Raw genomic sequence first — 57,671 nt, 5'->3', positions numbered from 1 at the left:
TTCTTCACAGAAAATAATACGTTGATAATCCGCTGCTATGCACGCGTGTTTGACAACCTAGGCCTGAGCGTGTTGATCAGAAGCACAGCAAAAAATGTATTCGAATATCTGGAAAACCAAACCGGATTACAAAAAACAATTTATATAGAAAACGGGATAGAGGTAAAGATTTAAAAAAGAAGGCCAACTTAAATAATGGAAGTAACTTTATCATAGTACACTACATGATCCTTCGCTAAAATACTCGTTAATTGAATAAAAAAAAGACCATCGTTAAGATGATCTTTATACGCGCTTTGAACCAATATATCTAGGATGCCAATAAGAGTTGTTTGTGTAGGTGACAATGACTCCTTTTGAAGAGGATGCCATGATCATTTTCCCGTATCCAATATAAATGGCTACATGGGTTGGGGCACTTGCTTTGGTCGGTGCGTAGAATAGTAAATCGCCAATCTGCAAATTAGATGGTCTATAACCGTTTCCATAATACATTTGGGCAGCTGTACGGTTTAGTGTCCTTCCTGCTTTTCCGTAAGAATACTTCACAAGACCTGAACAGTCAAATCCGCTTGGCGACATCCCGCCCCATCGATAAGGAACCCCAAGATTAGATTTCGCAATCGAAATCGCTGCTGTATGATAATTATAGGTTGCTGCTTCCGCTTTTTCACCCTTGGCGGCGAACAAAGAGCCACAAGAAGCTAAGATGGTAAAGGCTATGATGAATTTCTTTAGCATGATTGTTTCCTCCTAGTGTGATTTGATAGATTCACTATACTAGAAAGTTATAACAGACTCATCACAGCAATATGTTAATATTATTACAAAGTATTTCTAATATAATTTTCTTGATTCTTTATAGAAACTAGCGATTGAATTTCTATATAAAAAAGTCCGGTTCATATCATTGAACAGGACTTTTTCATGCCACGAGACACCGAACCAACGGTGTTCTTACCCTAACTGGCGTTTAAATGCGTTATTGGCGAAGAAGTAAGCGATGACCATGATGCCAACGCACCATGCAAGCGCAATCCAGATACCGTTGCCAACAGACCCTTCATACAAGAGGGCACGAATCGCATTCACGATGGAAGTCACGGGCTGGTTCTCTGCGAACGCACGGACAACTTTAGGCATGGTTTCGGTGGGGACAAAGGCTGAACTGATAAATGGCAGGAAAATGAGTGGGTATGAGTAGGCTGTCGCCCCTTCCATAGACCCCGCGGTCAATCCGGGAATGACCGCCAGCCATGTTAGCGCCAGCGTAAACAGCCCGATAATCCCAGCTACCGCGAGCCAATCCAGGATATCAGCGCTGGTTCGGAAGCCCATCAAGAGCGCGACCAGGATAACTACCACAACAGTAAGAGCATTGGAAACAAGCGAGGTCAGTACGTGAGCCCACAATATCGACGAGCGCTTGATGGGCATAGTAATGAAACGCGCCATAAGCCCGCTCTTTACATCCGTAAACAGCCGCACGGAAGTGTACGCGACGCCGGATGCGATAGCCATTAGCAAGATTCCCGGCAATAAATAATTGACGTAGTTGTCCGTGCCTGTCTCTATGGCGCCGCCAAATACGTAGACAAACAGCAGCATCATCATAATCGGCGTAATCGCCACCGTGATAATCGTATCCGGGCTCCGCATGATGTTCCGCATTAAACGCCCAAGTAATACCCCTGTATTGCTTTTCATTTACATCTCCTCCTTTTTGCCGATGATCGCGAGGAAAATTTCCTCCAATGTTGGCTGCTTCTCGATGTACTCCACTTTCGCTGGCGGGAACATCTCTTTGAGTTCCGTAAGGGTACCGGTCGTGATGATTTTTCCGCCATGCAGGATGGCGATACGGTCCGCCAGTTGTTCGGCTTCCTCCAGGTACTGGGTCGTCAGCAAGATGGTCGTGCCGCCGCCGGCAAGCTCCTTGACGGCAGCCCAGACTTCCATCCGCGCTTCAGGGTCAAGCCCTGTCGTCGGTTCGTCGAGAAAAATAACTGCTGGCGTCCCGATCAGGCTCATGGCGATGTCAAGCCGGCGCTTCATCCCGCCGGAATACTTATCCGCCCGGCGATGGGCCGCGTCACGCAGGCTGAATCTTGCAAGCAGATTGTCGGCGACTTGAGCGGGATTGGAAACACCCCGCAACTTGGCGATCATCATCAGGTTTTCCCTTCCGGTGAGCATGCCGTCTAAAGCTGCGAACTGCCCTGTCAGGCTGATGCTCTGGCGAACTTGATCCGGTTGACGTTGGACGTCAAAGCCACAAATACCAACTTCGCCGCCATTAGGCTTCATCAGCGTAGAGAGGATGTTGACCGTGGTCGTCTTGCCCGCTCCATTTGAGCCCAGCAGTGCGAAAATTTCGCCTCGCCGGACCTCAAAATCCACCCCCTTTAAGACTTCCTTGTCTTTAAAGGATTTTTTTAACCCTTTTACAGAAATCGCTGCATTGTTCATACTTGTTTCCTCCTTTTATAGAGCGCTAGATTGCCTATACCTATCTACTCAGTCTGACTGATAATCTGTATTACTTACTACCTAGTTAAAAATATTACTGAATAGTGAAGGTGACACAATACATTTGTAACCAGCTATTCAGCAGGAATTATCTATTGAATTTACTTTTTTCCCAATCGGTTCATGATACTCTGATTCAAATCTTCACGATACTTCGCGAAATAGGTTTTAGCGTTTGCCACTAGTTCGTCGGCAAAGGAAGCCACGTCGTCACCAGTGATTTCCAGCACTTGTCTACCTTCCGCCGCACCAGCTTCGAATAACTCGATTAATTCATACTGCATGTGCAGCATATCCATCCCGTTGCCCGCTGAGAAATTCCACATGTAGTTTTGAATTTTCTTAAAAACAAACTGATAGTCCTCTGGCAGGGCTTCAACCCGTGCCATCATTATTTTGTACTCTTTTTTATCACCAATCATTTTTTTGAACATTTCTAACATGATATTTTCCTCCTTTTTTATATAACTGAACTAGACACTCGAAAAATATTAGACGGAATATCTTATGAAGCTAGATTGACTTTAAGACATTGATTTTTGATGATACAAAATCCCACTTTTTCCAAAACAGTTCAAGCTCCTGGCGGCCAGCCTCATTAAGTGAGTAAAACTTACGGGGTGGCCCCATATCGGACGGTTTTTTTTCTATGTTCACAAGTTTTTTCTTTTCTAATCGCACGAGGATGGTGTAGACCGTCCCTTCCACGACTTCGGTAAACCCGAGATCGTTTAGGCGGCGGGTAATCTCGTAGCCATATGTTTCATGGCGGCTGATGATTTCCAGCACGCAGCCTTCCAGCGACCCCTTCAGCATTTCAGTTAAATTTTCCATATTCAGATCCTCCTTTACCTCCTCTATTTTGTCTGACTTATATTCAGTATAACTTAGTACTAAGGTAAATTTTTTTACTTAATAGCGTTTAGGAAATCGCACTATTAAGTATTGCTTATTACAAGTACATCGTAACACCGAGTAGCAGGAATGTCAACCGTTTTTCTATGTTCTTTTTAATAAATTTCTAATATTGCTGAATCATTTACAACCAAGCATATTCTCCTACTTGTCTTATTTATGAGAGTATGTTTTTTGAATGAAAAAATAACGAAAATATGCAAGTAATGAATAAGAAGCTGCATATTTTCGGCTTTTTGATAATATCAATTATCAATGATTTTCCTGTCATCCGCATTAGGAGGCTGCTCCATCCAGCGTCTTTTAATGATTAATTTACCGAAATGACTATAAACCATTAAATCATCTAAAATAGCTTTTTCACATTGTAGTGCAATATCTGCTCGCATACTATATATCGCTGCAGAACCATAATAGGATATTGCTGCAGCAAATAAAATGCCTGAATGAAACAACATAAGTTTTTCAGAAAATGGAGCAACATTTGAATTCGTTATTTCCGAGTCATATGTACGAGGTAAATGAAGGTCTTCTTTAAGTAAAAGATTCGTAAATGTGCCAATGTGTTTATTGGCTACATTAATACTTTTTTCTAAAAACTTAGTGATTGCTTTGTCTTTACATACTTGTTTAAAAGCAACAAGACATCCTTTTGTGATCAAGCTCTTTTCTAAGTTAAAATAGATATTACCACATTCCATAGCATTCATGGTTCTTTTACTGGCTATCATGTCAGTTACATAATCAAGGGTATTGATAAAATGAATTTTATCTGGTGTTGCATAATATGGTGGTTTTTCAAGAAGTTTTTTTGCAATAAGTACCTCTATTGATTGGTTATATAAATCCATAGCGTCTATATTACATTGGTAATAAAAATCTCTAAGGTCTTGACGAATCGAAACGGTAAATGCCAGACTGTAAGACTGACTCCCATGCATAGTCATAGTGTGAATATAATTTAAGCAAAAAAAATCCGTAAATAAAGGGGGAGCATCCAAATTAACATCTTCTTCATTAAACCCTTTAGGAACAGGAAAATTTTCTTGATGAAATATCTCTTTCATTTTGTTTATATGCGTTTCAGAAATTCCATATGAAGTCAGAAAATTTTTTTGTATTTCCGGGTCTTGAATGTTTTTTATCATGTACTTGATTACACAAAGTCCCATTGTCTCACGTAAATAATGGGTCCATAAATTCGCAATCTCTGGCGAGGTTAATCTTTCTTTGCTTTGATTCATTTTTTCACCCTATAATGTTGGAATATAGGATTATTTTCACCTATTTTCCAAGAAAATATGTGTTATAAGATGAAAAAAGAAAGAATGACAAAAAAGAGTGTACTAAAAATGGTACACTCTTGTGTTTAAAAATATTTAAAAAGACAGCTGCCTAATCGGTGATTCCCATATTATTTTTCCGTGTCAAAGATATATTTTCCTACCCAAGCTGCGATTACACCGCCGACAATTGGGGCGATGATATATACCCATAATTGAGAGACAGCGTCACCACCAGCAAATACTGCTGGTGCAAGGCTACGTGCAGGGTTAACGGACGAACCGGTCAATGGAATGCCAATTAGGTGAACTAATAATAGCGTTAATCCAATGACAAGTCCAGCGAAAGATGCATTTCCTTTTTTACCAGTAACAATCATAATCACTAAAATAAAGACGAAAGTTAAAACCGCTTCCACTAAAAAGGCACCTGATGATTCGAGATTGGCAAAGCCATTTTGACCTAGATTTGCTATAGACATGTTTGATAATTTTAAAATGGTTTGTAATAGTGCTGTTCCTAATAACGCACCTATGACTTGTGCCACGATATATCCTGCAAGTTCCTTCGCATTTATTCGCTTATTGACAAACATAGCAATGGAGACAGCCGGGTTTAAGTGGCATCCAGATATGGTTCCAATGCTGTAGGCCATGGCGAGTAAGGACAACCCGAAGGCGAGGCCAATACCAAAAATGCCAATTCCATCTACTCCGCCGCCAAAAACGGCTGTTCCAGTTCCAAACAAAACAAGAACACAAGTGCCAATTAATTCAGCAATCCCCTTTTTAAACATAAAATTTCCCTCCTCACAAGTGGTAAAAACGCGATTTTGCTAAGAATAGGGTCATTTTTGCAGGGTTTTGACATGGCTATACAGGGTCCTAAAGCAGTATGAAACGTTATGCTGACAGCTATTGTTTTATCCTTAGAGCTCTAAGTTAATATGAATATATGACAAATATGGGCTAATAAGACTTTCTAACCAAGATTTAATCATTATTTTTAATAACCGGGATATCAACAATGACTTTTCACACAGCCATAAATTATAAAGATGGTATGATAAATATTGGAAGGAAGAAATTCTGGAATAGCATCCGTAAAGTCAAATATACATAAGGTAATGAACTATCTAATTGATTACTTACAACGATATAAAAAGTAATACTTTATATTTAATAGACTAGGAGATGATCCCAATGACTAAATTTTCAACTGTAAATGGATGGCTGCATTTTACGAATCAACCGAAACAATCACGTGATTTTATGAATAAAAGACGGTTCGAATTGAGTTATCAAAATGCTACGGAAGAGGATCTAGGCAATGGTTTCAAACGTTATATGTGGAGACCTGGGGTCCAGATAAATAGTCGTGAATATCTAGACTTTCGATTAATAGCACGTGAAAATGAAAACGTTATCACTTCGGGATACTTAACGGATCCAATGGAACATATCTATTCTTTACAAAATGGTCCAAAAGAGTCGAATGTCATGGTTATAATTCTCCACAATGCCTCAAATGCAGATTCGGAAGTTTCCCTTTGGCTCGTGGTTAAGGGCTAGAAAGTAAAATATCTTTTCAAAATAATAGACCTAACAAATAAAAAACAGGCCATTTGCTTAGGACAAGTTTCTCCCTTTTTACATATGATGCAGTGTTATTAAATAACGTAAAGGGGAGAATTAGTATATGAGTGAAGACCTCATGAAATATTTTAAAGAATCAGTTATCAAGGTAAATAGAGACGGTTCACAATCCAAAATTTCCAAGTTATTGTATGAAGGGGACGATTATATCGCCGTTCTTACAGAAAAGGATGGAGTCGTTTATTACCAAACCCATCAGATTAAAAGTTTTACAGAAAATATGAAAGGAAAATGGGATTTCGACGTTGAAGTTCCTGAGAATATTATAAAAGCTGAGAAATTCAAACACCTACTAAAATCATTGAAATATCATTGGGTAAAAATTAATCGCGGCAATTCTGAAGCGGTTAAGGGTGTACTCTGTGATGTAAAAGATGATCTTGTTCATTTGGTCTCCAATGAGGAACTCGTTCGCATTCCAATCCACCACGTTAATAATGTTAGTTATAGAAGTAAAAATTAATAAGGCTGAATCAGAAGAACTTTAAAATCACTTAACAAGTATCCTTAAACAAAACGCCTTCAAAAATAATATTTGAAGGCGTTTTTTACAATTTGAGTGATTTTCTATCACATTACTAGATTAAAATTCTTCGTATTCAGCTGGGTCTTGATTATTGATTCTTCCATCTGGGCGAGTTAATCCTGAGATCAGGCTCATTTCTGTTTCATTCAAGGTGAAGTCAAAGATTGAGATATTTTCAAGTTGCCTTGTTGGAGAAGCAGATTTAGGGATCGAAATAGCCCCCAGTTGATAATGCCAGCGAAGAATTATTTGTGAAATGGATTTATTGTGCTGGTTGGCAATCATTTGAAGCGAGTTATTATGTAAAATATCATTGGCGCGAGCTAATGGGCTCCAAGACTCGATCTTAATCTCATGTTCTTCATGCCAAATTCTTTGATCCGCTTGATTGAAGTAAGGATGTAATTCAATTTGGTTCACACTGGGTTTAACACCTGTTTCCTTCTCTAGACGCTTTATATGTTCAGGCAAGAAATTACATACACCAATGGAACGAATGATCCCCTTCTTTTTTGCGTCAATTAATGCTTCCCATGCTTCCACATATTGGTCTTGCTTTGGGTTGGGCCAGTGAATCAAATATAAATCATAATAATCTAGATGGGCGCGGTATAAGGATTCTTCAATTGTCGTTACTGCATTGTTATACGATTGATAACGCCCGGGTAATTTGGAAGTAATTCTTAACTCTTCTCTAGGAACCGAACTGCGTCTAACTGCTTCCCCTACCGTTCCTTCATTTTCATAATTATAAGCAGAATCTATTAATCGATAACCTATATTCATTGCACTTAGGATGGAATTAACCCCTTCATTTCCTTTTAGCTTATATGTGCCCAGTCCAATCACCGGCAAAGTTAACCCATCATTAAGAGTCACCTCTGGAATAGCTTTACTCATTATCCAATCCCTCCTTTTAGTAATATCTTAAGATTAGCATAATTTTGAATAGTTTTCAGGAATTTACTTTTCATGGGTTCTAAAGATCGGGAATATATTTTTATTTATTATTAAAAATAATATATGGTTAGTATTAATAGATCTTATTTTCTAAGTAACAATTAATCCTTATTAAGCTATAAGAAGTAATGTATGATGGACCAATTTACCTAAACAAATAAACACTTACAAATATTGATATTTCAACATTTGTAAGTGTTTTATCGTTTTTATATTATACTCGATTAGATCTAAAGATAGCGATGGACTAGACTTTCCCCGTCTCTCCTATCCTACTTATTTACTTAACTGTTTCACCTTTTTTTCCTTACTAGCTTTGATGATTTCCCCGATAATACTAACGGCAATTTCTTGAGTCGTCTCCGAACCAATGTTCAAACCGATTGGAGAATGTACCTGCTCCAACTGTTCTTCACTGACGCCTTCACTTTTTAATTTTTCATAAATCGTTATGACCTTGCGCTTGCTGGCAACCATGCCAACATAGGCAATCGGAAATTGTAGTGCTGTTTTTAAGACGATATCATCTCCATCTTTTGTCACAATCACCACATATGATTTCTCATTTAAGTCGGCTGCGAGTATGGCCTTTTCAATATCCTCATTTACATAAAGGTTCGTCGCATTCGGAAAGCGATCCTTCGTACAATATCCCACGCGATCATCTACAATGCAATAAGGAATTTCAAGGAAATCGGCAAGCTTTGATAACGCATAGGCTAAATGACCGGCTCCACATAGAACGAGTTCTGGCCTGCTAGTATAGACTTCAATAAACACCCGCAACGTTCCCCCACAACTCATTTGAATTCCATCTTTTGCATGTCTATTTAATTTGTATTCCACGATTTTCGATTTGCCGATTTGGAGGGCTTTAACACTCTCTTCGATGATATAGTATTCAGCCAAGCCCCCTCCGACAGTGCCTTCAATCGTACCATCACGGTATACTATCATTTTTCCAACATGCTGGGGGGTTGAGCCCTTTGATTCGATGATCATGGCTAAGGCAAAGGTTTCGTTTTGACGGTTCAGTAAGGCCACTTTTTCCATCAATAGCATGAATAAGCTCCCCCCTTTTTATTAACATTCATTCGGTTGATATTGCCTCATGCTCAGAAAATAGCGTAATAGATTTAAGGCAACGGTTTTTCTATAAGCTGCTGTAGAGCGCTGATCGTCAATTGGCCGAATAATCTTACCGAAGGCCGCTACCACTTGAGCGATGTCAGCATCGGCTAATGGAATGGTTTTTCCGACCAGCTTCTTTTCAATATCAATGGAACGGACCATTGTAGGTCCGACCGCCCCGAAGGCAAAGCGCACATCATCGATTCGAGCAGCATTGATTCGGATATATCCTGCAAATCCTACTTTGGCAATAGCATCAGCATTACGGTTGCCGACTTTCTCGAAAACGACTTGAGCGCCTTCTTCTAATACAGACGGCAATATGATTTCAGCCAAAATCTCATTTTGATTCCGCCCGATCCTTCGTGGACCTTGAATAAAATCGCTAATAGCAACTACACGATCACCTTTAACGGAGCGCAGCACAAGTTTTGCGTTATATACATATAATAATGGCAGTGTGTCGCCAGCCGGAGATGCATTGCAAATATTCCCGCCTAATGTCCCTCTGTTTCTAATAGCCGGTGCTGCAATCGTTCTGATGGCGTCCTTTAATGGTACTGGGATTAACCGTGCTTCCAGTAAATCGCTATAGGTACAGCAAGCCCCGATGTGAAGATCCTTTTCATTTTGATAGACCCGCTTTAGTTCGGACAAATGATCAATAAAAATAATCGGTTTGGGAATTTTCGGAGCTACTCCTCTTCGGCTTTTGTGAAGGACCATGACATCAGTTCCACCCGCCATGATGGCACAATCTTCTTTGTTCAATTGACTTAACGTGTCGTCTAAATGTTCGAAGCGGTACGAGGTTATTTTTTCTGCCATAAGCCGTCCCCTTTTTTCGCTGCTAGGTTGATTGCATCCACAATCATATTGTAGCCCGTACATCGGCACAGATTTCCGGAAATACCTTCACGGATTTCTTCCTCTGAAGGATGAGGGTTTTTGGATAATAAAGCGGCACTTGCCATGACCATCCCAGGAATGCAATAACCGCATTGCACCCCTCCTGCATCAGAATAACTCTCATCTAATATCTTAAATTGTTCCGTTTCCATAATCCCTTCTATCGTTTGAACATCAGCTCCCTCAATCGAACCAATGGGGATCAGGCAGCTATTTTGCAGGAGGTTATTCACAAACACACTGCAGGCACCGCACTCCCCTTCACCGCAGCCTTCCTTCGTCCCAATTAACCCAAACTCTTCTCTTATTAAATCTAGTAATCTTACTGTGGGAGCGGCGTCCGTTTCTATCGTTCTCCCATTTAGTGTGAATTTAATCAACCTTCTTCACCTTCTTTCACCCTAAGACTTTCAATAATGACTTCCGGTGTAATCGGAATTTGCTGAAAAGAAGTTTGCAGTGCATCCTCAATCGCGGCTTGGACGGCTGGAGCTCCGCCGATTAACGTCAATTCACCTGCACCCTTTGCACCGTATGGACCATCCGCATAGGGGTTATCAAAGACCTTGCTTTCGATGGGAACAACGTCCAAGGAAGTCGGTGGTCCATAATCCGATATGCTTTTTTGTTGGATTTTGCCAAGATGTGACGTCATCTTTTCTAAATATCCGTACGCTAAGCCCTGAGCCAAACCACCGTCAATTTGGCCTTTCATAATTCGGTCATCAATGACCTTCCCCACTTCATAATTGCCGTATACTTTTTCTAGCTTTACATTCCCTGTTAACGTATCCACTTCCAGTTCAACGATATTCACACCCCATGAATATGCCGGATAAGCATCTCCAGTGAAGGTTTTCTCGTCCCACGGAATCATTTCACGATGAGCATAATGTTCCACTACTTCTTGTTCCACCCCTGCTTGCCACTGACCCTTCAGTTTTTTAGCGGCCCGTACAAGCAATTTTCCAACAATCATCGTTGTCCGGGAGGCTACGGTCGGACCGGAGTCTGGAACCTCTTTTGTATCAGGAGAAGGATACAAAACTCTTTCATATGGGAGGTCGAGTTCTTTTGCGACAATTTTACTCAACGTCGTATAGATTCCTTGTCCCATATCAGAATTTGAGATTTTTAGTGAGACCTGGTCGTCCTTTGATTTAACCAGTTTCACCGTTGCTTTAATATGGTCTCGTTCGCCACTGCCCGTAAATCCGCAGCCGTGGAGGAACAAGGAAGTTCCAATGCCTTTTTTATAACGCTGACTTTGTTGATTGAAACGTTGAAACTCCTGTTTTTTCTTTTTGTAATCTGAGGAATTGAGAAGGTCCTCAATCATTTCTTCTACTAATATTGGATCGCGGAATATACCTTTGGTGATGGTGGGGTCTCCTTGTTTGACGAGGTATTTTCGTTTATATTCAAGTGGTTCGATGTTTGCCTGTTTACTAAGATGTCCCATATGACTTTCGATACCGGCAAAACTCTGTGGAGCACCAAAGCCTCTGAAAGCGCCATTCGGAACGGTATTGGTCTTTAAGACATAGCCTTTTGCATGAAAATGAGGAATCTTATAAACTCCGGCACTGTTTATTAAGGCGCGCTGCAACACGACAGAACTCAACCCCACATTCGCTCCGCCATCCAGATAGATTTCAACACACAGGCTTAAGATATTTCCTTCCTTATCAATGGCCGTTCGATATTTTAGTTTGGCTGGGTGCCTTTTCGTGGTCACCACCATATCCTCAGCACGGTCGAACACGAGCATCACTGATTTTTTAACTGCTTTTGCCGCAACTGCTACGTGACATGCCATCATCGAAGGAAAATCTTCTTTGCCGCCAAAACCTCCGCCAGTCGGGCTTTGGACCACTCTGACTTCATCGTCATCACAGGCTAAAGCGCTTAGTAAGGCATTTTTTATATAATATAGACATTGCATTGATCCCTGTACTTCAATTTCATCATCCTTATAAATGGCGAGCATTCCTTGCGGTTCAAGGTAGACATGCTCCTGATAACCCGTATCATATTCTTCTTCAATAATCTGATGGGCTCCCTGTTCGATCACCGAAATGCTTTCTAAACTTTCTCCGAATTCATAGCTTGCCATATTAACGCCTGAAGTGGATTTTTGTTGAATCGCTTCGTCCAATGAATAAATAGGCTGATGTTCTTCAAATTCGACATTTACTTCATTTAACAAAGCGTACAGGATATCCAAGTCTTTTCCCACGAGCATCAGTATCGGCTCACCAATATAATTGACCCATTCATTGGCAAAAATGGGCTGATCTTCTTTGATAATTTTGACATAATTCGGACCAGGGATATCCTCTGCACCAACTGCTTCATATCCTTCTGGAAAGCTAGGTAATTGAATCGATTTGATTTTTCCATAGGCAATCGGCGACCGATAAAAAACACCATAAACCATATTTTCCACTTTCACGTCACTAATATAGGGCAGCTGGCCCGATACTTTCCCACCATGGTCCTTTTTGGGCACTGAGGTGCTTATGTCTTTTAGATTCATTCCAACAACACCCTTCGACTCATTTTTAACATGAGACATTTAATTAATAGAAGCCTCTTCCTATGATTTTATAAATGAGAATCATATTTTATGATTCATTTCATTCAAGAATTTCGTTGGTTTCATTATATTTTAATAATGGGAAGCTTAACCAATTTATGTAAGAATATTTGACATAGTATTTTCAGATCATTTGCTTGTTCATTTCTGTTCAATCGGCATCGTTAGAAAAACACAAATAAAAAATGCAGCTCTAACCAATCTGCCTGTTTGCATTAAAACAAGCCGATGGAGTTAAGCTGCAAAATCATAAAAACATATAAAATTATTTACAAATACAATCATGATAATAATGAACTGCTTTTTGGTAATCCTCCGGTGTATCCATGTCCAAAAGTACTCCTGGATCCTCTACATTTACATACTTCTTTTCATGATTGTTAAGGACCACACGTAAATTACTCTCTGGATTGGATTCGAGAATTTTCTGTTTCACTTGGCTTGATAATTTGATTGGGTGACCACCTTTATAATTAAAGCTGGGAATCACTACGTTCCCTTTTTGTTCTGCGATTAGTTGAACAGTCTCTTTTTTAACAAGTGGACAATCTCCTGGAGTTATAAAGAAGGTTGAGTTATTTACTTCGTGGCAGCCCTTTTGAATGGAAGAAAACATTCCTTGGTAAAAGTTTTCGTTGTAAATATATTTAATCTGAAATGAATAGGCATTTTTATGAATGATTTTTGCCATTTCTTCTTGGATGAGTTCTGCTTGAAACCCCGCTACGACGATGACTTTTCTGCATGTTCCTTCAAATTTAGAAATTGTATGCTCTAAAACGCTCATTTCTCCCAATGGCAAAGTCATTTTAAACGCATTCGCTCGGCTGGAATAGCCAGCCGCTAGGATGATTGCTTCCATTTTCTCACCTTCTACTTTTTGTTTAATCTTAATCATAAATTAGTCTTGTTTCTTAATATTTTTTAAACTCTTGTACAAGAGTTGTAGCAAATTTTTGCTTGTTGTATATATATAGTAATAGTAAATACTATTAGACGAACGGGTGATGATGATATTGGAACCTAAATGGCTGGATTGGGCGAAACAACTTCAATCCATTGCGCAGGCGGGATTAACGTATTCAAAAGATGTTTATGACTTGGAGAGATTTGAATTAATAAGAAATATAAGCGTTGACATTTTAGCACATCACACTGAAATGGACAGGCCTATAATCAAAGATTTATTTGCAGGTGAAACTGGTTATGCAACTCCTAAGGTTGATATTAGGGCAGTTGTCTTTAAAGATAATAAAATACTAATGGTCAAGGAAAATACCGATGGTAACTGGGCATTACCTGGCGGATGGGCTGACATTGGACATACCCCAAGTGAAGTCGCTGTTAAGGAAGTAAAAGAAGAATCGGGATTTAACGTGAAACCGATCAGAGTATTAGCTGTAACCGATAAAAAGTGCCACCCACATCCTCCTTCTGCTTTTCATGTTTATAAAATATTTATTCAATGTGAAATAATTGGCGGGCAGCCAGCTAAAGGAATTGAAACAAGTGAAGTGAAGTTCTTTGCTGAAAACGAACTGCCTCCTCTGTCAACAGCCCGGAATACAAAAACACAAATTGAGATGGCTTTTAAATATTTAAGAAATCCCCATGAAGCAGTTTATTTTGATTAACTTTAATTTATAAAAGAACTTCCTTTTTTTATTCACTAAATATTAGACCAAGATATATTAGAGATTCCTCAAAATACATCTTGGTTTTAAATTTCTATTTTCTTTAAAGCCCCGAATCTTTACACATAAAAATCTTTATAATTTTGCCACTACATCTTAATAGATTCTCTGAAATGGCCCATATTAAAGTTTTTACCTGGACAACTTTTTGAGACACCTTTTAATTCACGATGTCCTAGAATGTGTGAAGATGATAAATTATATTGATGCAATAGGAAAATGCATAGTTTACTCAATGATTTTAGCTGCTCTATTGATGGAGTATGAATATCAAAATTACCAGCTAAACAAATACCTATTGATTTTTCATTATATGAATAGGCATGTGCTCCAACATGGTATCCTCTTCCTTTAATAATTTCCCCATTATCCTCAATAAAAAAATTGTATCCTATTCCACTCCATCGACGATGATCTTGATGAAACCTATGCGTCTTATAAATATCCCAACCTATTTCTTCTGTATGGTGTACAATGATGTACATGACATCTTTTAAAGCAATAAGCGGTTCTTTGAATGATAAATTAATATCTTTAATCCATCTAGGTTCTACTTTCATGTAGACCTCTCCTCATCACATAAGCTGAATCATGATCCCCGTCTTATCATCTGAGCGAAGATTATTCCTTTTCTCATATTGTTCTAATCCCATAGAGTATACTTGTAACCCGATTGTATGTATCTTTTTAAATGTTTCTTCCATTGAATAGTTTGGATGAAAAAGGCCATCTGTTATCATTAATAATGTTTTGATTTCACTGCTATTAACTTGACCATGCTGAATAAAATTTAAAACTTCTTTTTTTCCATTAGCTACAGTGTAACCATATTCCTTATTAGCTAATGAACGATTAAAGATAAGCTGTTGAGTACGATCCTGATAATACTTCTCATCTGGAATTTTATTTCCTTGTTTTCTTTGTTCTTCACGCCATGCCTTCGCTCTATAACTTATATCTTTTACAGTATCCCTTGTTAAGGCTTTTATGGTTCCGTTTTGATACTCAGCAATAATCATACAATCACCAAGCTGAGCATATGAAATCTTTCCGTCTTTTTCAATCTTTATAATTGCAGCGCATGTTGACCAAAGATTTTCATATTTTTCCTGATTCACCTTGTATTTCTCCATGCGTTCTCTCAACATTCTATTAGCAGCCATGATTCCTTCAACTAATGAAAAGTTACTTTGGTAGAGTCTAAAGAAATAATCTTTAAATATATTAGATGCTATAAATGCACCGTTCATTCCGTTTTCATCTTTGAATGGCATTAATGGAGTTGCCCCATCAAAAACCCCATACACGTTTATCTTTTCATTTAATACAATTGAATCTTCACTTACACTTTTATGAGGGGCAGCACATAATAAAGACTCAACTATCATTTTTTGTCCACCTTTTTGTTATAAAATTAACAGAAAAACGATTAAATATATAAAGACATTGTATGATTTAATGAGAAATTTTATGGTTACTCATTTTCTGTTTCTTTAAATAAATTTGCTAGAAATATAAAAAGTCACATCCGATAATTGGATGTGACTTACTTTTAGGGTATCTTTTAGTGTTTATTTTGTCCTATGTAATAGTCCACACAATTTCACTAGTTATGGCTGCTGCGTTCCCGCCCTGACCAGTTTCCTAGTGTCTTTGTTGGACTAAACTCCGCAGGTAGGACTCGAACCTACGACCGATCGGTTAACAGCCGATAGCTCTACCACTGAGCTACTGCGGAAAAATAAGTTATTTTGCTAGCGCAAAAAACTATGGTGCCGGCTAGAGGACTTGAACCCCCAACCTACTGATTACAAGTCAGTTGCTCTACCAATTGAGCTAAACCGGCAAATAGCATAATCCTTACGTCATATTTACATAATAATCGGAAAATGAATCTATTTCAAGATATTTTTTTGTTTTAGTGGAAATGACGGGAGTTGAACCCGTGTGCAAAGATATTGGCACTTATACATCTACGAGTGTAGTCAGTAGAATTGAATTCACTTACTTCTTTAGCCTACTGACAGGCGTTGAAGCAGCTAGTCTGGTTCGTCTCTTCCTTCATCCTCAGACAGTGGAATTCGGCGTAGTCCACTTCATTTGAGTCCCTTACCCTACCACATGGACGATGGAGGGAGGAACCGCTATCGTCTGTTATTAGGCAGCGAAAGCGAAGTTGTTGTTTTGTTTGCCAGTTATAGGCTTTATCGTTTTAACGAGGCCGAATCCCTCGACTCGCCATATAAGCTCAAACTATCCCTGTCGATACCAAGACATTCCCATAATATAATGGCAGAGAAGAAGGGATTTGAACCCTCGCGCCGGTTACCCGACCTACACCCTTAGCAGGGGCGCCTCTTCAGCCTCTTGAGTACTTCTCTGTAATAAAAGTTTCGCTTCAGTTCCATTAACAACTTACAAGAGAAATATATCATGTCTGCCAAATGGATAATAGCTGTAAATTTTGGTAGTACTAAAGTACTAGATACAAAAATAAAAAGGCCCCTCTTAATAAGATGGGGCCCCTAGTTTAAGCTTGTAACTTTATACAAATAGTTCACACTTCAATCCTATTTCATTTTTATAGGAGTTACTACAGCAAATAAATTTTCAGATGGATCATTTACTTTGATTTCAATAATTTTATACCCAGTTCCTCCATCGTTATCATTTTTAGTTGTTTTAATTATTAATTCATGGTTGTTCATTGTGCTTTCTTCCTTCCGATCAATTTCCTCACAGAAGTTACTATATGTTGAGTGAGAAGTAACGTGCATTATTTTTAAAAAAAAATGATTTATTGGCGCAAATTGAATATCCCTCTTTACCTGCTGCTTGATTCATCTTTCTCTACCAATAACTTTCTCACCATGACTTTATTTAAATGCTTCATTCCCAGCACGCTAAGATTCATCCAAATCCAGCTATAGAATAAACCAAAAAGGAAAACGCCTCCTACCACGGTACCACTTACCTTACTTGAAATCGAGGGACCTAACAAGGGGAATTGGAATATGTAAAGTACAATCAGAATCCCAGCTGAAAGTAAGGTTCCACCCATGACTGAAACCATCGATCCTGTTTTACAGAATTTAAATCCTATTCCAAGAGCAATGCCGAGAAGGCCGGTGGTAAACAGGAAGACCAGGACTTCACTAGGCTGCAGGATGACCAATAACAATGTAGAAACTGCATATGTTAATAGACCAATTCGGATTGAAAGGACGGTTGCGAGGATAATTGGTGCGGTAGCCATAATACTAAATGAATAGCCAATCCCGCCAATCAATCCTGCCGATTGAAGGATGGCAGCGATCGCACCTAATAGGCTTCCTACAACGAGCTTCATATTTTTGGTATACGGAACGGATGTAATCTTATGTTTCTTTTTAAATACTCCCATCGTCCAAGTTATCAATCTCATAAGCATCCTCCTCGAATTGAAAAATGGCGGTCCAATCGCCCCCTTCCCTCATAGAGGCTGGAAATTGAAGCCATCTTTAACACCTATTCTTTGCTCAGCAATTGATGCCTGTTTTTTTCAAGGACAATCAGAAAGTCCATGGCCCTATAATCTTTTATACCAAGCGATATGCCAAAGTATCTAGCGGTTTGCCCATTTAAATCAGGACATCTCCCCACTCTTGTACGTATGAATATACTGCAGTATGGAGGTGCCAATCATGAAAGGACTTTATATAGATGATCCCATAGGCCGTAATCAATTAACGGACTGGAAAAAGAACGCGATAGAGAAATTCTCAACTAAAATGAATGACAAAGAAAAACCCTTTCCCTGTATCCCTGCAACTATTGGATTCGCTAAAAATCAACTACGCTACAGCTTTATTGGGGATCCGAGGGAACCTTCAACTCTATATGAACTTGCAGAAGTCTTAAGCAGTTACACACAAGTTTCAAGAGGAATTGGCAGCAACACATCACTGATTGTTTTTTATGAAACGCCCGAGGAAATGAAGGTGGCCAATACGGTTGAAGATTACGAACAAATATTTTGGAAACATCTCAGCGGCTTACGGAGCATCGACCGATGTGATTGGCCAGAGGATATACCCATGGACCCCCATCTTCCTATATGGGAGTTTTGTTATCATGGGGAGAAATATTTTATGTACTGTGCAACCCCTGCCCATAAGAATCGAAAAAGCAGACATTTTGATGAACTGATGCTCGCCATTACTCCTCGCTGGGTCCTTCAGGAATTTAATAAATCACCCCATTTCGCAGAAGGGATTAAACAACAAGTGAGAAAAAGGCTGGCAGCCTATGATACCGCGCCCATCCATCCCGACCTAAACAGTTATGGGGCGGAGGATAATTTTGAGTGGCGGCAATATTTTCTTCGTGATGATGATACGTCCTTGTCCAAATGCCCCTATCATCGGTTTCTAAACTTTTTTAAATCGGACAAATGACCGCAGGAGAACCCACCTGCGGTTATTTTATTGCTAATTAAACAAAAAGAACCTTTTTAGGTCCAAGTTTTCAAGGCGAGGAAGTTATCTGACTGTTGAGTTCCTCTTAGTAAGAAAGGGTTCTATCGTTACTTCTTTTGTTACTTCCGGTACATCCTGCTCATTTTTTGAGTTGATAATTAAATCTAGGGCCGTTCTGCCAAGTTTGTCGTAATCATGGTTAATGGAGGTTAGGCTAGGTGTCAAAATATCGGCGACAAACGAATCATCATAGCCTACAAAGGCAAATTTCTTAGGATCAACCTGTTGTTGATTGCACGCTACTAGGGCTCCGGACGCAATCATATCATTCATACAAATAATGGCCGTTGGGAGTTCCTTGTTTTCCAGAAGCTTTTCCATCGCTATTTGTCCGCTGCCTACCGAAAAACCGCTGTAAATATGCCATTCAGAATGGTAAATCAGACCATTCTCCAGCAGGTTCTGCTTGAATCCCTCTACTTTTATATCGGTTGAAGTGATTCCCTGCTTTCCACCCAGCAAGCCAATGTTTTTATGCCCCATTTCGACCAAATGATCCACAATCAGTTTCATACCAAACCGCTCATCGGATTTGACTTGATAACAATCGACACCTGCCATCTCCCCATTGACCATCAACACAGGGATCTTTTTCATAACCTCCATCACCTCAGCAGCCTCTTCAGCCACCGTTAGCGATTTGTTTATCCGGCCGCCCATCATAATAATTCCTTCGACCTGACGTTCTGCAAGAACCTTTAAGTAAACCGACTCCATCGTGCTATCGTTCATGGAATTGCAGAGGAAAATCGTATACCCCTTTTTCTGTGCGTATTTCTCCAATTCAATGCAGAAGCTTGAAAAGAATGGATTCGTAATGTCTGGCAAAATCAATCCGATCATCATCGTTTCTTTTTTGGACAAACTTCTCGCGATACTGTTTGGCTGAAAATTATATTCCTGTATTTTCGCCAGCACTTTCTCTTTTGTTTTTTTGCTGACGGGATAATTGCCATTAAGGACACGGGAAACCGTCGCAGGTGATACGTTTGTTGCTTCGGCAATATCATAGATGGTGAACGTTTTTTTATCCACTGGAAAGCCTCCCTTCTTTGAAAAGTATCTTTCATTCAATTGTAATCTATTTTATTAGAAAAATGGTAGATGTTCAGGTGAAAGTGGCTGCGGAGGAAATTACGATTAAAAAAAAATCATAGTTGAGGACATTAACATCCTCAACTATGATATAGTGGATTATCTAAATTTCACGGTATAGGTTTCCGACTGGAGGCCATCCTCCGATTTTACGGTAATTACCGCAGTATCCTCTTTTTCAGAAACCTGATAGGATGCAAATATGTCATTAGTGACCGCTGTTACTACAGAATCTTTCGATGCTTTTTCCTTTACCTCATACGTAAATTGGTCAGATTGGAAATCCTTTAACGGCTTTCCATCGATTAAGATACTCTCAAGCTCAAGCGCTGCATCTTCGCCCATGCTTGGTTCAGCCTTCGTGACATCTCCTTTTCCTAATACTTCAATTTCAGAAATCGCAATGCATGTATTCGGCATCGCCTTCATCACCACACGGATTTTCGAGGTGGTAACTGGTGCAAACTTCACCGTTAAGTCCTTTGCAGCCTTCACATCTACTTGGGTTCCTTCGATTGCCTTCCATTCGGTTCCATCCCAATATTCAAGGTTTAGTGATTCTGGTGGTCTCGTACCGCCGCCATCATCATAAAAATGGAAATCGAGCTTTGAAATCGTATCTTCACGGCCAAAATCGATTGCTATCCAATCTTCTGATCTCCAGCTGTTGGGATCCCAATTTGTCCAGCGATCGGAAGAGATAACTCCATCGTTGACATTTGTTGTTTTATCATACTGTCCAGTAAATGAGGCAGATACCTTTGGAAACTCCTGCCCAGTATTAGGAAGGTTTAGCGCGATGTTCTGTAATGCTGGTTTGCTAACTTGGACATTGGCTTTGACTTTAACCGGACTATATGGAATCGAGCCTTTTACAATAAATTTGCCCAGAGATTCATACTGGCTTGGTTCAATCATTTCCCACTTCACACGGACATTTCCTTCTGTACCGTTTTCAAGTTTAGCAGGTACAAATTCCGGTAGTTTCGGTTCTTTGCCTGGAACAGTTTTCACCCTAATCGGTTCCACACTTTCCACCTTGCTGACGGTTACATTGGCGACAGCTGGAATGTTCGTTCCCTCTACTGTACCTCTTACAGTAAAAGTGGTTTCCCTGTCATATTGTTCAGGGTCAATCGATTCCCATTGGACGGTCTTTTGTACTTTTTCCCCGTCACCGTAAATGGTGGTAACTTCCTGAGGCATTTCCGGTGCGATTTTTTTCTTCGTTACAACCACATTGGCTGGCTCAATGTCCACAATTCCAGCTTTATTGATGATCCATGTCTGATTCTTTCCAGCATTTGCTGACCAGACATCGACACCTGCATCCTCTTTTGTTGACTCTCCGCCAACTTCAAGCAACTGACCGTTGGCCGCGTTAATGAACGTGTATTGTTGGTTGCCAGAGGTGGATAACATCCATTTTTGGCTAGTTGTGTCTTGATCGGTTTGTACCACAGCGACCCCATTATCAACACCAATTACCTTGCCACTGTTTGTGTCCTTGATTTTATACTCTCCCTTTGAGCTGTATCCATCAGTTACTTTTTGAATGCTCCACTGCTGGCTCGCTTTATCGCGGTCATAGGTTTTTTGCACAATCTTGCCATCCTCTTTAGAATCCAGGACTTTACCACTATTTTGATTGCTTATTTTGTAATGATCTTGATTATTTAAGAATCCAGCTTCGGTGTTAACTCCAGATACACCGGATACGACGAATGTAGTAATTGATTGTGCTGGAACCACCGCTTCGAATTGATTATCCTTTACCTTGATAGCTGCTTTTTGCTGCAAATTCTCGGTAGCAGATGTTACATATGACGTTGCTGAAGCTGTTTCATTTACTGTTTCAAAACCAGACAAATCGAAGTCGATTGCTTTTTGTTCTGTCGATGAATTGGTATAAACAACGACAACGGAGTCATCTTTCGAATCAATCGCAGCTAAGGTATTTTTGTCGTTGGAGTTGATAAACTGATCGCCAGGGCGGATAAATTTACTGTAATTACCCACAGCGTAGTATTTTTTATTTTTGTAGATTTTAAAATCGCTGAAATCCTTTGCAGCAAAGTCCACCTGAATCAGACCCCAGTTGCCATTTTCATGCTCAGGTCTCATGTTTACTTCATCTTCAACTGCTTGCCAAAGCACCCAAGCTTCCGGCTCAAGCTGCTGGATATCCGCTTGGATTCTTTCTGAGATGGCAAGGCCTGTCTTGATGTCCTCATGATTCTGTCCGCCGACACTTAGGTCAACCTCTGACATCCACAGTTTTTTATCCGCACCTTTGGCAATATCTCTGGCACCAATTCTTTCTCCTGTCCCGTACGTATGTACATTCAGCTGTCCAATATTATTGCGGGTGTCGGTATTGTACGCATCCCAGTTTTTTCGGAATGTGGATGGATTGGTTTCGTCCATTGCCGATACAACGGTTCCCAATCCTTTTTCAGTCAATTGCTGTTTGACCTCATTAATCATTTTCGCTTGTGATGCCGGTGACCAGTGAGATCCTTCCTGTCTGCCCTTAGCTCCCCAGTAATTCGTATTCGGTTCATTTACCGGTGAAAGCGTTTTAAATTGTATGCCGGTTTGTCGTTGAAGATGGTCGACAACTTCTGTTAAATAGCTGGCAAAATTCTTGTACTGATCGGACTTAAGGTTATCATTATTGGCATTCCAGTTTCCGGATACGTATCCGCTTTGCGTCATAAAGTATGGTGCGGAGTTCGAAAAGGCCTCAAACGTATCTGCTCCTCTAGATTTAGCTGCCGTCAGCCACCAGCGCTGGTTAGCATCAGCATCCCAATTCCAATGTTCAGGATTCGTCGGGTCCCACCAGTTCTTCGGCTCTGTCCAGCCTTCTGTGTTTCCATTTGGCGGTCCAAATTCGGCCGGCCGATTCCAATAACCTGGGACTGCTCCGCCTAGGCGCATGTATGGAGTAGTTTCCGGTGAATCACCACCGCCGATATTATAACGAGCTATATTAAAATTAAGTCCATCCTCGCCATAAAGGGCATCGGCTAATTGGTTTTTGATTTCATCCGGCCAACCGCCCGTAATATTGGCAAACCAAACAAGCGCTGTTCCCCACCCATCAAATGGTGCCTGTTGATAGCTTGGGTCTAATTTCACCATTTCTGTTACTTTGTTCGATGGTGTTACTTCAGCGGCAGATACCTTAGGTGCTGCTGCAGGTGCGAGCAGACTGAGGGTAAGGGCCGTGGCCGAACCGCATGTTAAAACCTTTTTAGCCATTTGCTTAAAACGTGCTTTTGCCATGTTAGTATCCCCCTTTTTCCTATTTTCCTAGATTGAGACAGTTACGGTTTAGATCACCTCCCAAATATTTGCAATATAGAAACCGGTTTCTATAAAAATGAAAAAAATACCCCTTAGCTAAAGTAGTCCTGTTTGAATGGCTTTTTGGAGTATGGATTCGTGGTGTCTTTCGACATTATAGAAACCGGTTTCTTTTTAGAATAGATGTCTGTTAATTCTGAATACTTATCTTGATTATTAATATAAAATTTGCCATTGGTGATGTCAATATGAGAGGAAAATTTTGGTTCATTATTCCTACTTAAAATAGGACTTAGGTACTCTAATAACATATAACAGGCATCAGATTTTAAGACAGAGCCATTATTACGGACATTTCACTTTGTCTCTTGGCCAATTTTGTCCATAAGAACCGATATTACGGACATTTCATTCTATCCCTCGGCAAGTTTTGTCAGTAAGAACAGGCATTACGGACATTTCACTCTGGCCCTCGGCAAGTTTTGTCCGTAAGAACCGGTATTACGGACATTTCACTCAGGCGCTCGACAAGTTTTGTCCGTAAGAACCGGTATTACGGACATTTTCCCCTGGCGCTTGATGGCGAAAACAGCAAAAAAAGAAACAGAAGAACTCTCTTCTGCTTCTTAAACCGATATTTTTCTTTCTCCTATTTCCTTAAGGCCCGCACGGATTAACAGGAAGACAACTACCCATGAAGCTAGCATTAAAAAAATCTGTCCGAAGGGGAACATACCTTTTATAGGAGTGTCCCATAATGCATGCATCAAAACCACTAAGAAAAAGACGCGTAAAAACCTAAAACGGAATAGCATGTTAAGATTAAATGGATGGTCCCCTTGTACTCTGCAAAATGCTGCACCAGTCAGTGCAGCCCAGGCAATATGTCCGCCAGGAGCAAAGATTCCTCGCCAAAAGATTGTGTTGTAGAGATTTGCACCATCCCCGGAAAGCAGTGCTCTTAGTGCGTACCCCGCTGTTTCAAACGCGGCAAAACCTGCTCCGACGGCTGCACCAATGAGAAGCCCGTTTAGAATATATCTGTATTTTCGGTATCGCACAAATATAATGACCGGTATGGCCTTGGCTAGTTCCTCAGCAATACCAATTGTAATCGGATTGATATTGTTTTTTAGAATATCGAAAAATACGAGTGCGACTAACATAGAGAGTATTCCACCGGTCAACACGACAGAAATCACCCGATAAAAGGCAATATTTTGCGGAGCATTCATTTCCCAAAAGAAGATTAACGTTGTAAACGGAACAGCAAATGCCCCAACAATAATCAGTCCAGGTATAAAGTTTACATTTCCAAAATACGTCACACCCATGTAAAATCCTGCGAAGGCAAGAAGAGCTATAATAAACACCCTTGCAAAAAGCCACGGTTTCGGCCAAGTGTCTTTCACTTCTGAAATCTTGGGTGTCGTTAGTGCCGTTCCGACGATAAACAGCCGTTCAGCCTCCAGTTCACTATGATTCCGGAAAACACGCGAAAATACATTTTGAAACTTCGGCTCAATCGAGCGTTGGAATTTTGGAACCATATCAACATAATGGGCAAACTCATAAAAAAAACTGTTTTCATCTTCTTGTGTGTTATTCTTAATAAACTTTTCTCCGCAGCTTAAGCAGAACTTCACTCCATCTGGATTGGAATAAACACATTGTGGGCATTTCAATCACCTTCACCCCTTTTGGTTAGCAAAAAACATCCTCACAAAGAGGATGCCCAAAAATAGGTAAATTATTTAAATAAATGTTAACTCCCCAAGATTTGGATCGTCCTCAAACACCTTTATCAGATGCTTTTGACCAGCTTCATCTCTCCACTTTTTTGGATGAATTCACTGATGTTTTCATATTTTTCTTCCCTATTTGTGTCGTTTAGGTCCTTCACAACATACTTCTTAAAGGAACAGCAAAAGAGCTTTCGGGCTACTTTTCCTTTTTCACCAATAAAGTTAAACCATCCTTGCCCAACATAAAAAGGATTCGTGAGAATATTATCAATGACATACGTAATACGGTCATTTTCTTCCTCTGGATTAAATTTTGTTTTAGATGAAAGTGCTAAGATAAAATAGTTTTTATACCGATCAAATTCCAGTAACTGAAGATGGTACGTCTTTCGCTGCTTTTGATTGAAATCACTCAGGACTATTTTGATACTTTTTTCCACATCTATTTCAAATTTACTTGCATCCTTCCAGGTCGTTAAACGAGAATCAAAAATAGACAGGGTTAGTATATAATACGCTTCAAAATTATTGGGATTAAATACTTCATTACCAGCTTTTTCATCTTCCGGTACTACAATATAGTTTTTATAGTCAGCAAAGAAATTTTCAATCATATCGAATACCCTCTTTCATACCTTGATAGAATGGATGAATAATATGGTTTGATTTATTTTTATCAGCGACTATTAGCAATATAGAAATAACATGCTGCGTGAGCTTTTCACACTAGATTTTCTTGAAATCTGACAGAATCACTTCTATGAACCACTGAATCCAAATTGTATAGTATATATTCTTTTATAAAAAGAAAAAATCCTGCTTAATCTTGCAAAAATTCTCATTTTTCACGCTTATAATTAAAAAGTCCCAGGATGGAATGAATAATTTGTCGTGTATTCGAAAATCCATCCTAATTTATTTCAAATTTCGCATAAAAAAATAGCTCAGTAATGTAATTACTAAGCTATTTTCCACAAACTATGCTAACATCTTACATATTTACGTTTGAAACCAAGTTTCCCTCGATCGATTTCCTTTTGAATATTTTCGGCTGCGAGCAGAATACTGCTTTTTTTCTTGTCTCGCTTGATTTCTACTGGGCCTACTGCCTTAGCAGTTTCAACCGCCTTATCATGGAGCGGTACATAGGAAATCCCGACTGTGTACATAAAATTATTCATAGCGGATTTTGTTCGATCAGGAGCATCGTGAATCGTATTTTTCACCTGATTAAGCATACCGGCAATCTTGCTTTCGCTGAATTCACTGTCCTTACGATTCCCCAAAAGCCAGCAATAACAACTCCAGCCTGCTGACATTCTAAGTTCTTCACCGCTTGCAATCCATTTATCTGCAACATCTTGCGCAATATCGGTTTCTGCCAACGTTACGGCAACCACATAATCGGACAGCATATAAAAATACGCCCCATTGATCCAACGCTCAAAATCTGCCTCAGTCATGATCATTGGATCCGCAATGATGCCGGCAAAATACATGGCATCGTAGTTCCCGGTAGCGTACAACTGATCGGCTAAAGGTTGATTTTTCTTGATTTTCTTTGCGAGCGGCTTCATTGCACCTGTAGCCACTCCAAAAAGAGTTTCGTGTGCACCATTACTTATGTATGTCTTTTTCGTACGTTCCTTGCCAAGCGCTTCCAGTTCCTGCATAACCAATTCGAAATCCATCATTTTGCACTTCCTTCCTTTATATCCATCTAAATAAAATATAGGCGCTGATTCTTCAACTCTTGAAAATGAGTTAACCTTTAAGTTATCTGGGGTAGTAGAATAATAAATTCTGTCCCCCTCCCCTTTTCACTGGTCACTTGTATTTTACCTTTGAAAGAACGGACAATTTGAAAACTTACCATCATTCCTAGTCCTGTCCCACTCTCCTTTAAGGTATAAAATGGAGATCCAAGCCTATCAATTTGCTCTTTTGTCATACCAATCCCTTGATCCTTAATTTTAATCTTTATATATCCATCAACTGATGAACTACTTGTAATCCAGACAATTCCACCATCTGGCATAGACTCTATCGCATTTTTCAAAATATTTATCAATAATTGATTTAATTTTTGAGGATTAGCATAGATCCAACAGTTGTCATAAAAATTATATTTAATCTCCACATTATGATTCAGAGAGTAACTTTGAATGATGTTTACAACACGTTGTAACTGATAACCTACATCAATTCTTTCGCTGTTATTTATGGAGGGTTTTCCAAAAGATAAAAAATCATTAATAATTTCATTTGCACGATCTAGTTCTTCGATAGAGATTTGAATATACTCCTTTTTTTTCTTTGGCAAATCAGGCTCGTTTAGAAGTTGCAGAAAGCCACGAGTCACTTGCATCGGATTTCGAATTTCATGAGCAAAAACACTTGTTAACTCACTTATTACTTTTAATTTCTCAGAGTTTTGCATCTCTGATCGAAGCTGGTGAATCTCCCTGATAGCTTCGTATAACACAGTGAAGAACCAAGTAGCGGCCACTCCAAAGAGAAGATGAATAATCTGTACTTTAAGATAATCTATTGAAAAACCTCTTAGAATACAAAATAAAGTAAAGCCTATAAGACAGTAGTAAAAGGAAAGCCCAACCGCAATTTTAACCCTTTTATCTTTTTTTGAACTTGCAAACGATTTTTGAAAAAACAATATAACAGGCAGTGCTAATAATAAGACAAAAAACGTATTATAAAATCCTAAACTGATTCCAAAATAAAGTCGATAAAGTATGATCAGCGCTGATAGGAAAATGCCTGGCCAAAAACCGCCGTAAAGCGTCCCTAATAATAGAGGAATAATTCTTAACTCCAAGCGAGCATTTTGACCAAAACTCACTGGGAAAGACATACAAAATAATATGGATATGCCCCACAAAATGGACATTATTACTTTCTTGTTTTTATTGCTCTTTACCCTCTCCGTTATAAATGTAAAGTAAATAAAAATGGGTATTACCGTAAACGTAAGTTGCAGCAAAAAATCCTTTATTATACTCATCTTTGTTACCTTTCAAATTCTGTTCAATATCTGATTCGTGCAGAAAATATTGCTTTTCATTATATATACTTACTATCCGAAAAACATAATTATTTCATATTATACTTTAAAGTTATCATACTTTGTCTATTTTTGTATTTTCTTTAAATTACACTGTATTTAAAGGTTATTACAAGACCTCTTTTAGGTCAATACCGCCCCGTTTCTTGTATGAGAAAAGGCTTAACTTAGTACAAACGGGCACTCAAGTCCTTTTATATTAAAAAGAAGGAAAAGTATATTCATTTGAAGCAAAGATAAAGAAAATCTTTTTTTCATAAAACCTTACCTTCACTAATATTATAAACAGTAATTATTTTAAAAGGGGGTTCCATTTTATGAGTAAAGTTCAAAAGGGAAGAGAAAATTATGAAAGAAATAGATCTCAAAAAGAAGAGCAGTCTAATAATAGAACAAATTCTGAAGAAGCAGAACAAACACATGTTCATGAATTTTTGGCAAGTACCAAATTAGCTGAAGAAGGAGATGACAGACATAATCATCGTTTTGCAGGGGTTACAAGTGAAGTAATTCCAAAGGGTGATAGTCATGTGCATGTAATATTAACTAATACTGACTTTTTAGATCATCATCATGAAGTAGGAATACAAACAGGTCCTGCTATCCCAGTTGGCAATGGTAAACATGTACACTTTGTCAAAGGAACCACTACCCTAGATGATGGACATGTCCATAATCTAGAATTTGCTACTTTAATTGATAAGCCTCTAGTATAAGGTGAAAAGGTTACCTTTATGGAGGACAAGGGTGAGCACCTACTAGTGTCTCACCTTTTCTATCTCTCTACAATATTGATGTATCGCTCTGTTAATCTTTTTATTACAAACGCGATTGTGTTGGAGGCTTTTGTTTAATGTATCTAAAACTCATATATAATCAAACCACCACAAATAAAAAATGGTACAAGGAATACTTAAAAATAATCCAATCTTATAATTAAGAAAATGTATTCTAATCAAAATTAACATATTAAGGTCAAAAATTAACGACCACACAATTGTCCATCCTCTAAAGTAGTTAATCGCATTAAAATATTTATGTCCTATCCACTCAACTAGTGTAAATATTACAAGCCATATAAATGTATGGAAAATCTGTTTCTTAATAGAATCTGGATAATTTGATAAGTAAAGAAAAATTCCTGGAATCAAAGCCAAAAAAGTATAATAAAAAAAGGCTAAAGAATCCCCCATTATGCCATTTCTTGCTTTACACAAATGAAATTGACTATATCCAATTGCTCGTTTTTATAAATGGTATAATCCTAATATAATTCGTGGTTGAATTAGAACTAATAATTTCATCTAAAATACCATTTAATCCCGAAATTGTTGGGAAATATCTATACTTTCCGTTATAGTATGCGGTGTTATTATAAATAATCTTGTTAATCTTTCCACTGCCCTTCACTATCATTTTCTTTGCCTCCTATAATTCTTAAGAAAACTCTATCCTAACATTAAAACAAAAAAATCATATCACTTCTCAAATAGGTAAATAATACATGGGAGGTGAAAATATGGATACTGAAAAATTAAAACTTACATCTTCTGAAATTGGTTCCTTGTGGGGGGAATATGTAAACGGAACAGCGGTAGACGTAGTAAATAGATATATGTATTCAATTATTGAAGATGAAGCAATAAAAGCAATTTTTAATGATGCTCTCAAGACATTCGAAAAACAAAAGACACAAATTATCACCTTTTTTGAAAATGAGGGATTTCCTGTTCCAATTGGATTTAATGAATCCGACTTGTATTTAGGCAAACAGAGATTATTTTCAGATGCATTCTGCCTGAATTATTTACACATAATGACCTTACATGGATTATTAGGACATATCACTACATTAAGCATTTCTGTTAGAAAAGACTTAAGGGATTTTTACGACTCATGTGATAATGATGCAAAAAAGATGTTTCACCAAACGATTGAGTTATTGCTAGATAAAGGACTTTTTCAAAGAGACCCATTATATTATGCGGATGAACACCCTCAATTTATTTCAAGCAATGATTTCAAATTTACTTTTTTATATACCAATAACGATGCCATATTGCCGTTGCAATTCTATAGGGTCTCCCTTTTCAGTAGCCAAAATTCTTATGAATATTGGGGTTCTTGTCTCCTGAATAACCTAAAAATCAAAAAATCCCCAATCAAAAAACACCAGCAACTCAACCGTACTGATGTTTTTTGACATTTTATGAAAGTAATTTTCCTAAATAATACGGCATTTGGCGTCGCCACCAAATCCAATCATGGGAAACATCTTCGCCCCACTCATCAAACAATGCTGGAATTTGTTTTTCTTCAAAAGCTTTTTTTAATGTAAAGTATGAAGGCAGCCCATCCTGTTCCCAATCACCCAGCCCGGTACAAATAATGATATCTGCTGAACGATATCGGTCAATAAACCAGCCATTATTTTGATTCCATATGTAATCACTCGGTGAATTTTCGTATACAAGCGGATCATTTCCGTAATCCCCAAAAAAGAAACGTACATCGTAAACACCACTAAGTGCAACGGTTGTTTGAAAGACATCCGGATGTCTCAAGAAAAAGTTCAACGCATGATAGGCCCCCATACTACACCCGGTTGTCATCATTGGATCAAACCAACCTGTTTTATGTTTAATAAATGGAATAGCTTCAGAAATCACATAACGGTCATATGCTTCATGAGCTAATGCACGGTCATGCGCCGGTTTTGAGTCGTGCAGCCAACTTTCGCTATCGATGCTAGCCAATGTAAAAAACTGAACTTTTCCGGATTCAATAAAGTCATGACACACATCAATCATTCCAAAATCATAGTATTCAGTATGCGTCCCTCCAGATGAAGGAAAAACTACGATTGGCATGCCACTGTGTCCATATCTATTCAACCGCATTTCACGTCCTAATTCGCCACTCCAATGGTGTAACTGTTCTATATGCATATAAAAAATCTCCTATCCCTATACGTTTGCAATGCTGTAATTTTTTCGTTCATGTACAAAATGGACAATGTCATCCACTTCTTCTTGCGTATTTGCATTAATCGCATAAAATTGATTTCCTTGGAGTTCCGCAAACGCATCTGGCATGCGCCGTTCAAACTTCACACGGTCGCCAAATCGTTCATAAATAGCATTCGTATCATGTTTATACTCATACGCATCTCGCTGTGTTACACCGACACAAAACTGGTTTTCGGCATCGGACTCCTTAAATTCTCCTCCTGTCACAAGAGAAGCATACTGAGCAAATAAATCAATGGAGTACGCGAAATTGTACATATCAATCGTATAGCCGCCGGCCAAGCGGTTATTGTATTCAAGTGCAACATAATCCCCATTTTCTAATTTAAAAAACTCAATATGGAAAAAGCGTTCTTTCATACCAAAGGCTTTCACAATCGCCTTTCCATAAGTTTCGAGCTTTGGATCAATTTCTTTTTGAATCACATAAGCTAAATCCAATTGACCATTAACGAGTTCCAGTGTTGGCATATTATAGGTAAAGCTTGTTTGGAAAACAATGTTCCCTTCCTGATCCAATAAACCATCAAATGTACAAAGCACGCCTCCTTCGACATATGGCTCTAAGAAGTACACTTGTGCTTCTCCCCATTCTTCTTCAAAATGACGGACATCCTCTTCTGAACTTAATTTAAAGGTTGCAGCTGATCCAACCCCATTATCCGGTTTTGCGATAACTGGCAGTCCTAATTCATCAATGGCTTTAGATAAATCCTTTTTAGTTTTTACGATTCTTCCTTCTACAACAGGCACATTTGCTTCTTTAAACAGCTTTTTCATTTCAGATTTATACTTAACTTTTTTTATGTCATTCGTTTTATTGCCGTACACGTTAAATTGCTCACGCAACTGCGCATCAAGTTCTAACCAGTGTTCGTTATTGGATTCAATGCGGTCAATTGGACCATGTTTATAAAATAAAAATGCAACAGCACGTTTCACTTCATCAACATCTTCTAAATTATTAACACGATAATATTCTGTTAAGGAGTTTTGTAATTTGGAACCTAATTGTTCATATGGCTCTTCGCCAATTCCTAAAACATTGACACCTGCGTCTTTTAAACGATGAGCAAATGGCTGAAAATTACCTGGATAATATGGTGATATCAAAATATAATTCATAAAAAATCCTCCCATAATCAAATTCAGTCAAATATAAATATTCAGTTCATTCAAGACCACATCTCACTTACAAAACGTAAACATTCTGGCAAGTGTTTTGCCCAAGCTTTTTCATTATGTTCTTCATCCGCAAAAATATTTAAACGAATGTTATCAATTGGAACAGAACCTTTTAACAGTTGTTTATAATACTTAAGCGAACAATCGATATATGCCTGCTTCATATTCCCATACATCAATTGTCGATCGGCATCATCGCCTTCCTGAGTCCCAACTTGAATGTACACGCGTTGTTCAGGATCCAACTCTTTTCTAGCAATATAACTGTCAAAGGCTTTACTAGTAATCCAATTAGCTAAAGAAAAAATGCCTAAACCACCAATTTGATCTTTATATTCAATACCCATAAAAGCCGAAATATTTCCTCCAAGTGAACTGCCAATCACCGCTGTATGATATTTATCCGATTTAGTTCGGAAATGGTTATCGATAAACGGCTTCACGACTGTCATGACAAACTCAGCAAATTCCGCACCTCTACCGCCTAGTTCAATATCTTCAGGAAGTGGGCTTTCAGTAATTTTCCAAGGCGTATATTCATTAATTCGATCTTGTCCTGCGTTATCTATCCCAACAACAATCATCTTCGGTAAATCGGGGTTTTGTTTTATTGCCGGAATAACCTTCCATGAATACCCGCTATAAGCTTCACTACTGTAGAAAACATTTTGTCCATCATGCATATAGACAACTGGATAATTTTCAGCCTCATCTATATCATAATTTTTCGGCAATAAAACACGCACGCGACGAAATTCATTTTTATAAGACATATGTAATTGATGTGTTTCTAGTTTTAAATAAAAATAGGATTGATTCATTTTACCTTCCTCGCTACTTTGATATTATATTAAATATACTGAATAAATCTAATGTTCACAATAAAAACATAAGAAAAACAGGGCAAATAAAAACTTACATAAGTTAAAGGAAAAATAATCCTCATCCGGAGTAAAGATGAGGATTATTTAATAGATACTTTCACATTTTTAACCACAGAAACAAACTGCACCAACAATAATTAATAAAATAAACAACACTACGATGAGTATAAACTCACCGCACCCATGTGCAGGAAAACAATCTGTATATGCAGGTGCTGCATAAGAGTAACACAATGGAGGTTGAGGAAGAATATTTGCGGGAGCAGTAATCGGTATGGCATTAGTCATCGGTATGGCATTAGTCATTTTTTACACTTCCTTTCGAATGTATGGAGAGCTAATTTGAAATTACACTATATATTACACTCAGAGAGGAAATTGGAGCCCGTCTATATTATATATGGGCATGACATAGTAACGGTTACTTTTAGTAATGAAAAAACCATAGAGTGGCTATCTATTGATTTCAAAGGAAGAGGGTTAAAGCCCAACGAAATATCTAAATGCAGGCACCTTTGTAAAAAGGGTGCTTTTTTCAATTTGTCCTTTTGTCACGAAGTGTTCAAATCTTTTTGACTTATTATTGAACAGATTCATAAAGAACTCCAAATTTTAAATTTATGAATTTATAATAGCGATGTAAACAAGTTGATAAAATTGTTAATTGCTTATGATACTTATTCAATCATTCACTAAAGTGTAAATTGAAGAAAAATTGAAATCTAAAATCATTCACTGGAGGAAATTATAAATGAGTATGTTTTGTTTTCAATGTCAAGAAACCGCAAAAGGAACAGGTTGTACAGTTGTTGGAGTATGTGGAAAAAAAGATGATTTAGCAAATATGCAAGATTTATTGATTTACACGATTAAGGGAGTAGCGATTGTGAATACAATGGCTCGTGAAATCGGTATTAATCAAAAGATAACAGATCAGTTTATCGTAAATGGTCTTTTTATGACGATTACAAATGCAAATTGGGATAAAAATGAATTTTTTAATACAGTAAGAGAAGGTTTAAAGCTCCGGGAAGAAATTAAAGCGGCAATCAGCAATGCAGGGTACACTTTAGACAATAATAGCGATTTTGTCACATGGGATGCTGAAACCAATCATCAGCTTGAAATGAAATCTGCTTCTCAAGAAGTTAGTATTTTAGCGACAAGAGATGAAGATATTCGTTCATTAAGAGAGTTAGTGACTTACGGTTTGAAAGGAATGGCTGCCTATTTAGAGCATGCGGCAAATCTTAGCTATGAAAATGACGAGCTAGATGCGTTTATGCAAAGAGCACTTGCAATGATCACAGATGATTCAGTAAGTATGGAACAATTGATTGAACTTTCTATGGAATGTGGAAAGTACGGCGTTCATGCCATGGAGCTTTTAGATACAGCAAATACATCGACGTATGGTCATCCTGAAATGACGAAAGTAAACATTGGTGTACGTCAAAATCCGGGAATTCTAGTCAGCGGTCATGACCTAAAGGATATGGAACAGTTATTAAAACAAACAGAGGGCACGGGAGTAGATGTGTATACACATAGTGAAATGCTTCCAGCGAACTATTATCCAGCATTTAAAAAATATGATCACTTTGTCGGTAACTACGGAAATGCATGGTGGGAACAAACTCGTGAATTCGAGAGCTTTAACGGTCCGATTTTAATGACAACAAACTGTATTGTACCACCGAAGGCATCTTATAATGGAAGAATGTATACAACTGGGGCAACTGCTGTTGAGGGTGTAACACATATTCCTAAAAATGAAGATGGTACAAAAGATTTCTCCGTTATTATTGAGCATGCAAAGAAATGCCAGTCGCCAGTAGAAATTGAAACAGGTGAAATTGTTGGAGGATTTGCGCATAATCAAGTGGCTCAAGTAGCTGATCAAGTGGTAGAAGCAGTGAAAAACGGTGATATTAAACGATTCTTTGTCATGGCTGGCTGTGATGGCCGCCATAAGAGCAGAACTTATTATAAAGAGTTTGCCGAAGAACTTCCAAAAGATACGATCATTTTAACAGCAGGTTGTGCAAAATATCGATACAATAAGCTAGATTTAGGTGATATTAACGGAATTCCAAGGGTACTTGATGCAGGACAATGTAACGATTCCTACTCTCTCGTCATGACTGCATTGAAGCTGAAAGAGGCATTCGGATTAGAAAGTGTAAATGAATTACCGTTATCTTACAATATCGCATGGTATGAGCAAAAAGCGGTTATCGTTTTCTTATCTTTACTTTACTTAGGTGTGAAAAATATTCACGTTGGACCAACATTACCAGCTTTCTTATCACCAAACGTAACGAACTTCTTAATTGAGAATTTTGGTGTAGGCGGTATTTCGAATACAAAGGACGACTTGGAAATGTTCATGAACAGCTCTATTGAAATTCAAGAAAGTACATTAGTTTAATAATAATTTAGGGTCCTGATTGGGATGAAGGATAAAACAAATGATATAGGGAGAGCCTCAGTGGCTTTCCCTTTATTTTATCAGTTTCATTTAATTTAATTAAGATGTTAAGGGGAAAACATTGATACCATGTATCTGAACAATAATTGAACTAACCGGTGTAGTTAGCAATAAAACAGCGGCAGCTAGGACATACATTTATTATCCATCCTAGTCCACCACTGTTTTTATTTTTGGTGCTTGTCTATAAAAATATAGTTGTTTTTTTCATCAAACCGATTATGTTACAAACTGGGGAGATTGGGTTGCGTTCATCCTCCAAAAGGAAACAACCTGTTCCGTATCTGCCACCATCCCAAAATAGGTATCCACGGTTTTTAAGGTCATTTCGTGTTCTTCCTTCGAAAAAGCCGCGCAGGCATCTTTCATGAGCACAATCCGATAATCCAGCATAAACCCGTCTCTTGAAGTTGATTCCACGCAAAGATTCGTACTCACACCGGTAATAATTAGGGTTTCACTCTTAAGAGTTCGCAATATGGATTCCAGCATAGTATGAACGAACCCACTGTAACGATGTTTCTTAACGATGATGTCATTAGACTGTGGCTCAACCTCGTAAAATTCCGCTCCCCAGCTCCCCGTCTTGCAAATCGGATTGACACCATCCGGAAAACGGGAAAGCCAAACCTCAGAATCAGTTGTCTTATCATGATTCGTCTGCAGGAATATGATTGGAACGGAGTGCTCTCTTGCCGCATCCAACATGCTGTGCAAGTTCAGCATCATTTTTTTGACCGAGCTAACGTCACTTCCGCTTTTGGCAATCGCTCCATCGGGATGGCAATAATCGTTTTGCACATCCACGACGATGAGAGCCGTGTTCTTACCCTCCAAGTTCTTTTTTAGTTTTTCCAACCACTTCACCCCCTTTATCATGCTTAGTATCCCAATCCAAAACAGTTAATATTACAACAAGCGTATTAGGTCTATTCCCCCGTTAAAATGCTATCACCATTCACTCCCCTGAATGTAGCCGGTAGTATGCCTAACTTGATTTTTTACTCCGACTACCGCTATTGTACCTGTATTATTACTGATTATTAAAAATGAAAGGACCTAGGTTTGGAACAACTTTTTTAAGGAGAAGTTAGTAAATGTAATTAATTATTTTTTGATAGCCAACGGGTAAAACGATAGCGACTAATAAACCAATAGTAATTGAAGAAGTTGATAAAAAAATGAATTTCCGAAGTGATATATCATTCCTCTTAAAGCCGATCACGAATACCTTCATCATAAAAAAGATAGTAATAAATATTATTATATCTGAAAACACACTTGCTAAAATTACCTCCATTGCGTACCTCTTTTCACATTAACTTAACGAGTTACCCGCACTACTAATTTTTATCCATATTATAACAAAAATATCAAAATTCTTCTTCTACTAACCTGCCAAGTTAGTAGACTTAGTACAAGAAGAAAGCCGCCAATAATTGATGGCAGCTGGGACTTTTACTCTTGCACCCTTTTGTTGAGCATGAACTATTTTACTTCTAAGGAGAAAGAATAAAAAGCATCGCCATGAGATAAATTCTCTTCCTTTTCATCCATCCACCATACTCCATAAGAGTAATAATAGACCCCTTTCTGTATAGGTGCTGAAAAATTATTATCCTTAACAACGATTTCAGTTTCTTTGTTATTACTTATCTGTATAACATGGAATTTATTTGGTTTTGGATTATAATCCATCAGGAAAGTTATATTCTCTCCAGATTTTACTTCTATTGGCTTTTTACCTTTTAATAGCTCAATTGGGCCAACAGTATCAACGCAATCACCTTTTCCATTCTCTTGCCAACAATAAGTACCAAGTGTAGTTTCAAATCTTTTATTATTGATTTCTATAAATGCTTTAGGAGGCTTTCCTCCTGACAATCCATTATTTGAACAACCAATTATGGTAAGTCCAAAAAGAGCTATTAATATTAAAAACCATTTCTTCATACACATTCCCCCTTTTATGTATATGACGAACTAGTTTGTATTAAGTTCCAAGACAGTATTTGGATCTGAAAGATGTGACGAATGGTTAAAGCCCCAAAAGTAAACTAATCACAAACAGGATATGATCGTAACCTGTGAATAATCCATGAACCGGATATATCGTAAATTTTATGTAAATTAAGAAAATTAGAATAAAATAACTCATTCCACTAATTTATTGGTTTAGGTAAAAAGAAATATTTCGTGGTTAAAAACTCATTATTAAAGTATTTTCTTCAACTATTTGGCAGATTTTTAATTAATCAAGAACTAACAAAAAAATGGATTCAACTCCCTTAATGCCATTGTAATTAATATTATTTGTGAACAGCATTCTCTTAAGCCCCTTCTCAACTAACTTAAGTACACTTTTTCACAAACTCATACAAAAGGACTGCTTTCATCCCGAATTTGTTCATTCAAAATTGGTAAAAATATTACTACTTTCGTGCCTAATCCTTCTTTGCTTTTTATCTTAATATCACCTTTGTGTAGTTGTACAATATTTTTGGCAATATTTAGACCCAAACCAGAACCACCAGTTTCACGACCTCTTGCTTTGTCCACTCGATAAAAACGTTCAAAAATATTCTCTATTTCATTTTCGGGGATTCCTATTCCATAATCTTTTATACTGATTATTGCATGTTGGTGGGTTCTTTCTATGAAGACTTCAATTTTATCATTGCTATATTTCATTGCATTATCAATCAAGATGATAATGACTTGCTTTATCTTTAACTCATCGGCATAAATAATGATTGGATTTTCCTCAAAACGCAGTAATATCTCCCTTTTATATACCTCTTTAAGTTGTTTTAGTATGTTTTCGGATAAAGTTACTAAGTCGATTTTATTTATTTCTAATATATTTTCATTTTCTAAGTTAGCTAGATCCAGAAAAGTATCAGTCATTTTTTGTATTCTAGTGGCCTCTGTATGAATGGCATAGATAGCCTCTTCTGCTATATCTTTATTTTCTATCCCTTGCCTTTTTAAGAGATTTGCATAGCTCTTGATGACGGTCAATGGCGTCTATAATTCATGTGAAGCATCAGAAACAAACTGTGCTTGTTTGGCGAGATTTTCTTGAATCCTAATGATCATACGATTAAACGTATTCGCCATTGTATAGAGTTCATCCTTCGTTTCATTTTGGATGATAATTTTTTTCGGAACACCGCTTTTTTCAATTTCTTCCATGGTGTTAATCATATTGGATATAGGTTTCATTATCATATTTGCTAACCATCTTCCTCCAAGTATAGACAATATAGCTGCTAATAGTGTACAAAACCCTAATATCCCACGGAGAATTTCTTTTCTCGTTTCTAGACCTGATAACCGTTCTCCAATCTCCAAACTCACGTTATTTCCATGTTTAATCGGTAACCGAATAATTAAAACCTCCTCTTCTCCGTTTTCTGCCGAAATCAACCGTGTTTGGGATTGCTTTTTCGTGGTGTATTTTCCTTTCATTTTTTTCGAGAGTAATTGGTCATTAGTTACTTCATGAACAACCTTATTTTTCGGTTGAATCATTCTTATAAATGAATGGTCATTTAAATTCTCCTTTAACCGTGCTTCAACATTACTGGAAGACGGATTTGAACCAATTTCTGTTAGAATATCCTCAGCTTTTTGAAGGAGAACCTTTTCTTCCATATTTACTGTTGTTTTCATAAATAGAAAGAAGACCGCAAAATTAATAATCATTAAAATGCAAAGCATCCAGACAGTGGTTAAAAGATTAATTTTTGTCGTAATCTTCATCTTTTTTCTCCTTGATGGTGTAACCAATCCCTCGAACCGTATTAATTAATTGGAAAGAAAATCCTTCATCCATCTTTTTTCTTATTTGCCTGATAAAAACATCAATGACATTCATTTCACCCTCGTATTCATATCCCCAAACACTCATAATGATACTATCTCTTGTTACTACTTTGTTTTTATTCAATACCAAATAAACCAGTAAATCATACTCCTTCGGTGTGAAGGTGATCAATTGTCCATCCCTTGTTACTTCTCGTGTGTCTGTATTAATAACTAAGTCCTCTACTGTCAATAAGGGTTGTTCCATCAAAGATTCCTCTTTATCATAATTTCGTAGACACGAACGAATCCGAGCTAACAATTCTTCAATTTCATAAGGCTTTATGACATAATCATTAGCTCCATGGTCCAAACCTGCAACTTTATCAAATGTTGTATTTCGTGCTGTTAAAAGAATAACGGGTGTTTTCTTGTTATCCTTTCTATAACGTCTTAATACCTCTATTCCACTTACTCCTGGCAACATTACGTCTAATAGGATTAAATCCACGTCAGTAGTTAAGGCGGTTTCTAAACCTGATTTACCGTTATGGTCTACTGTTACCTCATAACCTTCAAACTCAAGCTCCATTTTTAATACACGTGCAATTTGAGTCTCATCTTCAATGAATAAAATATGTGTTTTCATAGTCCTTAACCCTTCCCCTTAATGTGCCATTTCCATTCAATACTTTTCTATAACAAGTCTTAACATTTCAAACAATAAGAAGTTAAAAAATATCCAAACACCGCCATAAACATAACCACCCACCATATCACTTGGCAGTACAACATTTGATGCAATATTTACAATAGCTAGTCCAATTAATAGGACAAATAAAAATAAAGGACCAAATATAGCCGCATAATTCTTATTGGCATGGCGAACAAGTAAAAATAAACATGTGCCATAAATAATGATCAAAACGGTAGCATTAAAATCAGGAAAATTTCCCGAGTGAAATTTCCCAACAAACCCGACTGATTGTAGATAGGTAAATACTTTAATAACCGTATCATGAAAGGGTTTGGCTCCTGCTATTGATACTCCTAGTAAAAGAAATTCAAGTCCTCTGTTTCGGCCCTTGCTCCAAATTCGGATTATGGTTACTGCTATCATGGAACCAAGTGCAAATGGTGATTGAAATACGATAAACCCGTTCATCCAACTCATATAAATAGCTGAATGAATGATGTATTTGGTAACCTTATTAAACTGGGAAAACTCGTCATATAAATAGTCTTGTGCCATTCCCAGCATCAGTGTGACCATACCTATTAAAATTAATGTAAGGATGATTAGAAATATCTCAGTTGCTCTAATTGTATTTAGCCGCTGTACCAATCGTTTTAGCAAATGAATAAAAAATGCCTTGATTGGAACTTTATAATACCGATAAGCAAAATAACCTAATAACAATACAGCGAAAACAATAATGAATACGATTAAATATTTACTAGCAGCTTGATGGAAGCTGTCCCATTTTGGGCCCAATACTTTCCCCAAAGTTATAAAACAAACTCCCCATAAAAAAGCACCTGTATAAGCAGGAATAATAAATTTTCGAAAAGGCATTTTAGAAATTCCAGAAATATAACCAGTGAAATGCCTAATACCTGGTATGAAATAGACAAAAACAAGCAATTTACTACCAGAACGATCAAACCAATCAGCTATTTTCTTATATCTTTCTGGTCCCATGTGAATAAACTTTCCGTATTTTTCGATTAGTTTATATCCTCCTGCCTTCCCAATCCAATAGGTTACGGTAATTCCCGCACCACCTGAAAGAAAGACAGTCAAAAGTGCTAAAATGTAATTCATTTTTCCTTGATAGACAAAGTATCCAGCGTAGCTCATTAGGAACTCACCTGAAATTGGAAGAGCCATGAGTTCTAGAAAAATCCCTATAAATAATATGAGATAACTATGCTGTTCAAACAATGTGATTAAATATGACATATAAATGCCCCCATTTTATAGAAAAAGTAACTCAAAAGTATAATCCTTGAACTTTAGACCCACTTTCAATGTAGCACGTTTAATGCATTCATTTTCTATGTTAATGAAATCTTAATCCTGTCTTAAGGAAACTATAAGATAAGGAAAAAAAGCTATACCCATTATGAATGGATAATAGCTTTTTACTCAGGAGATTAATAAATTAAAGTTTTTTTACCCTAATTGGACTTACCATTAGCAGAGCGAGGATTAAGGTAATCCACGCATTGCTATATAAAAAGAAACCCATCCCCGCCAAAGGTAATCCAGCAGCTGGAATAGGTAATCCGCTAAAATAACCCACGGTTGGTTTCACATTGAATTTAGCTAACCTTAATGCCCCCATAGTTGGAAAAAGGATAAATGCCAAAGAAGTTAATATGGATGGTGCAGCAATCGCATGAAATAGAAGAGCAGGAGCTACACCGAAGCTTACAATATCGGCTAATGAATCCAATTGTACGCCAAATTCACTGTTCACTCTTAATTTTCTGGCAACCCTACCATCCACTAGATCGAATACGGCTGAAAAGAATATTAAAACGGCAGATACCTCTAAAAATCCACTCATATTACATGTAATGGAAAGAACGCCGCACAATAAATTTCCTATTGTAAATAAATTAGGTATGGCCTTTCCTATTTTATTAAACAAGCTAATCCCACCTCCCAATCGACTCCACTTTTATATATCATTCCCAGATAATCTTATGAAATAGCTCAAGATGTAAATTAATTGAACCTATTAATCAAATCTTAATGTTTTACTAAGGGAACCCAAAAGGTTGTTGTATATACTTTAAATTGCCCAATTCAAATTCAATATCATTTTTTATATTCTACACAGAAAACTATAAGATATTTGGGTTTAGTTATATATAAATAGAGGAGGAAAAACAATGAAAAGGTTAGTAGAAGCAACCATGCAAAGAGCCATTCTGATGATCGTATGTGTGGTCATTATCTTGGCATGGGGTGGTATTTCAGCATACCAGATGCAACGAGATTATTTGCCTGGGATTAACAATACTACTCTTTCAGTTAGTATGAGAGTTTCAGGTTTGCAGGCTGAACAAGTAAAACAGCAAGTCACTGATAATTTGGCCAGTGCTGTCAAAATAGTAGATGGTCTATCCAATGTGGAAAGCACTTCCTATGACGGCGGATTATTTATGAGTTTGTATTTCCCGATGGATACAGACATGAAGGTAGCTGAAGAGCAAGTAAATAAAGCATTGGCAAATGCAGATCTTCCTTCAACTATTACAAGCACTCCTTCAGTAACACGATTAACAACAAGCTCATTCCCGATTTTGACTTATACTGTAACAAGTTCAAAGTTGGATGAGCAAACACTACGTTCCACTGCAACACAAGAAATGGTAAAACAATTAAAATCTGTTCCAGGTGTATCGGATGTATCTGTCATTGGTGGAGCGAAAGATGGATATGTATTAACGATTCGTATGAAAGACCTTGTGAAAAACGGACTGACTTTGGATGATGTAAATAAATCGTTTGCTTTAGCTGTTCCATCCATGCCACAAGGAAATATCGTTAACAACCAATTATCCATCCCAGTATCTTTTGATGGATTACCTTTAACAGTGCAGCAAATGGAACAATCAACGATTAAGAATAAGGATGGAAAAGTTATTCCTGTATCAGCGTTTGGTACCATCACTCATTCTTTAAATGACGTAAAAACCGTTTCAAGAACAAATGGAGCACCAAGCGTTACTTTAAATGTAATCAAGACACCATCAGCCAATATCACAGATGTGGCTAATCAAGTAAAAGACCGTGTGGCACATCTTCAATTGGATACCGTAAATCCAAAGGATGTTAAGTTCCAAGTTTTACTTGACCGTGAAAAAGAATTAAACAGCTCTCTATTCGGATTGGTTCGTGAAGGCTTACTTGGCTGTTTATTCTCGATGATTTGTGTGTTCTTCTTCTTCCGAAATGTTAGAAGCACCTTATTAATTGCCATTTCATTGCCAATTTCTTTACTAGCAACAACGGCTTTCTTAAAATCAATGGGTATCACGTTAAACATTTTAACGGTTTCAGGTTTGATTGTTGCGATGGGTCGTATTGTCGATGACTCGATTGTTATCTTAGACAATATGTATAGAAAGCGCGAAGAAAATAAGGAACAATCTCTCCTTTCTATTCTTGCCTCTTCTGTTGTTGAAATGATTCCTGCGATATTGGGATCTACTTTAACTACCATTGCTGTTTATATCCCAATCGCATTTGTTGGCGGCGTCATCAGTGCCTCATATAGCGGTTTCGCTTGGTCAGTTGTTATTGCCTTAATCATTTCATTCTTTGTTGCGATGTTGGTGATTCCTGCTCTTGCTTTCATGGGATGGAAAGGTGGAAACGGAGAAAAACAAACTGTCAAACTCGATTCAAAAATGAAACCAATCTTGCAATCTGCTTTTAAACATAAGAAAGCAATGATTATTGTTTCGATCTTAGTATTCTTGGCTGCTGGCATTTATTCTGCTTTCCTTCCAGTAAGTTTATTGCCAAGCGGAAAAATTGGACAAATTGCCATTAAAGCAGAGCTTCCAAAAGGAAGTACGTTAATTCAAGTGGATGCTGAAGTGCAAAAAATTGAGAAAACATTAAAAGCAAATCCAAAAGTTGCTGCCTATTCATCCAATTTTGGATCTACCATGACACCTCAAAGTGATGATGTGTTTGACCAAGGCGGAGGATTTATCACCTATCCAAATGTCGCTAACCTAGCTGTAGTATTGAAGAACGATAAAGATGCTGATTCTGTGATTAAACAATTACAAAACCAGCTTCCGACATTATCAAAAGATGTTATTTATACTGTAACAAGTCAGAACATCTCTGGTGATGATTCACAAATGCGTATTCTATTTACAGGTTCAGACCAAGCAACACTGGATCAAGTGGCTCAAGAAGCAAGAACTAACTTATCAAAAGTTGCAGATTTAAGTGTCGATGGGAAAGTGGATTTAACAAACGGTTCACCAAAGTATAAAGTAACATTTGACCAAAAGGCGATTAAAGAAAAAGGTGTAAATGTATCTGATATTCTAACAGTCATTAACCGTTATATGTCGGCTTCAAAAGATGCAAGCGTAACAGTTGATCACAAAGTACTTCCTGTGGATCAATATTTAGATCAAATAGCTACTGGCACAAATTCTGCGATCACCATTAATGCTTCTGCGGTTGATGTTCTAGCTTCATTAGCGGCTGAAACAGTGCCTGGAAGTCATGGTGAAATGATTCGATTTGACCAAATTGCTAAAATCTCAAAGGATATCACTCCTTCAACGGTTAGTGAGCGAGATGGTCAACCATTTTCCTTAGTGACAGCACAGATTACATCTAATGATATTAGCAAAGTTGCAAGTCAAGCAGAAAAAGCTTTAAGCGACTTGAATCTTCCAAAAAATGTAACGTACTCATTGGGAGGAATCACTGAACAAGTAAAACAAATGATTTTTGATATGTCCGTTGCAGTAGCATTCTCTATTCTTTTAGTATTACTAATAACTTCTTCTATATTTAAAGGTTGGAGAGCTCCATTATCAGTACTATTAAGCATTCCACTTGCATTAAGTGGTGTGGTTATCGCACTTATCTTATTCCATGGAGAATGGAATTTGGCAGCCTTAATCGGTATTTTAATGCTTACAGGTATTGTAGTAACTAACGGAATTGTGTTAATTGATAAGATTGAAAGAAACCGAAAAGAAGGAATGCCTGTGAAAGAAGCGGTATTAAGTGGTAGTCTCTCAAGGATCCGCCCAATCTTGATGACAGCGGCAGCAACGATTCTTACATTACTTCCACTTGCATTTTCACACAATGCAGATACGGTCATTTCTCAAATGCTTGGTATTGTCGTCATTGGCGGTATGGTCACATCAACCATTAACAGCTTTATTATCATTCCGATCATTTATGAATGGTTGCATAAAACAGCCGCAACCAAAAACGGTAATGCTTCAGTACAAAACAGTATTATCTGAAAAAAGTACTTTACTTGCATGTTGTTTATTCAAAAACCAAGGAACCTATTTAGGTCCCTTGGTTTCTATACTTTAAATAAAGTGAATAAAGATAGGTCCACAGTTCCACCATCTCCTATTCTTTTCCCTACTATAACTTTTTTGGTTCCATTATTAAAGTGTATTATGCCATTAGTGAAGCTTGTCTATTGATTTAAGCATTCAAATCATAGCGTTCGCCTGTCACAAGGTAAATGACATGTTCAGCTATGTTAGTAGAATGATCAGCAAGCCTTTCAATGTATCGGCATACAAAAGCTAACTGTGTGATTTGATTGGTTTGATTGGGATATTGCTTTAAATATTCCATAAGTTCTTTAACTAATCTTCCATACATTTCATCTACCTTATCATCCTTTTGTGCACATCTTCTAGCAAGATCTACGTCCTCTTCCAGGAAGGCTTTAAGAGAATCATCTAACATTTCTAAAGCAAGATCCATCATCTTTGGGATATCGACTATTTCCTTAATATGTTTTTCTTTGCCAATATGTATGGTTGATTTCGCAATGTTAACCGCATTATCAGCAATTCGTTCAACTTCGGACGAAATTTTTAAAGCAACGACGATTCTTCTAAGGTCCTTTGCTACAGGAGATTCCTTTGCAATTAAAGTAATGGCTTTATTGTTAATTTCATGTTCTAAATCATCTATCACTGTATCATTATTAAGGATTTCATTGGCTTTATCCAAGTCTTGATTAATAAGTGAATTGATACTATCTTTTATGGCGTTTTCCGATTTTTGGGCCATATCCATCAACAGTTCTTTTAATTGTTTTAAATTATTTTCGAAATTCAATCTTGTAATCATAATTTATCACTCCTTTAACCAAATCTTCCCGTAATATATCCTTCAGTACGTTCATCCCTTGGGTTTGAGAAAATACTTGAAGTATCATCCAGCTCAATTAATTCTCCCATCAAAAAGAAGGCTGTTTTATCCGAAACCCTGGAGGCTTGCTGCATATTGTGTGTCACAATAACAATCGTATATTTTTCTTTTAGTTTTAAGATTAATTCCTCAATCTTTAACGTTGAGATTGGGTCCAGGGCTGATGTCGGTTCGTCCATTAACAAAACATCCGGTTTTGTAGCTAGGGCTCTCGCTATGCACAACCTCTGCTGTTGTCCTCCGGAGAGTCCAAGAGCAGGAGCACCTAAACGGTCCTTTACTTCATCCCATAATGCAACGTCCATCAACGATTTCGTAACAATCTCTTCAAGATGAGTTCTTTTTTTGATTCCATGGATTCTTGGGCCAAAAGCTACATTATCAAATATCGATTGCGGAAAAGGATTTCCTTTTTGGAATACCATCCCCACGTTTTTCCTTAGTTCGACCAGGTCGATTTTATCATTTAATATATTTTGACTATTATAATTAATTTCCCCAGTCATCCTTACCTTTGGGACGTAATTAATCATCAGGTTCAAAGTTTTGATAAAAGTAGACTTTCCGCATCCGGAAGGACCAATAATAGCTGTTACCTCTTTTTTGATTATTGGAAAATTTATTTTCTTTAGAGCCTGATGCTCTCCATAATATAGATCTAAATCATTTATTTGAAAAACCTGTCTATGCACAGATATTTCGGACATAGTAAGCCCTCCTTTTACCCGAACCTTCCTGAAATATATTCTTCTGTCTTTGTTTGTGAAGGGTTGGTAAAGATTTTTTCTGTTAAATCATATTCAATCAAATCACCGCTAAGGAAGAATGCGGTTTTATCCGATACACGAGAGGCTTGCTGCATATTATGTGTGACGATAATAATGGAATAGTCCTTTTTTAAATCCACGATTAAATCCTCAACCTTAGCATTAGAAATAGGATCAAGTGCAGAGGAAGGTTCGTCAAGAAGCATGACAGTTGGTTTCATCGCTATCGTCCTGGCAATGCAGAGACGCTGCTGCTGTCCTCCCGAAAGTGCAAGGGCTGATTTATGAAGACGGTCCTTTACCTCTTCCCACAAGGCAGCCTTACGCAAGCTTTCTTCAACAATACCATCAAGCTCACTTTTCTTTCGGATTCCTGCAAACTTTAATGCATGCGTTAGATTTTGGTAAATAGATTTGGGAAACGGATTTGGTTTTTGAAAGACCATCCCTATTTCTTTACGCAAAGCGACAACATTTATTTGTTCGGATAAAATATTTAGATCCTCATAAACAATTTCCCCTTCAGCTCTTGCCCCGGGAATTAAATCGTTCATTCTGTTAATGCTTCTCAGGAAAGTCGATTTTCCGCAGCCGGATGGTCCGATAAGCGCTGTTACTGAGTTTTTTTCAATACCTAATGAAATCCCATTAACCGCCCGTTTTTCTCCATAAAAAATTTCTAAGTTTTCGACTTTCAAGATATTCGTTTTCTGGCCATTCCCTTTGCTTTGTTCCACATTCGTTTCAACCGCTCTTTCCTTAGTAGCTGTAACCAAGATCCTCACCTGCTTTTTATTTAGTTGCTGTAATTTTTCGGTGTATCAAACTTCCAATCCATCTTGCCAATAAATTAAAGATTAAAACGGAAATGACTAAGACAGCGGAAGAACCGCTGGACACCTCTTCGACATCTGGAATTAAGCCTTGAGTATTGACAGACCAAATATGAACTGCCAAAGTTTCCGCCGGCCGAAAAATATTTAAGGGTGAAGTTTGAGAAAATGGATTCCAGTTTGCATAATCAAGCCTTGGTGTAGATAACCCTGCTGTAAACAAAAGGGCAGCCGCTTCCCCAAAAACCCTGCCGGAAGCAAGGATAATCCCTGTCAATATGGTTGGAAATGCGCTAGGTAATATCACCGTTTTAATGGTATGCCAATGAGTGATCCCCAACGCAAGGCTCGCCTCTTTTAATTCACGCGGAACAGTTCGGATGGCGTCCTCACTTACTCGTACTATAACGGGTAAGTTGAATACTGTAAGTGCGAGAGCACCTCCTAATATGGTATAGCCCCATCCAGTAAGGTTAACAAACATCAATAAACCAAACATACCGATAACGATTGAAGGGAGAGATGCCAAAACCTCCACACAAGAACGAATGAAATCCGTCACCTTACCGGGTTTTGAATACTCTGCCATATAAATTCCTCCGCCTACTCCAAGAGGGACAGCAATCAGCATCGTAATAAACAGGATATAAAATGAATTGAATAATTGGTCACGGATTCCTCCCCCACCTCTGACATTGCTTGATGGTGTGGTTAAGAAAGAAAAGGATATGTTTTTTAGCCCGTTGACTAAAATATAGTAAAACAACCCAACAAGTATCGAAATAATAATGATCGCTATTAAATAGAAGACAAATGACGCAATTCGATCAGCAGACTTGGCATTCATTTCATTTTCCTCCTTGAAGATAGATAACGGATAAAGAGGATAAATGCAAACGACATGATTAATAAAATTAATCCCATCGACCAGAGAGTGTTATTTTCTACACTCCCATATGTTGTATGACCCATGTTCAATGTAATAATGGTTGTTAAGGTTGCAGAAGCCTCTAACAAACTTGATGGTAATGTCTTCACATTCCCAATGACCATCTGAACAGCCAATGCTTCCCCAAACGCTCTCGCCATACCAAGTACAATGGCAGTGAGCAGCGAAGGCAATGCTGCAGGAATCAACACTTTCCTAATCGTTTGCCAACGGGTTGCTCCTAAAGCATAAGAACCTTCTCTTAACGGCTTTGGCAAAGAACTCATTGCATCAGTGGCAATGCTTGTTACTGTTGGTAATATCATAATGGAAAGCACAATCGTTCCGGAAAGCAAACTAAATCCCAGTCCTCCAATATGTTCCCGGATAAATGGAACTAAAACTGTAAGCCCGATGAATCCATATACAACAGAAGGAATTCCAACAAGTAACTCAATTACCGGCTGCAGGACCTTTTTACCCCAGGTCTGAGCAATTTCTGTCATAAAAATGGCGCCGCCAACCCCTAATGGTGCTGCAACAAGGGCTGATAAAAAGGTCACAGCAAAGGAACCAAAAATAAAAGGTAACGTACCATACTTCGGATTGGCTTTGTTAGTAGGGTCCCAGGTCTTACTGGTTAAGAACTCAATTATATTGACACCATTCTTAATAAAGGATTGCAGCCCTTTTGTAGTTAAAAAAATTGTAATGGCAATAGTTGCAGAAATCATTATCACCGCACATAAAAGAACAAGGACTTTTCCTCTGAATTCCCCGCCCGCTCTATCTTTAGGTGATTTTAGTAATCTTTCTTTTGCCGGAAGCAGTTTTTCCATAATGCACAAACACCCCTGAATTACGTTATAAGGGTAAATGTGTTTGTACATTTACCCTGTTCCCACCTAGAATCTCATTATTTATTTGTTTGATTCCCTTTAGCGTCACGTTCCACCTGCATTTTTGTGACCGGTAGGTACCCTTGATCTTTTAATAAGGTGTTTTGAACGTCGTCTGACATTAAATAGTCCAAGAATTCTTTCGCTGCCCCACTTGGTTCACCTTTTGTATAAGAATGTTCATAGGCCCAAATAGGAAATTTACCGGATTGTACATTTTCATCTGTAGGTTCCACCCCATCAATCGCCAGCGGCGTTACCTTATCATCCGTGAAATAAGAGAAGGCTAAATAACCAACGGCACCTGCGGTTTCATTAACGATTTTTTTAACAGTATTTGAGGAATCCTCGGTAATACCTTCCGCCGGCGTTGCCCCATCTAGACCGAACTTGTTAAATACAGCACGAGTACCGGAAGCATCAGGGCGATTAACTAAGACGATTTTTTGATCTTTACCGCCAACGTCTTTCCAGTTAGTAATTTTCCCAGTAAATACTTTAATAAGATTTTCTTTTGAAATATCTTTAATCCCGACTCCAGGATTGACTGCAGCAGTAATTCCGACAACGGCTACTTTATGATCGACTAATTGATCTGCAGGGATCCCTTCTTTTTCTTCTGCAAATACATCTGAGTTACCTATTTGAACGGATCCTTCCGCAACCTGTGATAGGCCTGTACCAGATCCGCCGGCATTAACTTGAATATCCGCATCCGGATTGTTCGCCATAAATTCTTCCGCTGCAGCTGCAACTAGTGGCTGCATAGCAGATGAACCTGAAACAACTATGGAACCAGATACTCCATTCTTTCCCTTTTCAGCGGTGTCTCCACCGTTATTCTTATCATTTCCTCCACCGCACGCAGCGGAGAAAACTATTAAAGCTAAAATAGTCATCCATAAGCTAATTTTTTTCATATTCATCATTCTCCTAGAAGAAATTTTTATTTCATTGTTAGAATGCCTTCCGGAGTTTTTTTTATTAATTAAATTTGCTAATAAGTCGCATGTATTTATTGTTTAAAAACAACAAAATTAATAAGTGATATTATGGTCACAAAAAATGAAGAAGCGAGGGATTGATGTGTTAAAAGAAGGAGAAACAAATAATGCTACTACGCAGGCAAATCAGGCTATGAGTAGAAGTTTTAACGATTATAGTGAGAGGATGTCTTCCCAGCCAAACTCTGATACAGAAATAGCCAATCAAAAAATTCAGGAAGAATTCTATCAAAATGAAGAAGATAATCTTCTGCCATTTCATGTGGATATCAATAATCCTCCTGTAAAAAAATAAAAATGGGTAAAATCCCATCTGTCAGCCAGATGGGATTAGCTTTCATTTTTCAACTAACTCCGAGTTTTGAAAAATCGAACAAGCGTTAGGTCCTGATCACAACCTTGGTCTTCGTATATTTTCCTATTTTATTAAGTGAAGAAAATAGTTGGAAAAGAGGAACTAAAATGCAACTTTCAGGAAATACAATCCTTATTACTGGTGGAAGTGCTGGGATAGGATTAGCTTTCGCAGAACGTTTTATCAAAGCTGGAAATAAAGTCATCGTTACTGGACGACGTGAAAACGTACTTCAAAATGCAAAAGAATATTCCCCGGACCTTATTACCCATGTAAGTAATTTGAGCACTGAATCTGAGCGTGTATCATTGTTTGATTGGGTAACAGAGAACTTTCCAGAAGTGAATGTGTTAGTGAACAACGCAGGGATTCAACAACGTTTTAATGTGTTTAAAAGCAGATGCGAAGAACAATTGGAATTATTTCAATCAAGAAATCACAACCAACATTGAAGCACCAATACATCTATCTATGCTGTTTGCACCATTTTTTGCTACAAAAGAAGCGGCGACTATCGTTAACGTTACATCTGGGTTAGCGTTTACTCCGTTTGCTATTGCTCCAATCTATTCAGCAACGAAAGCGGCACTTCATTCATTTACTATGAGTCTACGACACCAACTTTCTAATTCATCTGTAGAAATAATTGAAGTTGCTCCTCCTGCAGTGAATACAGATTTAGGCGGAGCAGGGTTGCATACTCATGGAGAACCGTTAAGCATTCGCAGATGGGATTTTTAAAGGATTAGAAGAGGGTAAACAAGAAATTGGATATGGTACTTCCGTGGAACGACTACGTATGTCACGAGATAAAGTCGATGAACACGTTGCAAATATGTACAATGCAACGAAAAATACAATTGAATAAATTTCTATGCTTCATGTCGGAACATGAAGCAGTAAAACTCGCTCAATCAGTAGCGAGTTTCTTTTAATTAGCCAGTAATTTTTCAACTAATCTCCCCTTTTGCTTAATTAAAACAGCCGCCAAAATGGCAGCTGCATCCTCACCTCTTGAACCCGCTTACGTACTTTTGTTCACTTTCTTTCTTCATTAAAATATAAATCTAACAGTAGCCATACATACGATGCCCACTAAAACAGTAACTGACAAACTCTTTGTCCATAAGGCTATCATAAGAGTTGGGATAATAGCAGTGAGCACACTCCAATCTATAGATATTAATGATGATGTGTCTTTGACGATAAAGCTATCAACGATAAGTGCAGTAAAAATACAAATAGGGATATACGAAAGCCATTTGACAACTACTTTTGGCAGCTTAATATTTCTTATAACTAAAAAAGGAATTATTCTCGGAACGAAGGTTACAATGGCACACCCTAAAATAATTAATAAAATGGATAAATTAATACTCATTTGTCTTTTACCACTCCAATAATTGCTACTATAATTGTCGATAAAATAATTGCTAAATAAGAAGGAACAAATATACAGAGAACGATCATAAATAGAACCACGTACAAAACTAATGATAAATAGAACTTAAGCTTTCCATTTTCAATATTTTGAAATTGCAAAACAACTAATGCCAAAAACATTGCTGTTAAAGAAAAATCTAAACCAAATACTTTTGGATCTGAAATCCATTTTCCGAAAATTGCACCCAACATACATGATAAAATCCAGAATATATAAGCGGTTATATTCAATCCATTCATCCATTCGGCATTCATATATTCTTTTTTGGAGATTTTATTCATGGCAACACCAAACGACTCATCTGTTACAAGAGCACCAATCCCGATATTTTTCATTAGAGAATATTTTGTAAAGTGCGGAGCCAATGCCATACATAATAAAAAATTCCTCAAATTCACAATAAAAGTGGTAAATATAATGACTGTAATCGGACTTCCAGTTACTAAGAGAGCACAGATAATAAACTGAGATGCACCTGCATAAACTAATGCAGCTAAAAGAGTAATTTCTGCAATACTTAGATTTGAGGAAACTCCAACAATCCCCATAGCAATTCCAATACTGATGTAACCTATTAAGGTTGGGATACAATCTTTTACGCCTTGAGAAAATGTAGAAAGGCTCCCTTCGCTGTTCATTTCATTTGTTAATTCAATCAAAGTACCCCTCACCCTTCTGTCTGTTATATTGTATGTATGTATGTTATAATGAATATAAATAAGAGTCAAGGAGATTATTTATGGAGTTCATTCAAGAGGTTATCGCTAGTAATCTTGCCGAAATAAGAAAAAAGCGCGGATTGAGCTTAGATAGTGTAGCGGAGCTAACTGGAGTTAGTAAAGCCATGTTAGGTCAAATTGAAAATGGAAAATCAAATCCTACTGTTACAACTCTCTGGAAAATTGCAAATGGATTACACGTATCTTTTTCTGCTTTTTTAAAGGAAAATGAAAAGCCACAAATTGAAAAAATAAACATTAATCAACTCAATCCAATGATTGATAATGATGGAAATTATCTTGTATATTCTATCTTCCCATTTAACCCCGAAAAAAAGTTTGAGATTTTTGCTGTGGACTTAAAGCCAGGATGTAGTCATATATCTGAAAAACATATAGGTGAGGAATATGTACTTATACAACGAGGTATATTGACACTTGAAGTTCAAGGTGAGAGGTTTGTATTAAACACAAATGAGACGATTAAATTTATTGCAAATACTGAACACATTTATATAAACTCTTCGGATGAAGTTGTTAGATTCTACCTAATTATCTTTTATCCCGACTAATATCTATTTTTTTTTATTATTGGCTCTGTTAAATATATTGTTCATATTTAAATATAAATCAAGGACCACAAATAAGGTCCTTGATTTTATTCTAATTGAAGAGTAGTTACCCGATAGTAAGTACATTTCTTCACTCTCTCTAATAAAACTATTTTCACAACTAATACTTTTTCAAAGCAATTACTGCATTATGCCCACCAAATCCAAATGAATTGGAGATCCCTATTTTGAGATTTGTATGTCGGGCTACGTTTGGAACATAATCTAAATCACATAATGGATCGGGCTGTTCTAAGTTGATGGTAGGCGGAATGATGCCCTCTTGGAGACTTTTTGCTAATGCAATAGCTTCAACCCCACCAGCTGCTCCTAATAAATGTCCTGTCATCGACTTATTCGCCGTAACTGGTATCCTGTACGCTTGTTCGCCAAACAATTTTTTTATAGCATTTGTTTCAGATATGTCACCCACCTCTGTACTTGTTGCATGAGCACTAATTACATCGACATCATCAGTAGAAATGGACGCATCTTTTAAAGCCATTTTCATTGCAAGATAGGCTCCTTTACCTTCTGGATGTGGAGAAACCATATGATATGCATCAGAACTAGCACCATATCCAATTACTTCAGCATAAATTCGTGCATTTCTGCGTAAAGCATGTGTCAAAGATTCAAGTATTAAAATTCCTGCACCTTCAGACATTATAAATCCATCTCTATTCGCATCAAAAGGACGACTAGCAGTACTTGGTTCATCATTCCTCGAAGACAACGCTTTTGCATTCCCAAAACTGGCTAGAGACAATTCTGTTATGGCTGCCTCAGCCCCTCCAGCAAATGCTACATCAGCCGTACCATACCGAATAATTCTGAAAGCCTCTCCAATAGCAGTATTTCCAATTGCACAAGCGGAAACAGGTGCCATCGAAGGTCCCAATGCCCCCCATTTGATACTTATTTGTGCTGAAGCTGCATTTGCTATCATCGAAGGCACCATTGTTGGACTTACCCTTTGTGGTCCTCTTTCTCGAAGTACATCAATATTTTGCATCAAAGTCTCAATTCCACCTATTCCCGAACCAATATATACACTAAGACGCTCTAAATCTATTTCCTTAATGTTCAGATTGGAATCGTTCCATGCTTGTTCAGCTGCAACTAGAGCAAATTGACAAAATCTATCCATACGCCTTGCATCCTTCTGACCAAGCATATCCTCAGCATTAAAGTCCCTTACTAATCCAGCAATTTTGGTTTTATGTTTACTTACGTCAAATGTATTAATGTAAGAAATGCCAGACCTGCCTTCGGTTAAATTCCTCCAAAATGTTTCAACGTTGTTTCCCAAGGGTGACACGACTCCCATCCCTGTAATCACAACTCGTTCCATATTTATTCCCCCTCGTTATTAGATTATCTATATTTTGGCATCGTATTTATCCTATTACAAGTTGTTGTTTATCATAGTATAATTAGTAATATGATTATCGTTTTAAGACAGGAGTAATATAAGATGAATAGTAAAACAAGATTAGAAGCTCTATCAAAATTTTTAAAGTCAAAACGTGCAACTATACAACCTCTATCAGTAGGATTACCACCGGGAATTAGGCGGAGAACTCCAGGTCTAAGGAGGGAAGAAGTTGCCCAGTTAGCGGGAGTAAGCACTACCTGGTATACATGGCTAGAACAAGGGCGAGATATTAAGGTCTCGTCTTCTGTACTGGATTCTATAGCATCTGCTCTACAGTTAAATAATGATGAACGAAAGTATTTATACGATTTAGCATTAGAAGTTAACACAAATGTGTATAAACATGAAGTTTTACAAACAAAACTTTCCCCTTCTTTAGAAAAAATTTTAACAGAATTAAAATACTGCCCTACTCTGATCACAGACCGACATTTCCAAATCGTTGGTTGGAATCCTGCTGCAGCCTATGTTTTTCTGAATTTCGAACAAATTCCCATCGAACAGAGAAACTTAATTCGCTTAGTGTTTACGAGGAAAGAGTTGAGGGCTTTAGCTGTCAATTGGGAGCATTTTGTGAAAGGATTTCTTTCCATCTTTAGGGTTTATTATGGGCAAAATATGGGGGATGAATGGTACACTCAATTTCTTGAAGAAATGTCGAATCTTAATCCAGATTTTCAATCTTTATGGCAAGAAAATCAAGTAAATATGGCTCCCGAAGTGTTGATTGAATTCAGACATTCCAAGGCAGGTAAAATGATTTTTAATTTAACTTCTTTACAAGTTCATGGGGATACAGATTTTTGGTGTAGCATTTATACTCCAGTTGAGGGTTCATCTACTGAAGAAAAATTGAAGAAAAGGATGAATAATAGTGAAAAAAGTTAATTAATAAATCATAAAGATTATATAATCAGTTCGTAATGTTTAAGAATCATGCTCAAGTAAGCTGCTCCGTATATCGGAAAAGGCATTATAACTTAAATGTCAATAATAACAACTAATAACACAAACTTATAAATCTCTATGCATTTGCAGATATAAGAAAGCGAAGAAAGCATACCTGGTTCTATATTGGATAGAATAAGTGGGAAAAACCGAGATAATGAGGTGTTGCTATGGAACATATTGTTCTGCCAAGGAATGAATGGATCGAAGCGAGAAAAGAACTTCTACAGAAAGAAAAGGAATTTACGAAGTTACGGGATGAACTCACGCAGCAAAGACGAGATTTGCCGTGGGAAGCTGTCAGTAAATCTTACACATTTGACGGTCTCAACGGTAAGTTTTCACTAGTAGACTTACATGATCAATATGTTCCAAAAATATAAAACCATACGAGGATATAGAAAGGGAATTTCTGAAAGATGCAAATGGAGTATATGATTCTGGCAGCAATGTGGCTGTTTGGTTTTATTGGTTTTATTCTGTTTATTCCTATCAAAGATCGGCGCAAGGGATTATTGGCTGCCATAATGTTTCAAGCATTCATTTGGCTTTGTGATATGCCTGCTTTTACATATGGTTTGTTAAGTGCGCCTGTTCGGCTGTTCCCTAAAGCAACAGACATCACGGTTACAATCAATTATATCTTTTATCCAATATTGTTTGCCATTTTTTATGTACATAGGAAAGCAAAGAACAGCCCATGGTTTAGATTTACATACTTTTTCGGATGGATTTCTATCCTCACGATATATGATACCGTTCTAGAAAGATATACAGATTTGATAAAATATGAATCCTTGACTTGGTATGGGATGTGGATTTACATTGGATTCCTTTTTTTCATATCCCTAGTCTGCTGTAATTGGTTCTATAAGGAAAAACCTCCTATTAAGTCACACGTTGGAGGCACTAATGAAGATTGAATGGTGGATCTTGTTATCGGTGTATGCAGTAGCAACATGTATTCTTTTTTTCATACCTAAAAATAAAATTCGACTTGCGGTAGTAGCATTTTTGTTCAAACAGGTTATTACTTTTCTAATAGGTCTATTGGTCGTAGAGTTTGGGCTGATTGAATATCCTGTTCGGTCATTTGCTTCAGTCAATCGAACTAGCTTACTCATCTTTGTTCTCTTTCAGGTGTTGCTTAAGTTCGTCGACTGTAACTCCATCAACACCACTGGCACCTTTATTTTTATAGACACGTAGGTAGGCTTCGTTCATATTTTGATTACTTAGAATTTGTTCTAAAAGTTCCACACTCGTTTCTCCTCTCCTCTCACGTAGTAAGAGATAGCTCCATTTTGGTTATCCTTTGAGGTACGCTCATACTTTCACCATTAACACATTCGGAGTATGTCACTTACGCATTCGTGGCGTTGAAACACTATAAATTGTTCAGCCCTTCATGAAAT

Annotated in this window: 57 protein-coding genes, 3 tRNA genes, 2 other RNA genes and 2 pseudogenes (1 of these 64 running past the window's edge); 16 read left to right on the top strand and 48 right to left on the bottom strand. The window is 37.6% G+C overall.

The genetic code is table 11. The features are described from left to right. Positions 1-174, top strand: partial view of a hypothetical protein gene (locus BR30_RS0112905; RefSeq protein WP_026565376.1) — the 3' portion only. The gene continues 147 nt to the left of window position 1, outside the view; only the last 174 of its 321 coding nucleotides appear in the window; its start codon lies beyond the left edge, outside the window; it ends in the stop codon at positions 172-174. A 111-nt stretch (positions 175-285) separates the two neighbouring features. On the opposite strand, the gene BR30_RS0112900 is transcribed toward BR30_RS0112905, so the two are convergent. From BR30_RS0112900 to BR30_RS0112870, 7 genes are all read right to left on the bottom strand, one after another. Then, positions 286-741 (bottom strand): C40 family peptidase, encoded by a 456-nt coding sequence (locus BR30_RS0112900; RefSeq protein ID WP_026565375.1) that lies wholly within the window; start codon positions 739-741, stop codon positions 286-288. A 216-nt stretch (positions 742-957) separates the two neighbouring features. Then, complete coding sequence (locus BR30_RS0112895; protein WP_026565374.1) at positions 958-1,707, bottom strand: ABC transporter permease; 750 nt, start codon at positions 1,705-1,707, stop codon at positions 958-960. Further along, the gene (locus BR30_RS0112890; protein WP_026565373.1) at positions 1,708-2,469 is read right to left on the bottom strand and encodes an ABC transporter ATP-binding protein; all 762 of its coding nucleotides are present in this window, start codon (positions 2,467-2,469) and stop codon (positions 1,708-1,710) included. Between the two features lie 161 nt (positions 2,470-2,630). After that, positions 2,631-2,972 (bottom strand): DUF1048 domain-containing protein, encoded by a 342-nt coding sequence (locus BR30_RS0112885; protein WP_026565372.1) that lies wholly within the window; start codon positions 2,970-2,972, stop codon positions 2,631-2,633. Positions 2,973-3,042: 70 nt separating this feature from the next. Beyond that, positions 3,043-3,363, bottom strand: coding sequence for a PadR family transcriptional regulator (locus BR30_RS0112880; protein WP_016114891.1), 321 nt, complete (start codon positions 3,361-3,363; stop codon positions 3,043-3,045). A 326-nt stretch (positions 3,364-3,689) separates the two neighbouring features. Then, entirely contained in the window at positions 3,690-4,688 is a 999-nt protein-coding gene (locus tag BR30_RS0112875; RefSeq protein WP_026565371.1) for a DUF3231 family protein, read from the bottom strand. 170 nt (positions 4,689-4,858) lie between these two features. Then, positions 4,859-5,524: an aquaporin gene (locus tag BR30_RS0112870; protein ID WP_026565370.1), complete on the bottom strand. Its 666-nt coding sequence runs from the start codon at positions 5,522-5,524 to the stop codon at positions 4,859-4,861. Between the two features lie 406 nt (positions 5,525-5,930). Between BR30_RS0112870 and BR30_RS0112865 the strand changes: the two genes are divergently transcribed. Then, complete coding sequence (locus BR30_RS0112865) at positions 5,931-6,299, top strand: hypothetical protein (protein WP_026565369.1); 369 nt, start codon at positions 5,931-5,933, stop codon at positions 6,297-6,299. Between the two features lie 127 nt (positions 6,300-6,426). Next, entirely contained in the window at positions 6,427-6,846 is a 420-nt protein-coding gene (locus BR30_RS33405) for a hypothetical protein (protein ID WP_051633603.1), read from the top strand. Between the two features lie 120 nt (positions 6,847-6,966). Here the strand turns inward: BR30_RS33405 and BR30_RS0112855 are convergent, their stop codons facing one another. The 6 genes from BR30_RS0112855 to BR30_RS0112830 form a co-directional block, all read right to left on the bottom strand. Beyond that, entirely contained in the window at positions 6,967-7,809 is an 843-nt protein-coding gene (locus BR30_RS0112855) for an aldo/keto reductase (protein ID WP_026565368.1), read from the bottom strand. Between the two features lie 336 nt (positions 7,810-8,145). Next, entirely contained in the window at positions 8,146-8,931 is a 786-nt protein-coding gene (locus BR30_RS33400; RefSeq protein ID WP_051633602.1) for an XdhC family protein, read from the bottom strand. 21 nt (positions 8,932-8,952) lie between these two features. After that, entirely contained in the window at positions 8,953-9,828 is an 876-nt protein-coding gene (locus tag BR30_RS0112845) for an FAD binding domain-containing protein (protein ID WP_026565367.1), read from the bottom strand. After that, complete coding sequence (locus BR30_RS0112840; RefSeq protein ID WP_026565366.1) at positions 9,813-10,289, bottom strand: (2Fe-2S)-binding protein; 477 nt, start codon at positions 10,287-10,289, stop codon at positions 9,813-9,815. The genes BR30_RS0112845 and BR30_RS0112840 overlap by 16 nt, the downstream gene beginning before the upstream one ends. After that, on the bottom strand, positions 10,286-12,487 hold the full coding sequence (locus tag BR30_RS0112835) for a xanthine dehydrogenase family protein molybdopterin-binding subunit (protein WP_231507703.1): 2,202 nt from the start codon (positions 12,485-12,487) through the stop codon (positions 10,286-10,288). Before BR30_RS0112835 ends, BR30_RS0112840 begins: the two co-directional genes overlap by 4 nt. Before the next feature lie 286 nt (positions 12,488-12,773). Next, positions 12,774-13,406 carry a nucleotidyltransferase family protein gene (locus tag BR30_RS0112830; RefSeq protein ID WP_081825437.1) on the bottom strand — a complete coding sequence of 211 codons (633 nt, stop codon included), beginning with the start codon at positions 13,404-13,406 and terminating at the stop codon, positions 12,774-12,776. 118 nt (positions 13,407-13,524) lie between these two features. On the opposite strand from BR30_RS0112830, the gene BR30_RS0112825 reads away from it, so the two are divergent. Continuing rightward, on the top strand, positions 13,525-14,142 hold the full coding sequence (locus tag BR30_RS0112825; RefSeq protein ID WP_026565363.1) for an NUDIX hydrolase: 618 nt from the start codon (positions 13,525-13,527) through the stop codon (positions 14,140-14,142). A gap of 149 nt (positions 14,143-14,291) precedes the next feature. On the opposite strand, the gene BR30_RS0112820 is transcribed toward BR30_RS0112825, so the two are convergent. The 9 genes from BR30_RS0112820 to BR30_RS33395 form a co-directional block, all read right to left on the bottom strand. Next, the gene (locus BR30_RS0112820; protein WP_035445506.1) at positions 14,292-14,762 is read right to left on the bottom strand and encodes a peptidoglycan recognition protein family protein; all 471 of its coding nucleotides are present in this window, start codon (positions 14,760-14,762) and stop codon (positions 14,292-14,294) included. Between the two features lie 15 nt (positions 14,763-14,777). Continuing rightward, on the bottom strand, positions 14,778-15,590 hold the full coding sequence (locus tag BR30_RS0112815) for a protein phosphatase 2C domain-containing protein (protein ID WP_026565361.1): 813 nt from the start codon (positions 15,588-15,590) through the stop codon (positions 14,778-14,780). Between the two features lie 195 nt (positions 15,591-15,785). Beyond that, an RNA gene (ffs, locus tag BR30_RS35890) (signal recognition particle sRNA small type) lies at positions 15,786-15,869 on the bottom strand. Continuing rightward, positions 15,869-15,940, bottom strand: a tRNA-Asn gene (locus BR30_RS0112810). Before BR30_RS0112810 ends, ffs begins: the two co-directional genes overlap by 1 nt. 32 nt (positions 15,941-15,972) lie before the next feature. Further along, positions 15,973-16,048: transfer RNA gene (locus BR30_RS0112805), tRNA-Thr, on the bottom strand. A 73-nt stretch (positions 16,049-16,121) separates the two neighbouring features. Beyond that, positions 16,122-16,483: a transfer-messenger RNA gene (gene ssrA, locus BR30_RS35885) on the bottom strand. A 9-nt stretch (positions 16,484-16,492) separates the two neighbouring features. Beyond that, positions 16,493-16,583 (bottom strand) — tRNA-Ser (locus tag BR30_RS0112800). Positions 16,584-16,772: 189 nt separating this feature from the next. Then, the gene (locus tag BR30_RS36680) at positions 16,773-16,910 is read right to left on the bottom strand and encodes a hypothetical protein (protein WP_155928597.1); all 138 of its coding nucleotides are present in this window, start codon (positions 16,908-16,910) and stop codon (positions 16,773-16,775) included. Between the two features lie 116 nt (positions 16,911-17,026). Further along, a complete protein-coding gene (locus BR30_RS33395; protein WP_051633601.1) occupies positions 17,027-17,626 on the bottom strand; it encodes a hypothetical protein in 600 nt (199 codons plus the stop codon). A 259-nt stretch (positions 17,627-17,885) separates the two neighbouring features. Between BR30_RS33395 and BR30_RS0112785 the strand changes: the two genes are divergently transcribed. Then, entirely contained in the window at positions 17,886-18,638 is a 753-nt protein-coding gene (locus tag BR30_RS0112785; protein ID WP_026565360.1) for a YqcI/YcgG family protein, read from the top strand. 84 nt (positions 18,639-18,722) lie between these two features. Here BR30_RS0112785 and BR30_RS0112780 read toward each other — a convergent pair whose 3' ends face one another. The 6 genes from BR30_RS0112780 to BR30_RS0112750 all read right to left on the bottom strand — a co-directional run bounded on the left by BR30_RS0112780 (position 18,723) and on the right by BR30_RS0112750 (position 27,893). Further along, positions 18,723-19,754 (bottom strand): LacI family DNA-binding transcriptional regulator, encoded by a 1,032-nt coding sequence (locus tag BR30_RS0112780; RefSeq protein ID WP_026565359.1) that lies wholly within the window; start codon positions 19,752-19,754, stop codon positions 18,723-18,725. Between the two features lie 159 nt (positions 19,755-19,913). Then, complete coding sequence (locus BR30_RS35215) at positions 19,914-23,105, bottom strand: glycoside hydrolase (protein ID WP_051633600.1); 3,192 nt, start codon at positions 23,103-23,105, stop codon at positions 19,914-19,916. Between the two features lie 647 nt (positions 23,106-23,752). Then, positions 23,753-24,811, bottom strand: coding sequence for a PrsW family intramembrane metalloprotease (locus BR30_RS0112765; protein ID WP_026565358.1), 1,059 nt, complete (start codon positions 24,809-24,811; stop codon positions 23,753-23,755). Between the two features lie 119 nt (positions 24,812-24,930). Continuing rightward, positions 24,931-25,485: a hypothetical protein gene (locus BR30_RS0112760; protein WP_026565357.1), complete on the bottom strand. Its 555-nt coding sequence runs from the start codon at positions 25,483-25,485 to the stop codon at positions 24,931-24,933. Positions 25,486-25,854: 369 nt separating this feature from the next. Then, positions 25,855-26,562: a DNA alkylation repair protein gene (locus BR30_RS0112755; RefSeq protein ID WP_026565356.1), complete on the bottom strand. Its 708-nt coding sequence runs from the start codon at positions 26,560-26,562 to the stop codon at positions 25,855-25,857. An 80-nt stretch (positions 26,563-26,642) separates the two neighbouring features. Further along, positions 26,643-27,893, bottom strand: a complete 1,251-nt coding sequence (locus BR30_RS0112750; protein ID WP_081825435.1) for an ATP-binding protein — start codon at positions 27,891-27,893, stop codon at positions 26,643-26,645. Between the two features lie 377 nt (positions 27,894-28,270). Here BR30_RS0112750 and BR30_RS0112745 point away from each other — a divergent pair, with 377 nt between their 5' ends. After that, on the top strand, positions 28,271-28,669 hold the full coding sequence (locus BR30_RS0112745; RefSeq protein ID WP_026565354.1) for a YmaF family protein: 399 nt from the start codon (positions 28,271-28,273) through the stop codon (positions 28,667-28,669). An 803-nt stretch (positions 28,670-29,472) separates the two neighbouring features. Beyond that, positions 29,473-29,976 (top strand): annotated as a pseudogene (locus BR30_RS33380) (DUF3231 family protein); the annotation flags it as partial. Between the two features lie 184 nt (positions 29,977-30,160). On the opposite strand, the gene BR30_RS0112725 reads toward BR30_RS33380, so the two are convergent. From BR30_RS0112725 to BR30_RS38850, 4 genes are all read right to left on the bottom strand, one after another. Next, positions 30,161-30,901, bottom strand: coding sequence for an esterase family protein (locus BR30_RS0112725; protein WP_026565351.1), 741 nt, complete (start codon positions 30,899-30,901; stop codon positions 30,161-30,163). An 18-nt stretch (positions 30,902-30,919) separates the two neighbouring features. After that, a complete protein-coding gene (locus BR30_RS0112720; protein WP_026565350.1) occupies positions 30,920-32,107 on the bottom strand; it encodes an ATP-grasp domain-containing protein in 1,188 nt (395 codons plus the stop codon). 50 nt (positions 32,108-32,157) lie between these two features. Further along, positions 32,158-32,988 carry an alpha/beta hydrolase gene (locus BR30_RS0112715; RefSeq protein WP_026565349.1) on the bottom strand — a complete coding sequence of 277 codons (831 nt, stop codon included), beginning with the start codon at positions 32,986-32,988 and terminating at the stop codon, positions 32,158-32,160. A gap of 168 nt (positions 32,989-33,156) precedes the next feature. Further along, complete coding sequence (locus BR30_RS38850; RefSeq protein ID WP_442852977.1) at positions 33,157-33,285, bottom strand: YjcZ family sporulation protein; 129 nt, start codon at positions 33,283-33,285, stop codon at positions 33,157-33,159. A 523-nt stretch (positions 33,286-33,808) separates the two neighbouring features. Between BR30_RS38850 and hcp the strand changes: the two genes are divergently transcribed. Next, positions 33,809-35,482: a hydroxylamine reductase gene (hcp, locus tag BR30_RS0112705; protein WP_442852976.1), complete on the top strand. Its 1,674-nt coding sequence runs from the start codon at positions 33,809-33,811 to the stop codon at positions 35,480-35,482. 279 nt (positions 35,483-35,761) lie between these two features. Here hcp and BR30_RS0112700 read toward each other — a convergent pair whose 3' ends face one another. From BR30_RS0112700 to pssA, 7 genes are all read right to left on the bottom strand, one after another. Then, positions 35,762-36,379, bottom strand: coding sequence for a cysteine hydrolase family protein (locus BR30_RS0112700; protein WP_442852973.1), 618 nt, complete (start codon positions 36,377-36,379; stop codon positions 35,762-35,764). A gap of 651 nt (positions 36,380-37,030) precedes the next feature. Next, a complete protein-coding gene (locus BR30_RS0112690) occupies positions 37,031-37,495 on the bottom strand; it encodes a hypothetical protein (protein ID WP_035445504.1) in 465 nt (154 codons plus the stop codon). A gap of 420 nt (positions 37,496-37,915) precedes the next feature. Further along, positions 37,916-38,563 (bottom strand): sensor histidine kinase, encoded by a 648-nt coding sequence (locus BR30_RS38680; RefSeq protein WP_331280788.1) that lies wholly within the window; start codon positions 38,561-38,563, stop codon positions 37,916-37,918. 6 nt (positions 38,564-38,569) lie between these two features. Continuing rightward, positions 38,570-39,307 carry a HAMP domain-containing protein gene (locus tag BR30_RS38675; protein WP_331280787.1) on the bottom strand — a complete coding sequence of 246 codons (738 nt, stop codon included), beginning with the start codon at positions 39,305-39,307 and terminating at the stop codon, positions 38,570-38,572. Beyond that, entirely contained in the window at positions 39,285-39,998 is a 714-nt protein-coding gene (locus BR30_RS0112680; RefSeq protein WP_026565344.1) for a response regulator transcription factor, read from the bottom strand. Before BR30_RS0112680 ends, BR30_RS38675 begins: the two co-directional genes overlap by 23 nt. A 36-nt stretch (positions 39,999-40,034) precedes the next feature. Next, complete coding sequence (locus tag BR30_RS0112675; protein WP_026565343.1) at positions 40,035-41,312, bottom strand: DedA family protein; 1,278 nt, start codon at positions 41,310-41,312, stop codon at positions 40,035-40,037. 202 nt (positions 41,313-41,514) lie between these two features. Further along, positions 41,515-42,006, bottom strand: a complete 492-nt coding sequence (gene pssA, locus BR30_RS0112670) for a CDP-diacylglycerol--serine O-phosphatidyltransferase (protein WP_026565342.1) — start codon at positions 42,004-42,006, stop codon at positions 41,515-41,517. A 244-nt stretch (positions 42,007-42,250) separates the two neighbouring features. On the opposite strand from pssA, the gene BR30_RS0112665 reads away from it, so the two are divergent. Next, positions 42,251-45,376: an efflux RND transporter permease subunit gene (locus BR30_RS0112665; RefSeq protein WP_026565341.1), complete on the top strand. Its 3,126-nt coding sequence runs from the start codon at positions 42,251-42,253 to the stop codon at positions 45,374-45,376. A 193-nt stretch (positions 45,377-45,569) separates the two neighbouring features. Here BR30_RS0112665 and phoU read toward each other — a convergent pair whose 3' ends face one another. From phoU to BR30_RS0112635, 6 genes are all read right to left on the bottom strand, one after another. Then, positions 45,570-46,229, bottom strand: coding sequence for a phosphate signaling complex protein PhoU (gene phoU, locus BR30_RS0112660; RefSeq protein ID WP_026565340.1), 660 nt, complete (start codon positions 46,227-46,229; stop codon positions 45,570-45,572). Positions 46,230-46,243: 14 nt separating this feature from the next. Beyond that, positions 46,244-47,017 (bottom strand): phosphate ABC transporter ATP-binding protein PstB, encoded by a 774-nt coding sequence (pstB, locus tag BR30_RS0112655; RefSeq protein ID WP_026565339.1) that lies wholly within the window; start codon positions 47,015-47,017, stop codon positions 46,244-46,246. A gap of 14 nt (positions 47,018-47,031) precedes the next feature. After that, entirely contained in the window at positions 47,032-47,814 is a 783-nt protein-coding gene (pstB, locus tag BR30_RS0112650) for a phosphate ABC transporter ATP-binding protein PstB (protein ID WP_051633605.1), read from the bottom strand. A 55-nt stretch (positions 47,815-47,869) separates the two neighbouring features. Next, the gene (gene pstA, locus BR30_RS0112645; RefSeq protein ID WP_026565337.1) at positions 47,870-48,757 is read right to left on the bottom strand and encodes a phosphate ABC transporter permease PstA; all 888 of its coding nucleotides are present in this window, start codon (positions 48,755-48,757) and stop codon (positions 47,870-47,872) included. Then, positions 48,754-49,677 carry a phosphate ABC transporter permease subunit PstC gene (gene pstC, locus BR30_RS0112640; protein WP_026565336.1) on the bottom strand — a complete coding sequence of 308 codons (924 nt, stop codon included), beginning with the start codon at positions 49,675-49,677 and terminating at the stop codon, positions 48,754-48,756. The genes pstA and pstC overlap by 4 nt, the downstream gene beginning before the upstream one ends. Positions 49,678-49,754: 77 nt before the next feature. Further along, on the bottom strand, positions 49,755-50,663 hold the full coding sequence (locus BR30_RS0112635) for a phosphate ABC transporter substrate-binding protein (protein WP_026565335.1): 909 nt from the start codon (positions 50,661-50,663) through the stop codon (positions 49,755-49,757). Between the two features lie 139 nt (positions 50,664-50,802). Here BR30_RS0112635 and BR30_RS0112630 point away from each other — a divergent pair, with 139 nt between their 5' ends. Together BR30_RS0112630 and BR30_RS33365 are read left to right on the top strand one after the other, a co-directional pair. Next, a complete protein-coding gene (locus BR30_RS0112630) occupies positions 50,803-51,036 on the top strand; it encodes a hypothetical protein (protein WP_026565334.1) in 234 nt (77 codons plus the stop codon). Between the two features lie 167 nt (positions 51,037-51,203). Beyond that, a pseudogene (locus BR30_RS33365) lies at positions 51,204-51,964 on the top strand (SDR family oxidoreductase). Between the two features lie 186 nt (positions 51,965-52,150). Here BR30_RS33365 and BR30_RS0112620 read toward each other — a convergent pair. Both BR30_RS0112620 and BR30_RS0112615 read right to left on the bottom strand, forming a co-directional pair. Then, positions 52,151-52,477, bottom strand: coding sequence for an AzlD domain-containing protein (locus tag BR30_RS0112620; protein WP_026565333.1), 327 nt, complete (start codon positions 52,475-52,477; stop codon positions 52,151-52,153). Continuing rightward, on the bottom strand, positions 52,474-53,178 hold the full coding sequence (locus tag BR30_RS0112615; protein ID WP_197032330.1) for an AzlC family ABC transporter permease: 705 nt from the start codon (positions 53,176-53,178) through the stop codon (positions 52,474-52,476). Before BR30_RS0112615 ends, BR30_RS0112620 begins: the two co-directional genes overlap by 4 nt. Before the next feature lie 101 nt (positions 53,179-53,279). Here BR30_RS0112615 and BR30_RS0112610 point away from each other — a divergent pair, with 101 nt between their 5' ends. Continuing rightward, positions 53,280-53,831, top strand: coding sequence for a helix-turn-helix domain-containing protein (locus tag BR30_RS0112610; RefSeq protein ID WP_026565331.1), 552 nt, complete (start codon positions 53,280-53,282; stop codon positions 53,829-53,831). A 160-nt stretch (positions 53,832-53,991) separates the two neighbouring features. Here BR30_RS0112610 and fabF read toward each other — a convergent pair whose 3' ends face one another. After that, entirely contained in the window at positions 53,992-55,224 is a 1,233-nt protein-coding gene (gene fabF, locus BR30_RS0112605; protein WP_026565330.1) for a beta-ketoacyl-ACP synthase II, read from the bottom strand. A gap of 123 nt (positions 55,225-55,347) precedes the next feature. Here fabF and BR30_RS0112600 point away from each other — a divergent pair, with 123 nt between their 5' ends. The 4 genes from BR30_RS0112600 (at position 55,348) to BR30_RS35880 (ending at position 57,465) form a co-directional block, all read left to right on the top strand. Continuing rightward, positions 55,348-56,196, top strand: a complete 849-nt coding sequence (locus BR30_RS0112600; protein WP_026565329.1) for a helix-turn-helix transcriptional regulator — start codon at positions 55,348-55,350, stop codon at positions 56,194-56,196. Between the two features lie 230 nt (positions 56,197-56,426). After that, positions 56,427-56,639: a DUF899 family protein gene (locus BR30_RS0112595; RefSeq protein ID WP_026565328.1), complete on the top strand. Its 213-nt coding sequence runs from the start codon at positions 56,427-56,429 to the stop codon at positions 56,637-56,639. Positions 56,640-56,681: 42 nt separating this feature from the next. Beyond that, a complete protein-coding gene (locus BR30_RS0112590; protein ID WP_231507701.1) occupies positions 56,682-57,179 on the top strand; it encodes a CBO0543 family protein in 498 nt (165 codons plus the stop codon). After that, complete coding sequence (locus BR30_RS35880; protein ID WP_231507700.1) at positions 57,169-57,465, top strand: CBO0543 family protein; 297 nt, start codon at positions 57,169-57,171, stop codon at positions 57,463-57,465. The genes BR30_RS0112590 and BR30_RS35880 overlap by 11 nt, the downstream gene beginning before the upstream one ends. Positions 57,466-57,671: the final 206 nt, after the last annotated feature.

The sequence above is a fragment of the Bacillus sp. UNC41MFS5 genome, assembly GCF_000686805.1.
The sequence above is the reverse complement of the archived record's forward strand: the minus strand, read 5'-3'. Positions and strand labels throughout refer to the sequence as shown.

Bases quoted from the DNA above. Each gene is read 5' to 3' on its own strand.
- BR30_RS0112900 (WP_026565375.1), bottom strand. From the start codon at position 741: ATGCTAAAGAAATTCATCATAGCCTTTACCATCTTAGCTTCTTGTGGC.
- BR30_RS0112895 (WP_026565374.1), bottom strand. From the start codon at position 1,707: ATGAAAAGCAATACAGGGGTATTACTTGGGCGTTTAATGCGGAACATC.
- BR30_RS0112890 (WP_026565373.1), bottom strand. From the start codon at position 2,469: ATGAACAATGCAGCGATTTCTGTAAAAGGGTTAAAAAAATCCTTTAAA.
- BR30_RS0112885 (WP_026565372.1), bottom strand. From the start codon at position 2,972: ATGTTAGAAATGTTCAAAAAAATGATTGGTGATAAAAAAGAGTACAAA.
- BR30_RS0112880 (WP_016114891.1), bottom strand. From the start codon at position 3,363: ATGGAAAATTTAACTGAAATGCTGAAGGGGTCGCTGGAAGGCTGCGTG.
- BR30_RS0112875 (WP_026565371.1), bottom strand. From the start codon at position 4,688: ATGAATCAAAGCAAAGAAAGATTAACCTCGCCAGAGATTGCGAATTTA.
- BR30_RS0112870 (WP_026565370.1), bottom strand. From the start codon at position 5,524: ATGTTTAAAAAGGGGATTGCTGAATTAATTGGCACTTGTGTTCTTGTT.
- BR30_RS0112865 (WP_026565369.1), top strand. From the start codon at position 5,931: ATGACTAAATTTTCAACTGTAAATGGATGGCTGCATTTTACGAATCAA.
- BR30_RS33405 (WP_051633603.1), top strand. From the start codon at position 6,427: ATGAGTGAAGACCTCATGAAATATTTTAAAGAATCAGTTATCAAGGTA.
- BR30_RS0112855 (WP_026565368.1), bottom strand. From the start codon at position 7,809: ATGAGTAAAGCTATTCCAGAGGTGACTCTTAATGATGGGTTAACTTTG.
- BR30_RS33400 (WP_051633602.1), bottom strand. From the start codon at position 8,931: ATGCTATTGATGGAAAAAGTGGCCTTACTGAACCGTCAAAACGAAACC.
- BR30_RS0112845 (WP_026565367.1), bottom strand. From the start codon at position 9,828: ATGGCAGAAAAAATAACCTCGTACCGCTTCGAACATTTAGACGACACG.
- BR30_RS0112835 (WP_231507703.1), bottom strand. From the start codon at position 12,487: ATGTCTCATGTTAAAAATGAGTCGAAGGGTGTTGTTGGAATGAATCTA.
- BR30_RS0112830 (WP_081825437.1), bottom strand. From the start codon at position 13,406: ATGATTAAGATTAAACAAAAAGTAGAAGGTGAGAAAATGGAAGCAATC.
- BR30_RS0112820 (WP_035445506.1), bottom strand. From the start codon at position 14,762: ATGAAAGTAGAACCTAGATGGATTAAAGATATTAATTTATCATTCAAA.
- BR30_RS0112815 (WP_026565361.1), bottom strand. From the start codon at position 15,590: ATGATAGTTGAGTCTTTATTATGTGCTGCCCCTCATAAAAGTGTAAGT.
- BR30_RS36680 (WP_155928597.1), bottom strand. From the start codon at position 16,910: ATGAACAACCATGAATTAATAATTAAAACAACTAAAAATGATAACGAT.
- BR30_RS33395 (WP_051633601.1), bottom strand. From the start codon at position 17,626: ATGAGATTGATAACTTGGACGATGGGAGTATTTAAAAAGAAACATAAG.
- BR30_RS0112785 (WP_026565360.1), top strand. From the start codon at position 17,886: ATGAAAGGACTTTATATAGATGATCCCATAGGCCGTAATCAATTAACG.
- BR30_RS35215 (WP_051633600.1), bottom strand. From the start codon at position 23,105: ATGGCAAAAGCACGTTTTAAGCAAATGGCTAAAAAGGTTTTAACATGC.
- BR30_RS0112760 (WP_026565357.1), bottom strand. From the start codon at position 25,485: ATGATTGAAAATTTCTTTGCTGACTATAAAAACTATATTGTAGTACCG.
- BR30_RS0112755 (WP_026565356.1), bottom strand. From the start codon at position 26,562: ATGGATTTCGAATTGGTTATGCAGGAACTGGAAGCGCTTGGCAAGGAA.
- BR30_RS0112750 (WP_081825435.1), bottom strand. From the start codon at position 27,893: ATGAGTATAATAAAGGATTTTTTGCTGCAACTTACGTTTACGGTAATA.
- BR30_RS0112745 (WP_026565354.1), top strand. From the start codon at position 28,271: ATGAGTAAAGTTCAAAAGGGAAGAGAAAATTATGAAAGAAATAGATCT.
- BR30_RS0112725 (WP_026565351.1), bottom strand. From the start codon at position 30,901: ATGCATATAGAACAGTTACACCATTGGAGTGGCGAATTAGGACGTGAA.
- BR30_RS0112720 (WP_026565350.1), bottom strand. From the start codon at position 32,107: ATGAATTATATTTTGATATCACCATATTATCCAGGTAATTTTCAGCCA.
- BR30_RS0112715 (WP_026565349.1), bottom strand. From the start codon at position 32,988: ATGAATCAATCCTATTTTTATTTAAAACTAGAAACACATCAATTACAT.
- hcp (WP_442852976.1), top strand. From the start codon at position 33,809: ATGTTTTGTTTTCAATGTCAAGAAACCGCAAAAGGAACAGGTTGTACA.
- BR30_RS0112690 (WP_035445504.1), bottom strand. From the start codon at position 37,495: ATGAAGAAATGGTTTTTAATATTAATAGCTCTTTTTGGACTTACCATA.
- BR30_RS38675 (WP_331280787.1), bottom strand. From the start codon at position 39,307: ATGAAGATTACGACAAAAATTAATCTTTTAACCACTGTCTGGATGCTT.
- BR30_RS0112680 (WP_026565344.1), bottom strand. From the start codon at position 39,998: ATGAAAACACATATTTTATTCATTGAAGATGAGACTCAAATTGCACGT.
- BR30_RS0112675 (WP_026565343.1), bottom strand. From the start codon at position 41,312: ATGTCATATTTAATCACATTGTTTGAACAGCATAGTTATCTCATATTA.
- BR30_RS0112665 (WP_026565341.1), top strand. From the start codon at position 42,251: ATGAAAAGGTTAGTAGAAGCAACCATGCAAAGAGCCATTCTGATGATC.
- phoU (WP_026565340.1), bottom strand. From the start codon at position 46,229: ATGATTACAAGATTGAATTTCGAAAATAATTTAAAACAATTAAAAGAA.
- pstB (WP_026565339.1), bottom strand. From the start codon at position 47,017: ATGTCCGAAATATCTGTGCATAGACAGGTTTTTCAAATAAATGATTTA.
- pstA (WP_026565337.1), bottom strand. From the start codon at position 48,757: ATGAATGCCAAGTCTGCTGATCGAATTGCGTCATTTGTCTTCTATTTA.
- pstC (WP_026565336.1), bottom strand. From the start codon at position 49,677: ATGGAAAAACTGCTTCCGGCAAAAGAAAGATTACTAAAATCACCTAAA.
- BR30_RS0112635 (WP_026565335.1), bottom strand. From the start codon at position 50,663: ATGAATATGAAAAAAATTAGCTTATGGATGACTATTTTAGCTTTAATA.
- BR30_RS0112630 (WP_026565334.1), top strand. From the start codon at position 50,803: ATGAAGAAGCGAGGGATTGATGTGTTAAAAGAAGGAGAAACAAATAAT.
- BR30_RS0112620 (WP_026565333.1), bottom strand. From the start codon at position 52,477: ATGAGTATTAATTTATCCATTTTATTAATTATTTTAGGGTGTGCCATT.
- BR30_RS0112615 (WP_197032330.1), bottom strand. From the start codon at position 53,178: ATGAACAGCGAAGGGAGCCTTTCTACATTTTCTCAAGGCGTAAAAGAT.
- BR30_RS0112610 (WP_026565331.1), top strand. From the start codon at position 53,280: ATGGAGTTCATTCAAGAGGTTATCGCTAGTAATCTTGCCGAAATAAGA.
- fabF (WP_026565330.1), bottom strand. From the start codon at position 55,224: ATGGAACGAGTTGTGATTACAGGGATGGGAGTCGTGTCACCCTTGGGA.
- BR30_RS0112600 (WP_026565329.1), top strand. From the start codon at position 55,348: ATGAATAGTAAAACAAGATTAGAAGCTCTATCAAAATTTTTAAAGTCA.
- BR30_RS0112595 (WP_026565328.1), top strand. From the start codon at position 56,427: ATGGAACATATTGTTCTGCCAAGGAATGAATGGATCGAAGCGAGAAAA.
- BR30_RS0112590 (WP_231507701.1), top strand. From the start codon at position 56,682: ATGGAGTATATGATTCTGGCAGCAATGTGGCTGTTTGGTTTTATTGGT.
- BR30_RS35880 (WP_231507700.1), top strand. From the start codon at position 57,169: ATGAAGATTGAATGGTGGATCTTGTTATCGGTGTATGCAGTAGCAACA.